This window comes from Niallia sp. NCCP-28, from assembly GCF_023168165.1.
Lineage (GTDB): Bacteria > Bacillota > Bacilli > Bacillales > Cytobacillaceae > Niallia.
Genome location: NZ_BQYJ01000016.1, coordinates 1 through 50,378 on the forward strand (window position 1 = coordinate 1; position 50,378 = coordinate 50,378).

The 50,378-nt window shown below is 37.8% G+C and carries 50 protein-coding genes; 36 read left to right on the forward strand and 14 right to left on the reverse strand.

Features of this window, described 5'->3' with window-relative positions; translation table 11 throughout:
* From NCCP28_RS21995 to NCCP28_RS22015, 5 genes are all read left to right on the forward strand, one after another.
* A partial coding sequence (locus NCCP28_RS21995; protein WP_309296646.1) for an ABC transporter permease occupies positions 1 to 230 on the forward strand: 230 nt, incomplete at its 5' end.
* A gap of 370 nt (positions 231 to 600) precedes the next feature.
* A complete protein-coding gene (locus tag NCCP28_RS22000; protein WP_248563348.1) occupies positions 601 to 1,122 on the forward strand; it encodes a DinB family protein in 522 nt (173 codons plus the stop codon).
* A gap of 458 nt (positions 1,123 to 1,580) precedes the next feature.
* Entirely contained in the window at positions 1,581 to 2,327 is a 747-nt protein-coding gene (locus NCCP28_RS22005; protein WP_248563349.1) for an ABC transporter ATP-binding protein, read from the forward strand.
* Complete coding sequence (locus tag NCCP28_RS22010; protein ID WP_248563350.1) at positions 2,324 to 3,079, forward strand: ABC transporter permease; 756 nt, start codon at positions 2,324 to 2,326, stop codon at positions 3,077 to 3,079. Before NCCP28_RS22005 ends, NCCP28_RS22010 begins: the two co-directional genes overlap by 4 nt.
* On the forward strand, positions 3,076 to 4,077 hold the full coding sequence (locus tag NCCP28_RS22015) for an ABC transporter substrate-binding protein (protein ID WP_248563351.1): 1,002 nt from the start codon (positions 3,076 to 3,078) through the stop codon (positions 4,075 to 4,077). Before NCCP28_RS22010 ends, NCCP28_RS22015 begins: the two co-directional genes overlap by 4 nt.
* Positions 4,078 to 4,235: 158 nt before the next feature.
* Here NCCP28_RS22015 and NCCP28_RS22020 read toward each other — a convergent pair whose 3' ends face one another.
* Entirely contained in the window at positions 4,236 to 6,005 is a 1,770-nt protein-coding gene (locus NCCP28_RS22020; protein WP_248563352.1) for a M14 family metallopeptidase, read from the reverse strand.
* Positions 6,006 to 6,204: 199 nt separating this feature from the next.
* On the opposite strand from NCCP28_RS22020, the gene NCCP28_RS22025 reads away from it, so the two are divergent.
* Genes NCCP28_RS22025 through NCCP28_RS22040 form a run of 4 tightly spaced genes read left to right on the forward strand, consistent with a single transcriptional unit; the run spans position 6,205 to position 8,846 of the window.
* Positions 6,205 to 6,705, forward strand: a complete 501-nt coding sequence (locus tag NCCP28_RS22025) for a hypothetical protein (RefSeq protein ID WP_248563353.1) — start codon at positions 6,205 to 6,207, stop codon at positions 6,703 to 6,705.
* A gap of 33 nt (positions 6,706 to 6,738) precedes the next feature.
* The gene (locus tag NCCP28_RS22030) at positions 6,739 to 7,137 is read left to right on the forward strand and encodes a DUF350 domain-containing protein (RefSeq protein WP_248563354.1); all 399 of its coding nucleotides are present in this window, start codon (positions 6,739 to 6,741) and stop codon (positions 7,135 to 7,137) included.
* Between the two features lie 15 nt (positions 7,138 to 7,152).
* Positions 7,153 to 7,614: an RNA helicase gene (locus NCCP28_RS22035; RefSeq protein WP_248563355.1), complete on the forward strand. Its 462-nt coding sequence runs from the start codon at positions 7,153 to 7,155 to the stop codon at positions 7,612 to 7,614.
* Positions 7,615 to 7,649: 35 nt separating this feature from the next.
* Complete coding sequence (locus NCCP28_RS22040) at positions 7,650 to 8,846, forward strand: glutathionylspermidine synthase family protein (RefSeq protein ID WP_248563391.1); 1,197 nt, start codon at positions 7,650 to 7,652, stop codon at positions 8,844 to 8,846.
* A 37-nt stretch (positions 8,847 to 8,883) separates the two neighbouring features.
* Here the strand turns inward: NCCP28_RS22040 and NCCP28_RS22045 are convergent, their stop codons facing one another.
* A complete protein-coding gene (locus tag NCCP28_RS22045; protein ID WP_375709443.1) occupies positions 8,884 to 10,080 on the reverse strand; it encodes a MalY/PatB family protein in 1,197 nt (398 codons plus the stop codon).
* 313 nt (positions 10,081 to 10,393) lie between these two features.
* Here NCCP28_RS22045 and NCCP28_RS22050 point away from each other — a divergent pair, with 313 nt between their 5' ends.
* The 5 genes from NCCP28_RS22050 (at position 10,394) to NCCP28_RS22070 (ending at position 13,976) form a co-directional block, all read left to right on the forward strand.
* Positions 10,394 to 10,933: a MarR family winged helix-turn-helix transcriptional regulator gene (locus tag NCCP28_RS22050; RefSeq protein ID WP_248563357.1), complete on the forward strand. Its 540-nt coding sequence runs from the start codon at positions 10,394 to 10,396 to the stop codon at positions 10,931 to 10,933.
* Positions 10,934 to 11,036: 103 nt separating this feature from the next.
* Positions 11,037 to 12,221 (forward strand): MFS transporter, encoded by a 1,185-nt coding sequence (locus tag NCCP28_RS22055; protein WP_248563358.1) that lies wholly within the window; start codon positions 11,037 to 11,039, stop codon positions 12,219 to 12,221.
* Between the two features lie 63 nt (positions 12,222 to 12,284).
* A complete protein-coding gene (locus tag NCCP28_RS22060; protein ID WP_248563359.1) occupies positions 12,285 to 12,620 on the forward strand; it encodes a hypothetical protein in 336 nt (111 codons plus the stop codon).
* Positions 12,621 to 12,664: 44 nt separating this feature from the next.
* A complete protein-coding gene (locus NCCP28_RS22065) occupies positions 12,665 to 13,273 on the forward strand; it encodes a LysE/ArgO family amino acid transporter (RefSeq protein WP_248563360.1) in 609 nt (202 codons plus the stop codon).
* Positions 13,274 to 13,439: 166 nt separating this feature from the next.
* Complete coding sequence (locus NCCP28_RS22070) at positions 13,440 to 13,976, forward strand: YdhK family protein (protein WP_248563361.1); 537 nt, start codon at positions 13,440 to 13,442, stop codon at positions 13,974 to 13,976.
* Positions 13,977 to 14,472: 496 nt separating this feature from the next.
* On the opposite strand, the gene NCCP28_RS22075 is transcribed toward NCCP28_RS22070, so the two are convergent.
* Both NCCP28_RS22075 and NCCP28_RS22080 read right to left on the reverse strand, forming a co-directional pair.
* Positions 14,473 to 15,384: an ArsR/SmtB family transcription factor gene (locus tag NCCP28_RS22075; protein ID WP_248563362.1), complete on the reverse strand. Its 912-nt coding sequence runs from the start codon at positions 15,382 to 15,384 to the stop codon at positions 14,473 to 14,475.
* A gap of 6 nt (positions 15,385 to 15,390) precedes the next feature.
* Entirely contained in the window at positions 15,391 to 15,996 is a 606-nt protein-coding gene (locus NCCP28_RS22080; RefSeq protein ID WP_248563363.1) for a YesL family protein, read from the reverse strand.
* 304 nt (positions 15,997 to 16,300) lie between these two features.
* Between NCCP28_RS22080 and NCCP28_RS22085 the strand changes: the two genes are divergently transcribed.
* From NCCP28_RS22085 to mmsB, 12 genes are all read left to right on the forward strand, one after another.
* A complete protein-coding gene (locus tag NCCP28_RS22085) occupies positions 16,301 to 17,602 on the forward strand; it encodes an ABC transporter substrate-binding protein (RefSeq protein ID WP_248563364.1) in 1,302 nt (433 codons plus the stop codon).
* 65 nt (positions 17,603 to 17,667) lie between these two features.
* A complete protein-coding gene (locus tag NCCP28_RS22090; RefSeq protein ID WP_248563365.1) occupies positions 17,668 to 18,588 on the forward strand; it encodes a carbohydrate ABC transporter permease in 921 nt (306 codons plus the stop codon).
* The gene (locus NCCP28_RS22095) at positions 18,589 to 19,440 is read left to right on the forward strand and encodes a carbohydrate ABC transporter permease (protein ID WP_248563366.1); all 852 of its coding nucleotides are present in this window, start codon (positions 18,589 to 18,591) and stop codon (positions 19,438 to 19,440) included. It abuts the gene before it with no gap.
* 28 nt (positions 19,441 to 19,468) lie between these two features.
* A complete protein-coding gene (arfA, locus tag NCCP28_RS22100) occupies positions 19,469 to 20,977 on the forward strand; it encodes an arabinosylfuranosidase ArfA (RefSeq protein WP_282579600.1) in 1,509 nt (502 codons plus the stop codon).
* Between the two features lie 15 nt (positions 20,978 to 20,992).
* Positions 20,993 to 21,127 (forward strand): hypothetical protein, encoded by a 135-nt coding sequence (locus tag NCCP28_RS23685; protein WP_282579598.1) that lies wholly within the window; start codon positions 20,993 to 20,995, stop codon positions 21,125 to 21,127.
* 491 nt (positions 21,128 to 21,618) lie between these two features.
* Positions 21,619 to 23,685, forward strand: a complete 2,067-nt coding sequence (locus NCCP28_RS22105; protein ID WP_248563367.1) for a BglG family transcription antiterminator — start codon at positions 21,619 to 21,621, stop codon at positions 23,683 to 23,685.
* Entirely contained in the window at positions 23,682 to 23,948 is a 267-nt protein-coding gene (locus NCCP28_RS22110) for a PTS sugar transporter subunit IIB (RefSeq protein ID WP_248563368.1), read from the forward strand. Before NCCP28_RS22105 ends, NCCP28_RS22110 begins: the two co-directional genes overlap by 4 nt.
* Positions 23,949 to 23,972: 24 nt before the next feature.
* A complete protein-coding gene (locus NCCP28_RS22115; protein ID WP_248563369.1) occupies positions 23,973 to 24,239 on the forward strand; it encodes a PTS sugar transporter subunit IIB in 267 nt (88 codons plus the stop codon).
* A gap of 27 nt (positions 24,240 to 24,266) precedes the next feature.
* Positions 24,267 to 25,535, forward strand: a complete 1,269-nt coding sequence (locus NCCP28_RS22120) for a PTS ascorbate transporter subunit IIC (protein WP_248563370.1) — start codon at positions 24,267 to 24,269, stop codon at positions 25,533 to 25,535.
* A gap of 384 nt (positions 25,536 to 25,919) precedes the next feature.
* Positions 25,920 to 26,999 (forward strand): multiple monosaccharide ABC transporter substrate-binding protein, encoded by a 1,080-nt coding sequence (chvE, locus tag NCCP28_RS22125; protein ID WP_282579599.1) that lies wholly within the window; start codon positions 25,920 to 25,922, stop codon positions 26,997 to 26,999.
* Positions 27,000 to 27,080: 81 nt separating this feature from the next.
* The gene (mmsA, locus tag NCCP28_RS22130) at positions 27,081 to 28,589 is read left to right on the forward strand and encodes a multiple monosaccharide ABC transporter ATP-binding protein (protein ID WP_248563371.1); all 1,509 of its coding nucleotides are present in this window, start codon (positions 27,081 to 27,083) and stop codon (positions 28,587 to 28,589) included.
* Between the two features lie 102 nt (positions 28,590 to 28,691).
* On the forward strand, positions 28,692 to 29,807 hold the full coding sequence (gene mmsB / locus NCCP28_RS22135) for a multiple monosaccharide ABC transporter permease (RefSeq protein ID WP_248563394.1): 1,116 nt from the start codon (positions 28,692 to 28,694) through the stop codon (positions 29,805 to 29,807).
* A gap of 190 nt (positions 29,808 to 29,997) precedes the next feature.
* On the opposite strand, the gene NCCP28_RS22140 is transcribed toward mmsB, so the two are convergent.
* Genes NCCP28_RS22140 through nikC form a run of 5 tightly spaced genes read right to left on the reverse strand, consistent with a single transcriptional unit; the run spans position 29,998 to position 35,286 of the window.
* Positions 29,998 to 31,452, reverse strand: coding sequence for a chlorohydrolase family protein (locus tag NCCP28_RS22140; protein WP_248563372.1), 1,455 nt, complete (start codon positions 31,450 to 31,452; stop codon positions 29,998 to 30,000).
* Between the two features lie 27 nt (positions 31,453 to 31,479).
* Positions 31,480 to 32,442: an ABC transporter ATP-binding protein gene (locus tag NCCP28_RS22145; RefSeq protein ID WP_248563373.1), complete on the reverse strand. Its 963-nt coding sequence runs from the start codon at positions 32,440 to 32,442 to the stop codon at positions 31,480 to 31,482.
* Position 32,443: 1 nt separating this feature from the next.
* On the reverse strand, positions 32,444 to 33,460 hold the full coding sequence (locus NCCP28_RS22150) for an ABC transporter ATP-binding protein (RefSeq protein ID WP_248563374.1): 1,017 nt from the start codon (positions 33,458 to 33,460) through the stop codon (positions 32,444 to 32,446).
* A gap of 15 nt (positions 33,461 to 33,475) precedes the next feature.
* Positions 33,476 to 34,396, reverse strand: a complete 921-nt coding sequence (gene nikB / locus NCCP28_RS22155) for a nickel ABC transporter permease (RefSeq protein ID WP_248563375.1) — start codon at positions 34,394 to 34,396, stop codon at positions 33,476 to 33,478.
* 11 nt (positions 34,397 to 34,407) lie between these two features.
* Positions 34,408 to 35,286 carry a nickel transporter permease gene (nikC, locus tag NCCP28_RS22160; RefSeq protein WP_375709444.1) on the reverse strand — a complete coding sequence of 293 codons (879 nt, stop codon included), beginning with the start codon at positions 35,284 to 35,286 and terminating at the stop codon, positions 34,408 to 34,410.
* A gap of 238 nt (positions 35,287 to 35,524) precedes the next feature.
* Between nikC and NCCP28_RS22165 the strand changes: the two genes are divergently transcribed.
* The 5 genes from NCCP28_RS22165 (at position 35,525) to NCCP28_RS22185 (ending at position 42,116) form a co-directional block, all read left to right on the forward strand.
* Positions 35,525 to 37,072, forward strand: a complete 1,548-nt coding sequence (locus NCCP28_RS22165; protein ID WP_248563376.1) for a glutathione ABC transporter substrate-binding protein — start codon at positions 35,525 to 35,527, stop codon at positions 37,070 to 37,072.
* Between the two features lie 90 nt (positions 37,073 to 37,162).
* Positions 37,163 to 38,407: an amidohydrolase gene (locus tag NCCP28_RS22170; protein WP_248563377.1), complete on the forward strand. Its 1,245-nt coding sequence runs from the start codon at positions 37,163 to 37,165 to the stop codon at positions 38,405 to 38,407.
* Positions 38,407 to 39,663, forward strand: coding sequence for an amidohydrolase (locus NCCP28_RS22175; RefSeq protein WP_248563378.1), 1,257 nt, complete (start codon positions 38,407 to 38,409; stop codon positions 39,661 to 39,663). The genes NCCP28_RS22170 and NCCP28_RS22175 overlap by 1 nt, the downstream gene beginning before the upstream one ends.
* A gap of 35 nt (positions 39,664 to 39,698) precedes the next feature.
* The gene (locus NCCP28_RS22180; protein ID WP_248563379.1) at positions 39,699 to 40,943 is read left to right on the forward strand and encodes an amidohydrolase family protein; all 1,245 of its coding nucleotides are present in this window, start codon (positions 39,699 to 39,701) and stop codon (positions 40,941 to 40,943) included.
* A 15-nt stretch (positions 40,944 to 40,958) separates the two neighbouring features.
* Positions 40,959 to 42,116, forward strand: coding sequence for an amidohydrolase family protein (locus NCCP28_RS22185; protein ID WP_248563380.1), 1,158 nt, complete (start codon positions 40,959 to 40,961; stop codon positions 42,114 to 42,116).
* A gap of 21 nt (positions 42,117 to 42,137) precedes the next feature.
* Here NCCP28_RS22185 and NCCP28_RS22190 read toward each other — a convergent pair whose 3' ends face one another.
* From NCCP28_RS22190 to gdhA, 4 genes are all read right to left on the reverse strand, one after another.
* Positions 42,138 to 43,454 (reverse strand): SLC5/6 family protein, encoded by a 1,317-nt coding sequence (locus NCCP28_RS22190; protein ID WP_248563381.1) that lies wholly within the window; start codon positions 43,452 to 43,454, stop codon positions 42,138 to 42,140.
* Positions 43,451 to 44,146: a response regulator transcription factor gene (locus NCCP28_RS22195; protein WP_248563382.1), complete on the reverse strand. Its 696-nt coding sequence runs from the start codon at positions 44,144 to 44,146 to the stop codon at positions 43,451 to 43,453. The genes NCCP28_RS22190 and NCCP28_RS22195 overlap by 4 nt, the downstream gene beginning before the upstream one ends.
* Positions 44,143 to 44,913, reverse strand: coding sequence for a sensor histidine kinase (locus NCCP28_RS22200; protein WP_248563383.1), 771 nt, complete (start codon positions 44,911 to 44,913; stop codon positions 44,143 to 44,145). Before NCCP28_RS22200 ends, NCCP28_RS22195 begins: the two co-directional genes overlap by 4 nt.
* 323 nt (positions 44,914 to 45,236) lie before the next feature.
* The gene (gene gdhA / locus NCCP28_RS22205) at positions 45,237 to 46,613 is read right to left on the reverse strand and encodes an NADP-specific glutamate dehydrogenase (protein WP_248563384.1); all 1,377 of its coding nucleotides are present in this window, start codon (positions 46,611 to 46,613) and stop codon (positions 45,237 to 45,239) included.
* 165 nt (positions 46,614 to 46,778) lie between these two features.
* On the opposite strand from gdhA, the gene gltC reads away from it, so the two are divergent.
* Complete coding sequence (gene gltC / locus NCCP28_RS22210) at positions 46,779 to 47,684, forward strand: glutamate biosynthesis transcriptional regulator GltC (protein WP_248563385.1); 906 nt, start codon at positions 46,779 to 46,781, stop codon at positions 47,682 to 47,684.
* 176 nt (positions 47,685 to 47,860) lie between these two features.
* On the opposite strand, the gene NCCP28_RS22215 is transcribed toward gltC, so the two are convergent.
* Positions 47,861 to 47,986 carry an anti-repressor SinI family protein gene (locus tag NCCP28_RS22215; protein ID WP_248563386.1) on the reverse strand — a complete coding sequence of 42 codons (126 nt, stop codon included), beginning with the start codon at positions 47,984 to 47,986 and terminating at the stop codon, positions 47,861 to 47,863.
* 211 nt (positions 47,987 to 48,197) lie between these two features.
* Between NCCP28_RS22215 and NCCP28_RS22220 the strand changes: the two genes are divergently transcribed.
* From NCCP28_RS22220 to NCCP28_RS22235, 4 genes are all read left to right on the forward strand, one after another.
* Positions 48,198 to 48,674, forward strand: a complete 477-nt coding sequence (locus NCCP28_RS22220) for a CBO0543 family protein (RefSeq protein ID WP_248563387.1) — start codon at positions 48,198 to 48,200, stop codon at positions 48,672 to 48,674.
* Between the two features lie 110 nt (positions 48,675 to 48,784).
* Entirely contained in the window at positions 48,785 to 48,928 is a 144-nt protein-coding gene (locus NCCP28_RS22225; protein ID WP_248563388.1) for a hypothetical protein, read from the forward strand.
* A 121-nt stretch (positions 48,929 to 49,049) separates the two neighbouring features.
* Positions 49,050 to 49,532, forward strand: a complete 483-nt coding sequence (locus NCCP28_RS22230; RefSeq protein ID WP_248563389.1) for a hypothetical protein — start codon at positions 49,050 to 49,052, stop codon at positions 49,530 to 49,532.
* 280 nt (positions 49,533 to 49,812) lie between these two features.
* Positions 49,813 to 50,378: UTP--glucose-1-phosphate uridylyltransferase (locus tag NCCP28_RS22235; protein WP_248563390.1), on the forward strand; the 566-nt coding region annotated here is incomplete at its 3' end.

Genomic DNA, 50,378 nt, shown 5'->3' on the forward strand with positions numbered 1-50,378 from the left:
TCCTGATTGAAGCAACCGTACTAAGTGCTTTAGGCGGCATATTAGGTGCCTTAATCGGCCTTGGCAGTGCCGAATTATTATCGAACCTTTTGGACATGACAATGCAGATTACTTGGTGGGTGGTAGCAGGATCGGTTGGATTCTCTGTATTCATCGGCGTTATTTTTGGGATTTTCCCAGCAAATAAAGCTTCTAATTTAAGTCCATTAGAAGCATTAAGATATCAATAAGTCAGGGCGGAGCATACAATGGCAAAAAAGGTATTCTAAAGGAGGAGATGACCATCTAGCACAGATGGTCATCTCCTTTTCTTGAATTTTTGAAGGAATAATTTTTATCAGGCATGAATGGGCAGTAAAACTCCCACCTAAGGGAGTGCAAGAGAAAACGAGAAATCTAGGTGGGTAGAAACTTGCCCATAAAAGCCTGATTGGTTCAACTAATAATCCCTGGGGAACGTGGAAAATCCTCACTGATTGAAGCTTCACTTTATAGAAGGCTAATCTGACCCCTTTGGAACAAAGGAGGAAATAATGAAAAAAAGCCGAATAAAATAAGGTAGGCAGTTAATTAGCAGCGCCAAAAAGGAGGAATCGGCCCATGTTTTCAAAACCGGTGAAAGAAGAATATCCAGCCTATTATCATAATTATATTCAGCTAGTGCCAGAGGAAGATGTGCTCATACAATTAGAAGAGCAAATCGCTGAAACCTCTGTTTTTTTTCTTGGGTTAAGTGATGCAAAAGCTGATTTTCGTTATGCAGCGGGGAAATGGTCCATTAAAGAAGTGATCGGGCATTTAACTGAAACAGAGAGAATTATGGGCTACCGGGCACTTCGGATTGCAAGAGGCGATTTAACTTCTCTTGCAGGCTATGATGATGAAGCATATGTGAAAGAAGGGAAATTTGCGACGCGTGCGATGATAGATTTAGTAGAAGAATTTAAAGCGGTGCGCATGTCTACACTTGCTTTATTAAAAGGATTGCCGGAAGGGACACCGGCAAGAAAAGGCTATGCCAATAATGGGGAAGTTTCTGCAAATGCTATTGCCTATATTATTGCGGGACATGAATTGCATCATTTGCAGATTATCCAAGATAGATATATAGATGCAGGGTAATGCATTCTTCATTGGCAGTCTGAATATAAAGTAAAAGGAGATTTTTTTAAATTTGCATCATTTATAGAGAAATGTTAATAGAATAAATACATTTCTCTTGTTTGTATGTTAATATTAATAAGTAAACTAACTGTGAAAATGAATAGATTTCGGGTGCTGGTGGAAACCGGCTGAGATTGCAGCTAAACCGTTGTGGACCGTTTAACCTGTTGGATAATGCCAGCGTAGGGAATGTGATTAGGTAAACTATCAGCACTTTGCGTAAAGCAGGGTGTTTTTTTTGCGTTTATCACTATTTACCAGGCTTTTGCCTCCCCAAGATGATAAGAGAAAATGAAAAAACTAGATAGATGGAAATTGGGACTTTTCCATTTAAGATAGCTTGCAAATAGGATAGATGGTTGCACAGAAGGCAGGAGAAGATGCAGATTTTTTATATAGATTAGGAGTTGAACACATTGAGCTTTCTAGAGTTAGACAGCATAAGCTACAGCTATGAAAAAAAACAGCAGATCATTAAAGAAACGACATGGCATCTCAAAGAAGGAGAATTTCACAGCTTTCTTGGACGAAGCGGCTGCGGCAAAACAACGCTATTAAAACTTGCTTCTGGTTTGCTGCTCCCAGATTACGGAGAAGTAGTGCTGCAAGGAGAAAAAGTAGTAAAGCCAATAGAAGGGATGGGATATGTCTTCCAGTCTCCTACATTACTGGAGTGGAAGACTGTCATGGAAAATGTGCTGCTGCCAATCAACTTAAAAAGAAAAGCAGAATCAAAAGAAGTAGAGTATGCAAAATCTTTGCTGAAAATGATGAATATGGAGAAATACGCCAATCATTATGCAACAGAACTTTCTGGTGGACAGCAGAGTCGTGTCGCCATTGCAAGAAGTCTGATGGCCAAACCGCGAATATTATTTTTAGATGAGCCTTTTGCAGCACTTGATGCAATTACAAGAGAAGAGCTGCAAGATGATCTATTGACATTATGCAAGCATCAGAAAATAAGCGTGTTATTTATTACCCACGATATTGCTGAAGCGGTTTATTTATCCGATCATATTGGAGTGATGAAAGAAGGAGAGATTATATATGAACAAAGGATTTCTCTATCCCCAGAAAAAAGTGCGGAGATAAGGTATAGCAGAGAATTTAATGAAATTTGTTTAAAGCTTAGGCATGTACTGAATGGAGGAGAAAGATGAAACACTCTTCATGGTATTCAGCGCTTTTGTTCATTTTTTTAATAATAGGATGGCATATGGCCTCTCTATCGTTTTCTGAATTAGTTTTGCCCTCACCCAAAAGCGTGTTTGCTGCTTTATGGGATGGCCTAGTGTCAGGCTATTTATTGCCGCATCTGTATCGGACATTTTTTGAAGTGATGCTTGGGCTTCTAATCGGTTCTGTTTTAGGGCTTTTTATGGGGATTTTGATGGGGGAAGTGAATGAGATTCGCCGTCTGCTGCTTCCATATATTATTGCCAGCCAAGCAGTGCCAAAGCTGGCACTTGCTCCGTTATTTATATTATGGTTTGGATTTGGCATGACTTCAAAGGTTGTCATTACAGCGCTCATTTGTTTTTTTCCATTATTGGAAAATACCATTACGGCCATGCAGAGGACAGACCCCAACAAAAAGGAGCTGTTTCGTGTTTTGCAAGCAACCCGCTGGCAGACATTAATTCATCTAAAGCTCCCCGATGGATTGCCTGAAATAATGGCTGGCCTTCGCGTTGCAGTGATTCTTGCCGTAGTAGGTGCGGTTGTTGGAGAGTTTATTGGTGGAAGTGAAGGTTTAGGGGCAATGATTATTGCTTCACAAGGAATGATGGATACGCCTCTTATGTTTGCAGTGCTTATTCTGCTGACTGCATTAGGGATGGCATTATACGGAATTATTTGCATGGCTGAAAATTTATATTTATCACGTTATGAAAAGGGGAAAAAAAGATGAAAATACAAAGAATGGTTTATGCAGTTATTTTATTGATGGTGCTCGCATTGACTGCCTGCAGCAAAAAAGATGAAACAAAAATAGAAGAGAAGAAGGAAAGCATTAAAATGGCCAGCTGGAGTCAGCCGATTTCAGAACAAACTAATTTGCTGGTAGATGAAAAAAAGCAATTCTTTCAAAAACAAGGGATTGACCTGAATATTCTGCCAGGTGCTGGCGGAGGAGATGCCATCAAAAATATACTGACGAAAAAAGCGGATATTGCTTTTACAGATCCTGGGTCGTTGTTTTTTGCTTTAGATAAAGGAGAAAAGCTGAAAGTCATTTACAATATTTATCCTCAAAATGTTTTTAATGTTGTTTCTTTAAAAGAGAAGAACATAACCAAACCAGAAGATTTAAAAGGAAAAACAATAGGAGTTTATAGCCTTTCAAGTGGCACAAGACAAAATCTATTAATATTGTTGCATCAGGCAGGCTTAACTGAAAAGGATGTAAAGATTGTAGAAACAGGATTGTTAAATTTTGCTCCATTAATGCAAGGACAAGTGGATGCAACGGCTGCTACAGATACAGGCCTTTATACAGGCAGGCAAAAAGGTCTTGGAGAAGTAAACGTAATGGAAGTAAAAGACTATTTGAATTTTCCAAGCGATGTGTTTGTAGTGACAGAGGAAACATATAAGACGAAAAAAGAAGCAATAAAGAAATTTTTGGCAGGCTATCAAACTAGCGCAGAATGGATGATAAATAACCCAGAAGAAGCGGCAGCTCTTGCGGCAGAATATGCAATAGACGGGAAAAATGAAAATAATAATCTGGAAATCATTAAGATAAGAAATCAATCCAGCATCTCAGAGGAAACCGAAAAAAGAGGTTTGGGAGTGTTTGATAAAAGCTCCTTGCAGCAAGCTGCCGACACATATAAAAGGCTTGGCCTAATAAAAAATGATTTGAATATGGATGCCGTGGTAACAGAGGAAGCTATTCCGAATTAATGGAAGGGAAAGATCCTGAGATAAAATCAAGAGAAGGCTTTTTAACTTAATGTTTTGCACTCTTTTTGCTGCAATCAGCAGGTCAGTTTCACAGAGTAAAAAGAAGGGGCTGTGCTCAAAATGCTTTTAAGGGCTTTTGAGTACAGCCTCATTTTAGGTTAGGAAACAGTTTCTGTTGGGGATTTTTCGTTTTGTTTTTCCTCTTCTTCTAAACTCTTTAATCGTTGTTCTAGTGTTTGTTTTCTTTTTGTTAAATAGTCTTCTATTTTTTTATAGGAAGGGTATTTTTGTTTTGTTTTTGCTGTTTTGCTGTCTTTTTCTAGTTTGTTTATTTTCGCTAAACTAGTTTTTGCTGCAGCTTTTTGTTTATTGTTTAATTGTTTTTCCATTTCATTTAAGGTTTTATAGCGATTTATTTCATAGTCAGTATTGTTTTTTGTTGCTTTTGCTTTATTGATATATTTGGATTGGGCTAGTTTTTTTACACGATTATCTGCAGTTTTGTTGATGCTAGTCTCTGTTTTTGCAATAGATTTGGCCAATGTTTCAGAAACTGAAATAGTTTTTGTAGCCATTGTTCCATTATTAAATAAAGAGACAAGGTTCTTTTCCTCTTTAAGTAGGGAATCCCCTTGTTTTACCATCGCAAAATAACCATCAGAATGCTCGAGATGCTTATTGATTTCTTTATAGTAGCCGGCAAGCTGATTTTTATATGTTAAAGGCAGTCTACTGCTTTTTGATGCCAGTTTATAGCGTTTATTTTTCACGTTATTGTATTCAGTTGTAAAGGTTTTTGAAATGGTGATATCTTTTTCTGATATTATATTTGTACTATAGTATTTTTTTAGTTTTTGCGCAGATGTTTGCAGTGCCTTTAATTCTTTGGCAATAGTGTCTTTTTCTTTTTTCATGCGGTTATCGTATAAAGTATAGCTTTCTTGTGCCACATATAATCCAACCCCTTTATTTTCCTTCCAGGCACCTGCAAATTCCGAGATTGGCGGATTGGTATCTTTATAATAGTTTGAAATTTCCGGTGTAAAACCAGGGCGTTTTTTTGTTTGGATAAACCAATCAGTAAAACCGCCGCCAGAAGGATTTTTTCCTGAATAGACAAGAGAATAGCCTGTCATTTTGCCGATTTTTTTTGCATAGGCTAAATCTCGTTTATAATTGGACGTTTGTTTATAATTCCAATATAAAATTTTTCCGCTAGTATGATAGGCTACGCTCATTTCTGGATTAATAGAGTTTACGAAGGAAAGGATTGCTTTGATCTCTTTAGCTGAAGCTGGCGTTTTGCCTTTATAATGACTATAGCTTGGCCCTTTTGCATTGTTGCTAATATTTTTCCATCCAGCATCATATTGGCGATTCAAGTCAATTCCTTTGGCGTTGGCTTTCCAGCGTTTGAAGTTTTTGCTGCCATCATTTATTTTAATCAATTCAGCATGTGCACTCTTTGGAAATGCTTTTAAGCCTTGTTGCTGCAAGGTAACCCCATCAGGATTAACCATTGGCACAAACCAGATTTTTGTATTGGCCAAAATCTTTCGAACATCATAATCGTTCATTTTTGTCTTTTTTTGATAAGAAATAGCATACTGTTCCAACATATGCATATTTAAATTAGTGGTAAGCCATTCTCTTGCATGATGGGAACCATTGATAAAAGCAGTGGCAGTCCCTGTTCCGAGTGAAACGGCATAAATATCTCGGCCATATTCCGATTTGCCGATCACTTTATACGAAATAAGGCTGGGATAGGCTTTTTGGAGTTTTTTTATATCTTCGACCATTTGATTGTAGCTATAAGTTTGTTTTGGATTCACGATTTCCTTCCCAGCAGCTTTTGCTGGAATCGCAAATAATCCAAAAACAAGCAGCAAAATAAGCGCTGCTAGTATATGAATATGTTTCTTCAATATGTTTCCCCCTCAAATCTCTCTCTATTTATCATTATATAAAATAATAGAGAGTTTAATAGAATATAAATTTTTAAATAGTGTTGAAAAAATTTCCAAATTATAATTAAATGAGATAGAGCAGGGGTTTTATTAAACGGAGGGAATCTTTTTTAATTTCTATACGTATGATACACAGTCAGGAAATGAGGTGATAAAAATGGGCAAAACAAATAAAGTAATGACAGGAATTATTTCCACGGCTTTTTTGCTGAATCTCGCGGCATGCAATAACGAGGCAAATGAGGGGCAGACAACAACATCCAATTCGAATTCAAGCTCTACTATCCCAGATCCGCCGATGGATTCTAACTGTACCGATTGGGAATGGGATGAATATGATCAAGTATGGGAATGTGATGATAGCTCTTCCAGTCATTATGGTCATTATTATTATGGCGGTCATTTCTACAATACGAGAACGGCTTTGCGGAACAGCAGCGCTTTTAAAGCGGCTAAAGCTTCATCTGCGAAAACAAGCACGTCAGGATCAAGCTCTACATACAGCAATAATTCGACCAATTCAAGCACTAATTCTAATTCATCAGACAATGATAGTTCCGTTAATAAAAGTTCTTCTGTTGATACAGATAAAGGAAATAAAACTTCTGTAAAAAGAAGCTCAGGATTTGGCAGCGGATCAAAAAGCTATGGAGGATAATGCCTCTATTTTAAAAGGAAAAGGAGAACAGACATGAACTTATATATAAATTTTGCCTCCTACTTAGGTGTTGCACTGCTTTTATTGCTTATTGGCATTGTTTTATTTATGGTCAGCACCCCAAAGCTAAAGGAAATGAAACTAATTGCGGCAAATAACTTAAGCGCAAGTCTTGTATTAGGAGGAAAAGTGATTGGGCTTGCAATTGTCCTTGGGGCAGCAGCAGAATATTCGGTGTCGCTGATTGATATGGCAATCTGGGGATTGATTGGCATTGTTGTGCAAATTTTAGTATTTATTATAGCTGAACTAGTGACGATTCGCTTTAGCATCCACCAAGCAATTGAAGAAGATAATAAAGCCGTTGGAGCACTATTGTTTTCTTTATCGATTGCCATTGGCTGGATTGTGGCGAAATGTTTATCCTATTAAAAAGGCGGGAGAACAGTGAAGAAGCTCACTTATTTTATCGATAAAGGGAATGAAGATTATCGGCCGTTTTATGAATATGATGCTGCAAAAGTTGGCATTGATGAATTGTATGCCCGCCAGCTCTGCACCTATTTTATTATGCGCGGGCAGCAGTATGAGCTGATTTCCAATGAGATGGATGGGGACGAAGAAATTCTTGTTCTAAAGGATATTGGCAGAAATCCCCATGTCATGGATGAAAAAAACTATATGGGCAGAGGTCTCCATATTGAATTTCGCCGCCATAGCGAAGCGGAGAATTATCGTTTGCTTGCATCTATTCCTTGTCAGGCACACTTTGATGTGATTCGTTATTTGCTAAAGGACATTATCGATATTCCAAACATTGGGCAAAAAGAAGTAACATCTACAGAAATAGATGAGGATCGCCGTGTCTATGTTCTTTATGTAAAAGATATTGGGGAGGAACTGGAGTGAATTCCTACCAGAAGCAGCGAATACAGTTTTACAGTATGATAGAAGATTTCTGGGCAGATCTTTATAACGAAGAATACGCCCTTTATGATCTTTTTTTAATAGAAAAGGAAGAGCTGGAACAGGTGCGCACAGCTACAAACAGAATTGGAGCCATCTTTTTTAAAACCAATAAACTTCTCAGAGAAGTGTCGGAGGAAACATTGGCAGAGATGGGATTTCCTCGTGAAACCTATGCCTTTTTGCGCTTAAAAACGATTGCGGCAGAAAGTGTCATTTCGCGACTTGATCTTATACCAAATGGCTCTGGCTATAAATGTATTGAAATCAATGCAGATACACCTACTTTCATTAAGGAGCTTTTTTGTATAAACGGTCTTGTTTGCGAACAATTTGGAGCACTAAACCCAAATAAAAACCAAGATAGACTTCTTGGCAGGGAAATGGTCAAAATCATTAGTGAGCTTAGCAGAGGCAGGTCTAAGGGAGAACTTTCCATTGTATTTACAGCACATGAAGACAATCTTGAAGACAGAGAAACAGTCCGTTATTTGCAAAAATTATCAGAAGTTCCATCCCGGTTTATTCCATTACATAAACTGCAGATTGAAAAAGGAGTCGGCCTTTTTGATGAAGCAGGAAAAAGAATTGATGTCTTATATAGACAAACATTTCCGATTGAAAATTTAATGGCGGATGAGGATGAAGCAGGCAATAAGATTGGTTTATGGCTCCTTGAATTAGTAGAAGCTGGAAAACTCCAACTCATTAATCCGCCGTCGGCTTTTTTAATGCAAAATAAAGCAGTGCAGGCAGTTATCTGGGGGCTTCATCAGCAAAACCACCCCTTTTTTACAATAGAAGAACATCAATGGATAAAGGAATACTTTCTTCCAACCTTTTTAGAGCCAGATTACTTCCTGGAAAAGGGCATTCGATATGTGAAAAAGCCCATCTTTGGCCGGGAAGGAGATACAGTTGAGATTTATCATTCCGATGGCACCCTCGCACATCGGGAAAAAGAGCAATCTTATGCAGATTATCTTCCTGTTTATCAGCAATATATTGAACATCCGTCGATTACCTTCCAAAGCGAAAAAGGAAAGCAAACAGGAAAATTGCTTGTCGGAAGTTTCCTGATAAACGGCAAAGCATCTGCCATTGGCTATCGTGTTGGAGAAACAATTACCAATAATCTTTCTTATTATTTGCCTGTTGGAGTGAAAAAAGGCTGAACTGTTTCATTTAGTTCAGCCTTTAGCCTTTTGCTTATTATAAATCCGCGAATTCCCGAGAGATGCGCTCAAGTGCCTCTTTTATAATAGAACGGGGGGAAGGTACGCAAATACGCTGGAAACTGACTCCCTCTTCACCAAAATTATTGCCCATTTGCAATAATACATTTGCCTTATTATAGATGCGGTCATGAATTTCTTCATCGGAAAGGCCATATGCGCTAAAGTCCATCCACATAACATAAGTGCCTTCAGGAATAGCTATTTTTACTTTTGGCATATGTTCATCAATAAACTCTTTGACCATTGCCATTGTTCCATCAAGATATTCTTTCAGCTCTTCCAGCCATTGTTCGCCGTCATTATAGACCGCAATCAGTGCAGCGATGGTGAAAGGAGATGCCATTTGATGGCCCATTGTATCGGTAAATTTATTGCGTAAAGCAAGGTTTGGAATCACCATATTGGTGCAATGCAGCCCAGCCACGTTAAAAGTTTTATTAATAGCGGTACATGTTACAATATGATCTGTACTTTTTGCGACTTTGGCAATCGGTGTAAACACTTGATTGCAGCGGATTAAATCACCGTGGATTTCATCAGCAATAATAATCACTTTGTTGGCTGCGCAAATATCAGATAGTTTTTCCAGCTCTTCTTTTGAAAAAATTCTTCCTGTTGGATTATGTGGATTGCACATAATAAATAATTTGGTGGATTCTTCTTTTGCTTTTTCCTCAAAGTCTTCAAAATCAATTCGATAATAGCCGTCATCATCAGGAAGAAGGGCATTATTCATAACAACACGGTTGTTTTTTTCAATGGCTGCAGTAAAAGGAGGGTAAACGGGTCTCTGAATAATGACGCCATCCCCAGGTTCCGTGTATGCACGCACTGCCATATTGATTGCATGAACAGTTCCAGGACTATAGACTATTTCTTCTTTTTTGATGTCCCAATCATGTCTTTTCTTAAACCAGGATTGAATCGATTCAAAATACTCGTCAGGAAAAATAGAATATCCGTATATGCGATGATCAACCGCTTTATGTAAGGCAGCTACTAAGGATTGGGGTACAGGGAGATCCATATCTGCTGTAAATAAAGGAATGGTATTTTCATCATATTTTTTTGTAAGTCCCATTTTTTCTAGCATTTTTCCTCCATCCCATTTTACGGAATATGTGTTGCGGCGAACGACTATTTCATCAAAATTATTAATCACTGTATCCATCATCCTTCCATTTTATTACGCATTAATGGGTAGTAATGCCCTGCCTCGACAAGATTATGAGAGAAAATGAAAAATCTAGGTGGAGAGAAACTTGCCCATAGAAACTCGATTGGTTCAGCTAACAAGCAGTGGAGTTGAAGAAAATCTCCACTGCTTAAAATTTTACTTTATCTAATCTAACGATAAACAAATTTATAGAAAAGTTCAAACGATTAGCAAGGAGCGGAAAATGTTTTTTCTCCTTGCCAATCGTTTGAAAAGTAGTTAGAATACATTATAGTTAGTTAGTCTAATTATAAGAGGTGCAAAAAAGATGGGAAAAAAAATAGGTTCAGAAGATTTCTTGCCCCCATTAGGTATAGATCCATATATAGAATTAATCCAAGAGTCAGCATCAAAGGAAGTAATAAAGCAAGATGCGCAAACTGGATTAATGATGCTGTGGCTAAGCGATTTTATATTAGACGCTGTGGATGTCGAGCTAGAGCCTTTTGGCATAACGGAAAGTAAGCTAGATCTACTATTATTGTTAACGTTGTACGGGGAGAAAAAGAAAACTCCCTCAAGTCTAGCAGAACGCTTAGGAATAAGCCGAGCTTCTCTTACTTCTATGATCGATTGGCTGGAAAAAAGAAAGCTGGTTGAGCGCACCCATTGTGCAAACGATCGAAGAAAAGTCCATGTGCATATTACAGAAGAAGGGCGGAATGTGGTAAATAAGGTTCTCCCAACGTATTGGTCATTTTGTGCTTCAATAGTACAAGACTTAGAGCCAGCAGAAAAGCAAGTGTTTGAAAAAGTAATTAAAAAGTTAATTGGAAAAATGCAGGAAAGACTTGAGGTTGAAAGGTAAATACTGTTTTTAAATAAATGGCTGTTCTAAAGCTATGTTTATTGGAGTGAAAACTAACAGACAGGCTTATTAATAGAGCTAAATAAATAGAAAAGGTGATTAAATGGAAAGTGTATCATTGCAAAAGGAGCATAACTATACGCTTATGACCTTGATTTTATCGTGGACAGGAATGGTGGTGATGTCCAGTTTGTATGTAAGTATTCCTCTGATTAGTTTATTCAGCAGTACATTACATATATCGTTGTCAAAAGCAGCTGTTACATCGAGCATTTTTTCAGTTGGTTTTGCAGTGGGCTGTTTTTTCTATGGAGCCATTTCTGAAAAATATGGGCGGAAAAATGTGATTGTCGTTGGAATGATTATTTTAAGCCTTATCTCATTATTGTTGGGAACGGTAAATTCTTTTCCTTTGCTTGTGGGATTAAGAGGATTGCAAGGACTTGCAGCTGCTACATTTTCACCGGTGGCACTTGCTTATACATTAGAAGTGTTTCCAAATGAAAGAAAAGTAGGAGCGGTTGGTTTTATTAGCACAGGATTTTTAGTTGCAGGCATCGTTGGGCAGCTATTCAGTTCTTATATCAGCCAAGCATTTAATTGGCATCTCGTTTTTTATCTTCTTGCGGCTGTGTATATTGCTACAGCATTTATTTTATTTTACTTGCTGCCAAAAGGTGTTGCCCATAATCGCGGGAAGAATATTTTTGAGCCGCTAAAGCAGCTCGGCTCCATTTTTAAAAATAAAAACATTTTGCTTAGTTATGTGATTGCATTTGTGCTGCTAATGTCATTTGTGAGTATGTATACAACATTAGGACAATATTTATCAGAAATTTCTGCTGGAAACAGCAACCAGCAGCTATTTTATATTCGTGCTATTGGCATTTTAGGGATGGTTTTATCACCTTTATCTGGAAAATTAGCTAAACAATTTAAGGTGTTGCCTGTAATCCGTTTTGCTTTATCTCTTGCCGTTGTATCACTTGTGCTTATGGGGCTTACGACTAATATTGTGCTGTTAACGATAATCAGTGTTTTGTTTGTCAGCGGCATTGCTCTTGCTGTTCCATCAATCATTTCCCTTGTCGGCCAATTAGGCGGAAAAATGAGCGGCATTGCGGTTTCGATGTACACTGTTATCTTATTTGCCGGAACAAGCCTTGGCCCAGTCATTTCGGTGGCCTTTATTCATACAGGAAGCTACATGATTGCATTTATTTTGCTTGCTGCAACACTGAGTGTCGGACTGATTGCAGCATGTTTGATTAGAAAAAGAAATGCATAGAGGGATTTTAGCAGCAGTGAAGAAATAATTATAGATAAAACTATTTAATTATTGGAGGCAATCATGACCTTTGAAGAATTAATGAAACCTACAGATGCTTGGCAAGAGCGAATGGAAGAAGGAGAGGATCTCTTTACTCCAGAAAATATTCAAGCAGCAAATGAAGTGCTAGATCGTTTTATCCAGCAGTTGAAAAGTTTGGGAGAAGATTCTTCGGAACAAAGGATAATAGAATGTGTAAAGAATGTTGTATTGCAGCTGAATGAGATAAATGAAACATATGAGTTTTTTATAGAAACAATGGAAAGAGAAGAACTTTGTGAGTTTATCGAAGCGGCAGTTGGCGTTGCCGGCGGAAACTGGGAAGAAGATATGACAGAAGAATGGCGTGAATGGTAGGAGGGCTGCTTGTTGCAGCCCTCCTGAATTTTGGGAGGAGAACAATGGTACAAGCAGCAATCCACGGATTTATATTAGCATTAGGGCTTATCCTGCCATTAGGTGTGCAGAACTTATTTATTTTTAACCAGGGAGCAGTACAGCGAAATCTTAAGAACGTTATGCCTGCTGTGATAACGGCGGCACTTTGCGACACAATTTTAATTTGTTTTGCTGTGCTTGGTGTATCTGTAGTTTTATTGAAAATAACGGTTTTTAAAACAGTCCTTCTTGTCGGGGGCATTTGCTTTTTAATTTATATGGGTTATGTGATGTGGAAAAGCAAAACGAGCCAAGAAGAGGAGCCGGCGAAAATATTTACAGCAAAAAAGCAGATAGTCTTTGCCATGTCTGTTTCTTTGCTTAATCCCCATGCAATTATGGACACAATCGGCGTGATTGGTACAAATTCTTTGCTTTATAATGGGGAGGAGAAAATTGTTTTTACGATTATTTGTATAATAGTATCATGGATTTGGTTTATTGCTCTTGCCATTATTGGAAAAATAATTGGGAAAATAGATAAACAGGGCAATATGCTCGTTCTATTAAATAAAATTTCCGCTGTGATTATGTGGGGAATGGCTCTGATGATGCTGTTATCAGTATTTTAAGAGAGCCGCTTTTGGGATTGGAGCGGATTTTTTGGATTTCGCTGCAAATTCACATAGTTTTGGTGCAGTTTTTCGTATATAGCTATTTTTTGAACAAAAAACGACAGGGATGTTTAAATATCCTCTTCTTGTGATAAAACTAATTAACAGCAAAGGAGGAACAAGGATGAAAAAAATAACCATCGCTTTTATTGGCATTCTGTTTGTTTTTTCCATAATAGCCTGTACAGATAACAAAAAAGAGACAGAAACAAGCAGTGAAAATGAGCATACACATACAGACTCTGCTGAACTGCCGGAAAACCTTGAACCAGCAAAAAATCCAACATATATGGATGGAAGCAGCATCATCATTGAAGCTGATCATATGAAAGGCATGAAGGGAGCAGAAGCAACAGTCTTAAGTTCTTTTGATACAACGGCATATGTTGTGAGTTATACTCCAACAACTGGCGGAAAAAGAGTCGATAATCATAAATGGGTAATTCAAGAGGAAATCAACGAGGCTGGCACAAAAGAAATGACTCCTGGAACAGAAGTAACTTTGCTTGCAGATCATATGGAAGGCATGAAAGGCGCAGCTGCTGAAATAGAAGCAGCAGAAAAAACAACTGTCTATATGGTAGACTATACCCCAACAACAGGTGGAGAAAAAGTTACCAATCATAAGTGGGTGATAGAAGAAGAAATAAAAGCAAAATAAAGAGAAAAGGCAGCTCTGCAAGTAGACGAGCTGCCTTTATTTATGAGAGTCGGGCCCCAAACTGATAAAAAAAGAGAGCTTCTCATAGTAAGTCGATAAAAAAGTGGGAAAATCGATAAAAAGGGAGTGCAAGTTGATAAAAAGGAGAGCTTCTCATAGTGAGTCGATAAAAAAATGGGAAAATCGATAAAAAGGGAGTGCAAGTTGATAAAAAGGAGAGCTTCTCATAGTGAGTCGATAAAAAAATGGGAAAATCGATAAAAAGGGAGCGAAAGTTGATAAAAAGGAGAGCTCCTCATAGTGAGTCGATAAAAAAATGGGAAAATCGATAAAAAGGGAGCGAAAGTTGATAAAAAAGAGAGTTTCTCATAGTAAGTCGATAAAAAAGTGGGAAAATCGATAAAAAGGGAGCGAAAGTTGATAAAACAGCAGCTAACAAAGGCGTAGTCGAGCGCCATTCTAGCTGCTGTTTTAAAGGGCATATTTCATCGGGAAATTAATTCAGCTCTTCATACAATATCCGCGCAATAATATCTTGTTTATAGTTTCCGAAGTTTTTGCCATATAAGGTTAACCCGCCAACGGTACCTTTATCAGTTACAGCCAATTTAAATTTAATATCCGATTTTTGTGTTAATTGGATATCAGCAATTTTTACATCTGATATGCGGCAGCCATCTATATAGGTGCCGGAATCATTGATGCGCAGCAATTTTAAAAGGCCGTACTGATTAAGATGCGGGGGCCACCATTCTGGAGCGCATTGTCCTTTTTTGCCGCCAAAGTCTCCAGGAGAGGTCCAGTAGCCAAGTTCGATATTATTTAAGTAAAAATAAATATCAGAAGGCCAGTCATTGTTATAGCAGGGAGCTTCTGAGCTTAATTCAAAAATAAACTGAAGTTCTTTAAACTTTTGATTCTTCTTCAAATAATTGGGGATGCGGTACTCCAGAAAACCTTTATTCAGCCAAACAATGCCTGCTTGAACATGTTTTGGATCGGCAAAATAGCGTGGATCGTCAAATTCTCCCACAATTGAATCCTTGGTTGCCAATCCGCAAGTTGGCTCTGCATAATAATCGCAGTAATGGCCGACTTTGATCTCATACTCATAAAAATTCTCCACTTCCTTGTTGACTAAACTGACAGTTAAACAATCCTCATTTAAATAGCAGATTTTCTGAATTCCATGTTTTCCGACAGCGGTTGAAATATCAATCAAACCACTTTCCTCCAGCTTTTTGATGTGCATGGTAACAGCGCCATTTGATAAGTTCAGCTTGTTGGCAAGTTCATTTAGATTTAAAGAAGGGTGTTTTGTCAAAAGGTTGATGATTTCAATGCGAATCTCCGAACTTAATGCTTTAAAAATAGGCAAACCTGAATGCAAATCTTTAATATAAATCATGCACCATCAACCCCTATCCATAAGTTTCTGCTTGGAAAAGATCCACATCATATAGATGCTGGCAATACTTCCGCCGAATAAAAAAGGAAGGCTAGGAAAAGTAATGCAGAGATAACTAATAATAAGTATGCCAAACATCATTTTCACCGTGAAAAAAGGGTAGATGATTGGAAAAAGAAAACTATATTTTAATAGTTTTATGCCTTCCAAATGATAGTGGACATAAATAATAAAAAAGGAAAAGATCCCACAAATATAGATAAAGCTAATGACTAATGCAGGAATATATAAAAATTGCAAGAAGACAATAGAAGTTTGCTGAAGCATAAGCAAGTCACAGTATAGGATTGCGCCGATAAAAGCAAACAACAGGCCGAATAGATTGCTTTTCACAAACTCCTTTTTATAAATAGAATAAAACGACGGAATATTTATTTCCCCTTGCAGCCATTTGTGCACAATAGTAAATAGCGCTACGGTTGCTGGAAAAATCCCCAAAACAATTAGTCCAAGCAATGTAAAGAACAGCCATTTTATATTTAAAAACAAGCACTTTAATACAGAAAATGAAAAACAATAAAGCCAATCTATCAGTCGATTTTCTGTCATCATTATTCCTCCATCTTTTTCTTTATAAAAATTTAAAATGAAAAGAGCTTTAGTTTTTCTTATGCAAATAAAAGGCTATACATGCTTAAAAGTAGCGAAAATTGCTAATTTTTAGTGATGTTATAGTAAAAAAGAACTATTTATGAAAACGTATACATTTTTATAATAAAATCTTAATACTATGTAAATGTGTAAAACAGTTTAGGTTTTTCTAAAATAAATGGCGGCGATTATCCTGGCATAAGGAGATAAGTACAGCAAAACTTATAACAGGATTTAGCGCACAGACAAAACTAGGAGGATAAATATGAGAAAAGGGCTCTTAACAGTACTGTCACTTCTGCTTGTGCTTTCCGTTTTTTTAGCTGGCTGCAACAAAAAAGAGTCAAATACTGGCTACTCGAATGGGGGAAAAGGAACAAAGGTTGAATTATGGACATTTAATGAGCTCCACGGCAAGTACTATGAATCAATGGCAACGATGTGGAACGAAGAAAATCCAGATGATCCAATCAGCATTAAAGTAAATACTTATCCATACGAAGATTTGCATAATAAATTGTTAGTTGCCTTGCAATCAGGCAAAGGCGCACCAGATATTTCAGATATAGAAATCAGCAAATTTGGCAACTTCTTAAAAGGGGAACCGCAAATATTGCCATTAGATGATGTGGTCGATCCGGAAAGAGCCAATATTGTGCCATCCAGATTAGCCATTTATGCAAAAGATGGTGTTTCCTATGGCTTGCCATTCCACGTAGGAGCCGGCGTTATTTATTATAATAAAGAAATTCTTGATAAAGCTGGCGTCAATCCAGACGACATTAAAACATGGGATGATTATAAAAAAGCAGGAAAAGTAGTGTTAGAGAAAACGGGAGTGCCAATGACGACATTGGATGTTAGTGATCAGTGGTCTTTCTGGTCACAAGTAGCACAGTTGGAAGGCAAAGATGACTTTTTAAGAGAAGATAAAGCGCTCAATTTAACAGATCCTGATATTGTTAATGTCCTGAAATATGAACAAGACTTAGTAAAAGAAGGGATTGCAATACCTGCTCCAGGGAACTACCATCATTCAGAAGAGTATTATGGATTTATGAACAAAGGGGGAGCCGCCTCTATTTGGATGCCAATGTGGTATATGGGCAGATTTACCGATTACATGCCAGACCTAAAAGGAAAAATTGTCATTAAACCAGCTCCAGCTTGGAAAGAGGGTGACCCCCGTTCATCTGGAATGGGTGGTACGGGAACAGTTGTCACAAATCAATCGGAACATCCTGACTTTGCGAAGAAGTTTTTAGCATATGCAAAGCTGTCAAAAGAAGGGAATATCCAAATTTGGAAGCAGCTTGGTTTCGACCCTGTGCGCACAGATGTATGGGATCTTCCAGAGTTAAATGAAGAAAATAAATTTACAGAATACTTCGGTCCAAATATTTTTGAAACATTATTAGAAGTGAAAGACGAAATAGAAGGCGTTAACATCGGGGAGAAAACGCCAGATGTTTCGAATGCAATAAAAACTACCGTACTCTTTAGAACATTAGTAGATATGGAGGATCCAGCAAAAGTTTTAAAAGAAACAGAAGAACAATTGAAGTAAGGGAGCTAAAAAAACTTCGGGGGCTGTCTATCTATCTGGCAGTCTCCAAAAAAGGAGGGAATAGTATGGAAGATAAGATTCAGGCTAAAAAGAAACGAAAAAACCATTTGCTGTATTCTCAGAAGGCAGCTCCCTACTTTTTTGTTCTGCCATTTATCATTTCTTTTTTGCTCTTTTTCGCTTATCCTGTTGTCACCACCTTTATTATGAGCTTTCAGGAAGTGCTCCCAGGGCAAATAAGTTTTATCGGTTTAGCAAACTATCAAGAGTTATGGAATCCAACTTTTCTCAAAGCAATTAGAAACAGTTCTGTATACACTTTTTTTACCTTGCTGATCTTAATTCCTCTTCCGCTTGTCTTAGCTGTCTTTTTAAATTCCAAGCTTATGTTTGCTAAAAATATTTTCCGCTCCGCCACCTTTATTCCAGCCCTAACATCCGTTGTTGTCGCAGGGATTATTTTTCGCTTGATTTTTGGCGGACAAGAAGAGGCTCTTCTTAACAGCATGCTTGCACCTTTTGGAATTGAACCCCGCGCTTGGCTGAATAATGCGAATACCAGCATGTTTGTTCTTGTTGTGCTTGCAACATGGAAGTGGATGGGGATTAATATTCTGTATTTTTTGGCCGGATTGCAGAATATTCCAAAAGATCTGTATGAATCAGCGGAAGTGGACGGGGCTTCTACTTGGCGGAAATTTTTCCATATTACTTTGCCTCTTTTAAAACCAATCAGCATTTACGTATTTACCATCAGCATCTACGGCGGGTTCTCGATGTTTGCCGAAAGCTATATGCTCTATGGAAGCAACCGCTCTCCAAATAATATTGGACTAACAATTGTCGGTTATCTGTATCAGAAAGGAATTGAACAGAATAATTTAGGTTTTGGGTCTGCAGTTGGCATTACACTTCTTGTTATTACGTTGATTATTACCTTTATCCAATTAAAATTTTTCGGCATGTTTAAAAAGGAGGAACAGTAGATGAAACAAAAAGCTGAACGTAAAAAATTCAAGTTGTCTTCTATCCTGTTGCTTCTTTTATTTATTATTATTTCGATTTTCGCTTTATTTCCGCTTGTAGCAATCACATTAGGCTCCTTAAAGCCCTCTACGGAAATATTGCGCTATGGGCTTAATTTAAAATTGCAGCCAGACTTGCTTTCTTTTAAAAACTATTCCTTTATTTTTACAGGCGACACAGATTATTTTATCTGGTACAAAAACAGCATCATTATTACGGTGTGCTCGACCCTTCTTTGTTTACTTTTGACAAGTATGGTCGGCTACGGTTTAGCAGTTTATCAATTTAAGCTGAAAAACCTGATTTTTGGATTAGTGCTGATTGTGATGATGATTCCAGTAGAAATCATTATGCTTCCATTATATAAACTGACCATGAGTTTAGGGTTGATGGACACATTAATTGGAGCATTTTTGCCATTTGTGGTGGCTCCTATTCCAATATTTTTCTTCCGGCAATATGCAAGTGGACTGCCAAGAGATTTATTGGATGCAGCACGGGTGGATGGCTGCACGGAAGTCGGCATCTACTTTCGTGTGATGATGCCATTGATGGCTCCAGCTTTTTCATCTATGGCTATTTTGCAGGCATTAGGAAGCTGGAATAATTTCTTATGGCCATTGATTGTGCTTAGATCAAGTGAAAATTTAACCTTGCCAATCGGCCTGTCAACTTTGCTTACTCCATATGGAAACAACTATGATGTGCTGATCGCCGGTTCAGTGCTGGCAATCTTTCCTGTGCTAATGCTGTATATATTCTTCCAGCGCTATTTTATTGAAGGAATGACAGCTGGTGGCGTAAAAGGATAATTGTTTTTTTATAAAGAGAGGATGATCGATAATGATGAAAAAAGCGAATATGGTTTTAGAGAAAGACTTTAAAATTGCCGAAGTTGATAAAAGAATTTATGGATCTTTTATTGAGCATCTTGGTCGGGCTGTATATGGCGGCATCTATGAGCCGGGACACCCGAAAGCGGATGAAAGGGGCTTCCGCAAAGATGTGGCCGAATTGATTAAAGAACTGCAAGTCCCGATTATCCGATATCCTGGCGGCAATTTTGTATCCGGATATAATTGGGAAGATGGCGTTGGACCAGTGGCTGATCGCCCTCGCCGATTAGAGCTTGCCTGGCGGACAACGGAAACCAATGAAATTGGCACAAATGAGTTTATGAAATGGGCAGAAAGCGTTGGAGCAGAAGTAAATATGGCGGTTAATCTTGGAACACGGGGAATCGATGCCGCACGAAATTTGGTCGAATACTGCAATCATCCAGAAGGCTCCTACTACAGCGACCTGCGCATCAAGCACGGTTATAAAGAGCCCCACAAAATTAAAACATGGTGCCTTGGCAATGAAATGGATGGCCCTTGGCAGATTGGCCACAAAACAGCATCCGAATATGGGCGCATAGCTGTTGAAGCAGCAAAAGTCATGAAGTGGGTTGATCCAACAATTGAGCTAGTAGCATGCGGAAGCTCCAATAGAAGCATGCCGACATTTGCCGAATGGGAAGCAACGGTACTCGATCATACATATGATCATGTTGAATATATATCCCTTCATCAATATTATGGAAACCGTGATAATGATATTAAAAACTATTTGGCGCAATCTTTGGAAATGGATGATTTTATTCAATCTGTCATTTCCATTGCTGATTATATTAAAGCAAAAAAAAGAAGCAAAAAGAAAATCAATCTTTCCTTTGATGAATGGAATGTGTGGTATCACTCCAATGAAGCGGATAAGCTGATCGAACCTTGGAGCATTGCGCCGCCTCAATTGGAAGATATCTATAATTTTGAAGACGCTCTACTTGTCGGCTGCATGCTCATTACGATGCTGAAACATGCAGATCGTTTAAAAATTGCCTGTTTAGCACAGCTTGTAAATGTTATTGCGCCAATTATGACTGAAGAAAATGGCCTGGCATGGAAGCAAACGATTTTTTACCCGTATATGCATGCATCTGTATATGGAAGAGGAATTGCCTTAAATCCGATTATCTCTTCCCCGAAATATGACAGCAAAGATTTCACCGATGTGCCGATGCTAGAAGCAACTGCTGTATATAATGAAGAAAAAGAACAGCTTACCATTTTTGCGGTCAATAGAGATACAGAAGATGCCTTAGAACTTTCCTGCGATATCCGCAATTTTGAGAACTATCAAGTAGTTGAGCATATTGTGCTGGAAAATCCTAATATCAAGGAGACCAATTCTGCTGTCAACCAGTCAGTAGCACCGCATACAAATGGAAATGCACAAGCAAATGATGGATCTGTCTCTGCAATGCTGCCAAAATTATCATGGAATGTGATTCGATTGGAGAAAAGGTAAAGCAGTGATCTCTCGATGAAAGTTGATAAAAAAGAGAAGGAAGTTGATAAAAAGTCAGCAGAAGTTGATAAAAAGTCAGCAAGCCTTGAGCGAGTTGATAAAAAAACAGAAAAGTCGATAAAAAAGGGAAGGAAGTCGATAAAAAGCTAGCAGAAATTGATAAAAAACAAGCAAGCCTTGAGCGAGTTGATAAAAAAACAGAAAAGTCGATAAAAAAGGGAAGGAAGTCGATAAAAAGCTAGCAGAAATTGATAAAAAGTCAGCAAGCCTTGAGCGAGTTGATAAAAAAACAGAAAAGTCGATAAAAAAGGGAAGGAAGTCGATAAAAAGCTAGCAGAAGTTGATAAAAAGTCAGCAAGCCTTGAGCGAGTTGATAAAAAAACAGAAAAGTCGATAAAAAAGGGAAGGAAGTCGATAAAAAGCTAGCAGAAATTGATAAAAAACAAGCCATCATTGAAAACAGAACAGTTAAATGGATTAAGAGGAAAAACCAGTGAAGAAAATCTTTGCTGGTTTTTTGCTGTTTATCTTTTGTGCACATTAGAGTATATTGTTGTGCAGATGATTCCACAAGAAACGGACTTAAAAACAATACAGATTTATTAATTGTGGATGTATAGTAAAAATAGGAGGTCAAAAGGATGTTTTTAGATGAAAGAAGTGCTCATTTACTTAAGCTATTGCAGCACTCATCTAATTTAATGATGAGTGAATTGGAATCGCAAACGGGCCTGACTCGAAGGCAGCTCCAATATGATATCGGAAAAGTCAATGATTGGCTTCACTCTCATGGATATCAGCCTATTGACTTCAGCCGAAGTATTGGCTATTTTTTGCCAGATAAAATTCTAGAAGAAGATTTGCAGATTAAAGCAATTAAAAAGACGTATGTGTTTACAGAAGCAGATCGGGAAAAAGTTTTTTATCTTTTGCTTTTGCTTAGCCAGGAGCCGCTGTCACTGTATCATTTTCAGCATATAGCGGGAGTATCCCGCAATACGGTGCTAAAGGATATACAAAGATTAAAGGAAAAGGCAAGTTCTCAACAGCTTGAAATACAATATTCCAAGTTAAATGGCTATCTCGTCAAAGGTGATAGTGCCACCAAAAGATTAATAATAGAACAGCTTATACATGAAGTATGGAGCAGTACAAATAGTCAACTCATTATTGATTGTATTTGGGGAGAATATACAAAACAAATTCAAAATATTCAAATGCAGCTAGAAAAGATAGAACAGCAAGAGGGAATCCGATTTACAGATGAACGGCTGCAAGAATTGACTTACTTATTTTTAAGTACAGACTTGCTTATTGGAAAAAAGGAAACATTGCATGTCATCAATAGCTGGGAAGAGCTGATTTATACACCAGAGTATCAATTAGTGGGACAAATGCTTGAAACAGATGCTTTTTTGTCAAATTGGAGTCAAACAGAGCGCCTATATGCAACATTGCATCTTTTAAGCATGAATCGAGTAAAAGATGTGTCTCCACTTAAAGAAGACAGCATTATTCGAGACCTCCTTCGGCAAATTGTAAAAGAATTTGAAAAATTATCATGCATCCATTTTCAGGACAAAGAACTTCTCTATCAACAGCTTTATGTTCACTTTCGGCCTGCGTATTATCGAATGCAATATCGCATTTCAGCTATTAATACAATGAAGGAACGCGTTCAACGAGTATATCCTGAATTGTACCATATCACGAGAAAATCGTTATGGCCGGCAGAAAAAGCGATCGGGTGCATGATACCAGACGATGAAATAGCCTATTTTACCATTCACTTTGGAGGGTGGCTTCGCAGGCAAGGCGCTACATTGGATGATAGAAAGCGTGCTATTGTTGTTTGTCCAAATGGAATCGGCATAAGCAATATCTTAGTTTATACATTAAGAGAATTATTTCCTGACCTTTTATTTTTAGATGTTTTATCTGTACGGGATGCTGCTGCTTATCCGCTAGCATATGACCTGGTGTTTTCAACCGTGCATCTTAGGACAAAAGCGGCTTTATTTGTAGTCCCCCCTATTTTAGAAATGCAAGACAAGCAAAAGCTGCGCCAACAAGTCATGATGGAATTGTATGGGTATACAACACAAAACTTAGATATAGCTTCCTTAGTGAAAATTGTTTCCCAATATGCGACCATCCATGAACCAAATCAGCTTGAAAAGGCACTGCAATCACATATTTATACACAGACACAAAAGGTAAATAAACATTCATTGGAAGGAGCCGAGAAACCAGTGTTAGAAGAATTGCTTACACCAAAAACTATTCAATTTCAATCAAGAGTTTCCAATTGGAAAGAAGGAATTCAAGTTGCAGCAAAACCTCTTCTTGAATTAGGAACAATTGAGGAAAGATATGTAGACTCCATGATACAGTCTATTGAAGAAAATGGACCATACGTCATTATTACTCCAGGGGTGGCAATCCCCCATTCCCGTCCGGAACATGGCGTACGTTCTTTATCTATGAGTCTTTTAAAGCTAGAAGAAGCAGTAGACTTTGCACCAGGCAAATCAGTACAGCTTATTATTGTCTTAGCTGCTGCAGACAGTGAATCCCATTTGCGTGCATTAGTGCAGCTGACACAATTGTTAGGTGAAGAATCAAATCTTAAGAATATCTTAGAAAGTTCAGACAAAATGCTGCTATTAGATTATATTCAACGATACTCAAAGGAGGAAACATCATGAAAATTATGGTTGTCTGCGGAAATGGATTAGGAAGCAGTTTTATTATGGAAATGAATGTGAAAAAGGCGTTGACTGAAATGGGAAAAACAGCGGAAGTGGATCATACAGACCTAACATCAGCAAGAACGGTGCAGGCGGATATTTATATAGGGGCAGCAGATATTGTCGGGCAGCTTGATGATGGAAGCCGAACAATTGTAACACTAGAAAATATGATGAGCATTCCAGAAATTAAATCCAAACTAGAAAACCACTTAGCATAAATAAAAAAGACTAGAGGAGGAAATATGATGAAAATTATGGTTGTTTGCGGAAATGGACTAGGAAGCAGTTTTATTATGGAAATGAATGTGAAAAAGGCATTGACTGAAATGGGAAAAACAGCGGAAGTGGATCATACAGACCTAACATCAGCAAGAACAGTTCAGGCGGATATTTATATAGGGGCAGCAGATATTGTCGGGCAGCTTGATGATGGAAGCCGAACAATCGTAACATTAGAAAATATGATGAGCATACCGGAAATTACGTCAAAACTAGAAGCACACCTATAAAATATATCGGTGAAGGGGTTAGAGGTTATGTTAGACATCATTATGAATGATATATTGGGAACACCGGCCATATTAGTGGGACTCTTTGCTTTAGTTGGATTGCTATTGCAGCGCAAAGCTATTGCAGAAGTTGTATCCGGCACGTTAAAAACGGTAATGGGTTTTCTTATTATCGGAGCTGGGGCCACTGTTTTAATCGGATCATTAGATATATTCGGAAAAATGTTTGACCATGCTTTTAATGTGGAAGGTGTAATACCGAACAACGAGGCAATTACTGCTGCCGCTCAAAGTGAGTTTGGAACAGCAACTGCACTTATTATGGTATGCGGGATGATTGTTAATATCCTCCTTGCAAGATTTACACCATTTAAATACATCTTTTTAACAGGACATCATACATTATTTATGGCATGCTTAATTGCTGCTACATTATCTGTCGGTGGATTGCATGGTGCACCCCTTGTAGTAATCGGTGCCATTATTTTAGGGTTATGTATGGTTTTATTCCCGGCAATGCTTCAGCCATATGTTAGACAGATAACAGGAAGCGATGATTTTGCCATTGGACATTTCGGCACAATCGGATATTTTGTATCGGCAACCGTTGGGAAATGGTTTGGAAACAAGAAAAAAACAACGGAAGATATTAAAGTTCCCAAATCTCTTGGATTTTTGCGAGATACATCAGTAGCGGTGTCTCTTACTATGGTATTGTTTTTTGTGATTGTTGCATTATTTGCTGGACGCACCTTTATAGAATCAGAACTTTCCGGCGGATCAAACTTTATTGTTTTCTCCTTTATGCAAGCTATTACGTTTGCTGCAGGAGTATATATTATTCTAGCAGGCGTACGTATGCTGATTGCTGAAATCGTTCCTGCGTTTAAAGGGATTGCTGAAAAGGTAGCTCCAAACACAAAACCAGCTCTAGACTGCCCAACTATTTTTCCCTTTGCACCAAATGCAGTAATCATTGGATTTTTAGCTAGTTTTGTAGCAGGACTTCTATCCATGTTTTTGCTTCCTGTCGTAGGATTAAAGGTAATTGTTCCAGGTTTAGTGCCCCATTTCTTTACAGGAGCAGCAGCTGGGGTATTTGGAAATGCAACTGGCGGCAGACGAGGAGCAATGCTTGGTGCATTTGCAAATGGAATCATTATTAGTTTTATACCGGCATTATTATTAATCTTCATGGGAGAGTTAGGTTTTGAAGGAACAACCTTTGGAGACTCAGATTTTGGAATTATAGGGATTTTGATTGTAAGTATTTTAAAAATGTTTGGAGCGGCTTAAAGGCAGAAGATTATTTCTGCCTTTTTTCTATACAAAAATCCAGAAAAATGGAAAATGAACTAAAAACCATACGAGGAAAAAGAAATGAATAAACAATAGGATCACAGCACTTATCTTCCTATTATAAAAAAACCTCCAGCAATATCTATGTGCTGTCCCTCTACTATTTTCATAATCAAAATGTATACAAAGCTACTAGAAAACGAGACCATATTCTAAATCCATCACTCATCCCAAAAAACAATTTTGTACGTACAAATTTCCGGCATAATCAAAAATAGGTGTACATACAGTTAATAGTGGGGTTTGCCACCGTGACAAACTTATTTTTAAAAATGAAAGCGCATACTTTAATCTATTAAACAAGAAGGGTTGGGAGAAAGGATGAAAAGGCTTTTCGCATCATTATTTGTACTTGTATTAGTTTTTTCCATGGCTGCTTGTTCAAGCGGTGGTGGCAACGGAGGCAAAGAGGAAGGATATGTAGGCATCAGCATGCCGACAAAATCTTCGGAGCGGTGGATCAGCGACGGCAAATATATGAAACAAGAATTTGAAAAGCAAGATTATAAAGTAGATCTTCAATATGCAGAAGATGTGGTGGAAAATCAAGTGTCACAAATTGAAAATATGATTACAAAAGGTGTGGATGTACTCGTAATTGCCGCCATTGATGGGGAGGCACTGACAAATGTGTTAGATAAAGCCCATAAACAAGATATTAAAGTTATTGCCTATGACCGCTTAATCAAAAAAAGCGAATATGTCGACTATTATGCCACATTTGATAACTTCCAAGTGGGTGTGCTGCAAGGAAGCTATATTGTCGATAAATTAGGATTAAAGGATGGAAAAGGGCCATTTAATATTGAACTGTTTGGCGGTTCACCTGATGACAATAATGCCTATTTCTTTTTTGACGGGGCAATCAGTGTGCTAGAACCTTATATGGATTCTGGCAAATTAGTAGTAAAAAGCGGGCAGACAGAGTTTAAGCAAGGTGCTACATTGCGCTGGGACGGGGCCACTGCACAAGCGCGCATGGATAACTTATTAAGCGCACATTATACAAAAAATCGCGTCGATGCGGTTCTTTCTCCATATGATGGCATCAGCATTGGCATTTTGTCTTCTTTAAAAGGTGTAGGCTATGGGACAGCTGAAAAGCCGCTGCCAGTGGTAACTGGGCAAGATGCAGAACTTGCTAGTGTGAAATCAATAATGAATGATGAACAGACCCAAACAGTGTTTAAAGATACGAGAGAGCTAGCAAAAAAAGCAGTAGAAATGACACAAGCTGTTCTTCAAGGGGAAGAAGCGGAAGTAAATGATACAAAAACATATGACAATGGTGTAAAAGTAGTGCCTGCTTATCTTTTAGAGCCGGTTTCTGTCGATAAAACTAACTACAAAGAAATCGTCATTGATAGCGGCTATTATAGTGAGTCAGAGTTAAGCAAATAAAGAAATAGCTTCTGTTTGGCAAGCGATTCTATAATAAACTGCCAAACAGAGGCCCTTCTCTATTTTTAAGGGGCGGTGACAATGGCAGCAATATTAGAAATGAAGCATATTACAAAAGAGTTTCCTGGTGTAAAAGCATTGGATGATGTGAATTTATCCGTACAAGAGGGCGAAATCCATGCATTATGCGGGGAAAATGGTGCAGGCAAATCTACACTAATGAAAGTGTTAAGCGGTGTGTATGCACATGGTACTTATGATGGAGCTATTTATTTTAATGAAGAGGAATGCAAGTTTAAAGATATACGAGACAGCGAATCGAAAGGAATAGTGATTATCCATCAAGAATTAGCATTAATTCCTGACTTGTCGATTGCCGAAAATATTTTTTTAGGCAATGAAATCAAAAAGCATGGGGTCATCAATTGGAATGAAACCGTGCTGAAAACACGGAATCTTCTAAAGATGGTGGGGTTAGAAGAAAATCCGAATACAAGGATTTCCTCTATTGGTGTAGGCAAGCAGCAGCTGGTGGAAATTGCGAAAGCACTAGCAAAGAAGGTAAGGCTTTTGATACTGGATGAACCAACAGCAGCACTTAATGAAGAGGATTCTAGCAATCTCTTAAATCTGCTGCTTGAGTTTAAAAAGCAGGGGATGACAAGCATTATGATTTCCCACAAGCTCAATGAGATTGCCAAAGTCGCTGATCATATTACGATTATCCGTGACGGCAAAACAATCGAAACATTAGAAGTGCAAGATGGCATCTCAGAAGATCGAATCATTAAAGGAATGGTAGGGAGAGATTTGACGAATCGTTATCCTGTCCGTGTGCCAACAATTGGCGACACGATATTTGAAGTGAGGGACTGGCATGTTTTCCAAGGGGAGCGGGAGGTCTTAAAATCAATTAATCTTCAAGTGAAAAAAGGGGAAATTGTCGGCATTGCTGGATTAATGGGTTCTGGAAGAACGGAACTTGCGCGCAGCATTTTCGGCAGGTCCTTTGGAACAAAAATTACAGGGGCACTGTACAAAAATGGCGAAGAACTAGCCATAAAAAATGTGGCTGATGCTATTTTCAAAGGACTAGCTTATGTAACAGAGGACCGCAAAAATGATGGATTGATCCTAATAGAAGATGTTAAAACAAACATTTCCTTATCCAGCTTAAAAAAAATATCAAAAAGGCTTGTCATTAATGAGCAGCAGGAAGTGGAAGAAGCAGAAAACTTCCGGAGCAAAATGAATATAAAAAGTCCAAGCATCTTGCAGAAAACAGGCAATTTAAGCGGCGGCAACCAGCAAAAGGTTGTGCTCAGCAAATGGATATTAACAGATCCGGATATTCTTATGCTTGATGAACCGACAAGAGGCATTGATGTCGGCGCCAAATATGAAATCTATACGATTATTCATGCTTTAGCTGCGGAAGGAAAAGGAATTTTGCTTATCTCATCAGAATTGCCTGAGCTGTTAGGCATGTGCGATAGAGTATATGTGATGAGCGAAGGCAAAATCACCGGCGAGCTTTCCAAGAATGAGGCAACGCAAGAAAATCTAATGAAATATATGACTAGAGATTAGGGGGAGAAGAAGGTGAAACCAGGTTTGCCACTGCAAGAACAGCCAAAAGGTAAAGTTGCACAAATTTTATATTTGCTTACAAATAATCTTCGTCAGTATGGCATGTTTACATCGCTAGTCTTGATTATGCTGCTGTTCCAGTTTTTAACAGAAGGGATTCTGCTGCGGCCTTTAAATATCACAAACTTGATTTTGCAAAATAGTTATATTCTAATTCTTGCGATTGGCATGGTGCTTGTCATTATTACGGGTCATATTGATTTGTCAGTCGGCTCTGTCGCTGCGTTTGTTGGAGCAATATCAGGAATTCTGATCATTAATCATGGGATGAGTGTACCTCTTGCGATTTTATTATCCTTGCTGCTTGGGGGATTAATTGGGGCATGGCAAGGTTTCTGGATTGCTTATGTAAAAATTCCCGCCTTTATCGTGACACTCGCTGGCATGCTTTTGTTTCGGGGATTAACGATGCTTGTCTTAAAGGGGCAATCTGTTGCGCCCTATCCAAAAAGCTTTCAAGATATCAGCTCTGGATTTATCCCTGACTTGTTTGGAGGGGACACTCTTCATTTATTGACGATTGCAATTGGCATTCTATTTTCGATTATTTATATCATCAGCGAACTGCGCCTGCGCAAAACGCAGCTTCGTTACCAGTTCGCCGTATCTTCTAAAGGCTTATTTGCCGTTAAGCTTGGGGCAATGGTTGTTTTGCTGAATGTATTTATGTATATCCTCGCGACTTATGAAGGAATTCCAACGATTTTAATTATATTGTTTGCGCTGATTCTGCTGTACAGTTTTGTGATGAAAAAAACCGTACTAGGCCGCCATGTATATGCAATTGGCGGCAATGAAAAAGCGGCAAGTTTATCAGGAATCAAAACGAAAAAAGTAACTTTTTGGGTATTTGTCAATATGGGAGTCCTTTCTGCTCTTTCTGGACTGATCTTTGCGGCAAGATTAAATGCTGCCACTCCAAAAGCCGGCAATCTTTTTGAACTGGATGCCATCGCTGCTTGTTTTATCGGGGGAGCTAGTGCATACGGCGGCATCGGCACAGTCGGAGGCGCCATTGTTGGCGGACTTGTTATGGGTGTAATGAACAATGGCATGAGCATCATCGGCCTTGGCATCGACTGGCAGCAAGCAATCAAAGGACTTGTGCTCCTTTTTGCCGTCGCATTTGATATTTATAATAAAAATAAAGTGTTGTGAATGGAAAAAAGAACGATTCCCTCAGGAAGGCATGGGGGAATCGTTCTTTTTTGTATGATTGCTGCGATTTTAGAGCAGTTTGCTGCAGTTTTCCGGCAAGTTGCTTCGTTTTTTCTTCAGATAGCTATTTTTCGACAAAAATCGATAAAAATCTTCCAGTTCTGTATCTAAGTAGCTTCTGGATTGTACTTTATAGCCCTTTAGCAAAAAGCTTTGTTTGTCCAAGGTGTTGATAATCTCTTTCTAAGTAGCTTTCTTTTAATTTTTGAAAATAAGATTGCGCTCTTTTCTTTAAATCATCTAAATTAATCCCTGGAAGTTGGCGGTCTTTCATTACTATTTTTCCATTGATGATGGATAGAACAACATCCCTTCCTGTTGCAGCCATACACATGGTAATAAAGGGATCATCAATTGGCCCAATGTGAAATCCAGAAAGATCAATGGCAATAAAATCTGCCTTGGCCCCTGGAGAAAGTCTTCCTAAATCGGGTCTTCCTAGGAAATCAGCTCCGCCAATTGTCGCAGCGTAAAAAATATCTCTAAATCTAGAATTCTCCATTTTCCCCTCATTTACAATACGAGATAGCATAGAAGCTGTCCGGATATTCATAAACATATCAGGCGGAAAAGTATCTGTACCAATAGCGAGAGGGATTTCTTTTTCTTTATATGCTGCAAATGATTTTAATGCTGTGCCATGCCGTCCAATAATAAGAGGACAATGAATAATGGTAGGTTGTGTTTCTTTAAGCAGCTCTAAGTCAGAACCATAAATATTTGTATCTCCTACACTTTCAGATGTAAAGGTGCAATGAGGAATTGCTGTATTCTGATCTAAAAAATCTAAATCATATAAATAACCAATTGGCGTTTTTCCATATGTTTTTGTTATATAATCATATTCAAATTTACCTTGCGCTGCATGAAGCCTTATCGGAACTCCTAATTCTTTGCTGTACGCTTTTGTTTGTTGGAGCAGTGTTGGCGTTTGGGTCTCAATTCTTTCTGGAGCCAGCATTCCACGAATAAGGCCGCCGCTAGCTCCATCATATTTTTGAATAAACTGAACAGCGCGTTCTAGACCAGCCTGTCCTTCTTTTTCATTGAATGCCACCGTTATTTCGCCATCCTCTGATACGATTCGCATTCCCCCTTGATAACTTGGACCTAAATAGATGCGCAAACCAAGTTTTTCCGCATGTTGAGCAGCGGCTTCAAGCTCCTCCAAAGTTTCTGCCCATCGTTTGTAAAATACAGATGTAATCGGCATGGCGGTAGTAGTGCCATTCAAAACAAGCTGAGCATAGGCATATAATGATTTAAATGCTTCTTCTTCTGCGGAAAAAAACTCCTTTGGCCCGTTATCATAATACTCTTTTGACCATAATAGATTTGCCTGCATATGTTTTGGCTGTTCTGTATGAATAGAATCATGATCAATATCACCAAGAGCATTTAAATCAATAAAGCCAGGGCTAAGTATGGCATTTCCCATATCAATTGTTGCATCTACTGTCTTAGGGAAAGAGGGCCCCACATAAAGGATAGTGTCTCCCTCATACACTATTTCTGAATTTTTTAGTAAGATATGCTTTTCATTTTCATATCCAATTACATAATCAGCTTTCACTTTTGTTCTCATCTGTTCATTCCTCCTCCATCAAAATGTTTATATTAGATGACATGCAGCACTTTGATTTACGCCCACTTTTTTTAACTCAGGTTCCAAAGTTTTGCACTCGCTTGTTGCAAAAGGACATCTTGTATGAAAACGGCAGCCTACAGGTGGATCGATTGGTGATGGGATGTCTCCTTTTAGTACGATTCTTTTTTGTTTCTCAGCAGAAGAAGTAGAGGGAATCGCAGATAAAAGGGCTTTTGTATAAGGGTGCTTTGGGTTTTTAAAAATGTCTGTTTTGTCCCCGATTTCAACAATCTTTCCTAAATACATGACTATTACACGATCAGAAACATGCTTGACGACGCCTAAATCATGGGAAATAAAAAGATAGGCTAATTTATGTTTTTTTTGCAAAGTTTTTAATAGATTAAGGACTTGTGCCTGTACAGAAACATCCAGTGCAGAAACTGCTTCATCACAAATAATTAAACGAGGTTCCACACTTAGGGCCCGGGCAATGCCAATACGCTGCCTTTGTCCTCCACTGAACTCATGGGGATAACGGTTTATCGCATGCTCGCTTAAGCCCACACTTTCTAAAAGTTCTATTATTCGCTGCTTTCGCTCGGATTTGGAACCCTTTTTGTGAATAATAAGGGCTTCTTCTAGAATACTGCCTACCTTTTGTCGAGGATTTAGGGAAGCGAATGGGTCTTGAAAGATAACTTGCAGATTTTTGCGCATTTCACGGAGTTCCTTAGCATTTGCTTTAAGTAAATCTTTGTTAAGAAATTCAATTTTTCCAGTGGTTGATTTCACCAGCCGAAGAATTGCTCTGCCGATTGTAGACTTGCCGCAGCCTGATTCTCCAACGATACTTAATGTTTCTCCTTCTGCTAAAGTGAAGCTAATATCATCAACAGCCTTTACATGGTTGACGGTTCTTTCGAGTACTCCGCCTTTAATAGGATAATATTGTTTTAGTTTGTCTACTTTTAATAATGTTTCCATCTTACCTTTCCCCCTTAGTGACTGCCTCTGTTTGTTTACAGCTGTCCTCATATATCCAACACCTTATAGAATGATTCTTGGAAATTTGTGTGAATTCTGGATTTCTTTTTATACAAATATCCTTTGCATAGGCACATCTGGGAGAAAAGGGGCAGCCTGATGGCATTTCATTTGGGCTTGGAACAGATCCTTCCATCGCTTCTAGCATGTCTACTTCCTTATCCATGCGTGGGATTGATCGAAGCAATCCGATTGTGTAAGGGTGTTTGGCATTTTCGAATAAGTCATCTACATAAAGAGATTCGACAATTTGTCCAGCATACATAACCGCCACACGATCACATGTATCAACGATTACTCCAATATCGTGGGTGATAAGCAGAATAGCCATGCCAAATTTATTTTGTAAATCTTTCATTAGTTCTAGTATTTGTGCCTGTATCGTAACATCCAATGCAGTAGTAGGCTCATCTGCAATTAATAAACTGGGCTGACAGGCAAGGGACATGGCAATCATCACACGTTGCCGCATTCCACCGCTTAATTCAAAAGGTTCTTGCTTTGCCCTTTTTTCTGGAGAAGGAATTCCAACTAATTTCAACATCTCAACTGCTTTTTCCCAAGCTTGTTTTCTATTAAGACTATGATGTCTTCTAAATACTTCCGCAATTTGTTCTCCAATCGAGTAGACAGGATTTAATGAGGTCATGGGCTCTTGAAAGATCATTGATAGGGTATTTCCCCTTAACGCCTGCATTTCTTTTTCGCTTTTTTTTAGTAAATTATCTTTTTTAAACTTAATTTCTCCTTCCACCATATGTCCATGCATAGTATCCAATAACCTCATAATGGATAGGGAAGTAACGCTTTTCCCACTCCCAGATTCTCCAACTAATCCAATAGTTTCTCCTTTATATACATTAAATGTGACGCCATTAACTGATTTATTAATTCCTTGATTTGTTTGGAAATAAGTTCGTAAATTTTTCACTTCAAGAATTATCTCTTTATTTTGCATTGTAATTCCCCCTTTCTAAGCTGCATCTGTTCGTTTATTAAATTTCCGATATAAGATATCCACTAGTAAATTCACAAAAACGAAAAGCAACGAAGCAACGAGAACGCCACCTTGCACGACAGGCAAGTCCCGCATTTTGATTGCATCGACGATCATTCTCCCTAATCCATTGATAGAAAAAACAGACTCAATAATAACAGCGCCGCTCAGCAAGGAGCCAAATTGTAAGCCAATAACCGTAATGATAGGGATAAGGGCATTTTTAAGGGCATGTTTATAAACAATAATGTTTTCGCGCAAGCCCTTTGCTTTTGCTGTTCGAATATAATCTAGGCGAATGACCTCTAGCATGCTTGAACGTGTCATACGAGCGACCACAGCAGCACCCATTAAGCCAAGCGTGATAGCAGGAAGAATCATTTGCTGAACGGTTCCCCATCCTGATGTTGGCAAAAGTCCTAATTTAACAGAGAAAATATAGATTAGCATCAATCCGATCCAGAAACTCGGAAAGGAGACGCCGATAAGCGAAACAATCATTAATATTCGATCAGACCATGAGTTTTGTTTTGTTGCAGAAACAATCCCTGCAATAAGACCGATAAAAATCGTAATCAAGATAGATACAAGGGATAATGCAAGTGTGGTCGGCAAACGGAACATGACTTCATCAATAACAGGACGATTGGAGCGATAGGATAATCCAAAATCTCCGTGTAAAACATTTCCGATGTAATGAAAATACTGTATAAGAAATGGTTCATTAAGCCCTAACTCTTCTCTTACTTTTTCCACTACCTCTGGAGGAGCACTTTCTCCAACAATTAGGGTGGCAGGGTCTCCTGGTACAAGATGCATAATGAGAAAAATAATAAAAATAACACCTAACATAATAGGAATGGTTTGGATAATGCGTTTTAAGATAAAAGTAAGCACGTAAATCCTCCTTATTTTTTCATTCTGGGATCAAGGGCATCCCGAAGACCATCACCAAATAAATTAAATCCCAAAACTAAAAGCGATATTGCAAGTCCTGGGAAGATAAGCAAATATGGTGCAGTGAAGAAGTAAGATCGAGCATTGCTTAACATTGCTCCCCATTCCGCGGAAGGCGGCTGTGCTCCTAATCCTAAGAAAGACAGGCCAGCTGTGGATAGGATGACTGTTGCTAAATTTAATGTTACTTGTACAATAATCGGCGACAAAATATTTGGAAAAATATGCTTGGTGATGATGCGCAAGTGGCTTGCACCTAATGCTTGGATAGCATCGATATATTCCAGATTCTTAATAGAAAGAACAGTTCCCCGCACAACTCGAATAAAAATAGGAATTTTAAATATTCCAACAGCAATAGCTACGTTCATTAAACTAGGGCCTAGAGCACTTACAATGGCAAGAGCGAGAAGAATGCCAGGAAAAGCAAGGAGTATATCTGTTATACGCATAATAATGGTATCTGCGATTCCCCCTATATAACCGGCAATCATGCCAAGCGCTGTACCAATAGCGCCTCCAAAAGCCAAAGAAGCGATGCCAACTAGCAAAGTCAGCCTGGAACCATAAATAAGTCGGCTTAGCACATCTCTTCCCTTATCATCTGTGCCAAGCCAATGATCCATAGAAGGTGGCTGCATTGTTTTAGTCAGATCGATTTTATAAGGGTCATATGGTGATAGAATAGGGGCAAATGCTGCCATAAGAAAAAATAGCAGAATGATAATCGCGCCAATATAAGCCATTTGATTGTTTCGATAAAACATGAGCTGTATAGACATCCACTTTTTTCTTTTTGGGATTTTTCCCCTGTGTATAGCAGGTTGAATTTCTGCCAGTTCTTGTTTCAAAGTTCATTCCTCCTTATATAAAATAATGCTTGTACAAAAATTAATAAAAAAAAAGGTGGAAGTAAATATATTATCTGATTATTGTAAAAATATCGAAAATAAATGTAAAAATTTTAGAAAAATTCTAAAAATAGTCCGTTTATAATGATTGTAGAAGTTGCGAAAACAACGATGAAACAAAATTTTCTAGGCAAATCAAAAAGGGAGGAAGAAGAATATGAAGAAAAGTTTAATGCTTATAGTCTTATTGATTTTTGTTTTTTTAACAGCTTGCAGTTCAGATGAAACAGCAAAACAAGTAGAAGGAACAAAGGAGGGAACGGCTGGAGGAACGCTTGTAGTAGCAAGACAGTCAGATGCTGAAAGTCTTGATCCTCAATTTACATCCTCCATTTCCACTGTTAGTATTGTTTACCATCATGTGTATGAGAACTTAGTTCAATATAATGAAGATAGAGAAATAGAACCGATGCTTGCCAAAAGCTGGGAGCAGCTAGATGACTTAATATGGGAGTTTAAACTAAGAGATGATGTGAAATTTCATGATGGGACGCCATTTAACGCAGAAGCAGTAAAGAAGACAATTGACCGTTCGCAAGATCCGCAAGTGGCATCTCCAAGAGCTATTATGTTCAGTTCTATTAAAGAAGTAGAGGTAGTAGATGAGTATACAGTGAGATTTCATTTGAAAGAACCATTTGCACCGCTTCTTTCCAACTTGGCAAGTCATGAAGGAGCCATTCAAAGTCCAAAGGCATTAGATGAAATGGGCAAGGATATTGGTCAGCATCCTGTTGGAACAGGCCCGTATAAATTTGTGTCATGGACACCGGGATCAGAGATTGTTGTAGAGAAGAATAAAAATTATTGGGGAGAACCAGGAAAACCAGATAAGATTGTTTGGAAGATTACGCCAGAAGATTCTACTCGAATTGCGATGCTAGAAACAGGAGAAGCTCAAGTGGCAGAACCAATCCCTTTCTCTGAAGTCAAAAGAATTGAATCTTCTTCTAATATGAATTTATATCGCAGCGATTCAATGGGAACAGAGTGGATTGGCTTTAATACAAAAGCGAAGCCCCTTAATGATGTTCGCGTGAGACAAGCAATCAGTTATGCAGTGGAACGGAGTACATTAATAGATGGCGTCTTTAATGGAATAGGCAAACCAGCTAAATCTACATTAGGTGAAAAAGTAATAGGATATTCTGATGACTTGCCAAGCTATGACTATGATATTGATAAAGCGAAGAAATTGCTGAAAGAAGCAGGTTATCCTGATGGATTTAAACTTACTATCTCAACTACAGATTTGCGCGAGCGACAAAATTTGGCAGAAGTGCTTCAGTCCCAGCTAAAAGGAATAGGCATTGATTTAAAAATAAATGTAATGGAAGCAGGAACTTTTTATGAAGCGGCCGCAAAAGGGGATATTGAGATGTTTATCTCTGCATGGAGAAATGCAACGGGAGATGGTGATTACAATCAATATAACCTGTTTTACAGCGCCTCTAAAGGAGCTACTGGAAACTATTTCTTTTATGACAATAAAAAAGTTGATGCTCTTATAGAAGAGGGACGTGCTGTAACGGACAGCAAAAAGCGTGATGAGATATATAAAGAATTGCAGCAAATTGAATTAAAGGATGCCCTATATATTCCAGTTCGAACGCTTGAGAATGTTGCAGCTACAGGAGAAAATGTCGGTGGAGTTGAAATTACTCCAGCAGGTTATCTTCAATTAATGAATGTAACGATTAAATAAAGAAGATAGGGTCATTTCCAATAAATAGATGATTTTCCTTAGAATGACCCTATTTAATAAAAGTGCATAAATCAAAGCGGAGGAAAATATATGGCTTTTTATATTAAAAATGTTCTTCTAGAAACAGGATATATAGAAGAAAAAAATCAAATAGCAGCAACTTCTGCTAGTCTTTTTCACATTTATGTAAAAGATGGGATTTTCCAAAAAATAATTCCTGCGGGTCATCCAGTAGACGTCAATATTTCTAGCATAGATGCCAATAGACAATTATTGCTTCCGTCTTTTGGACAAATGCATGTTCATCTAGATAAAACTTATTTTAGCGGAAAATGGAAAGCGGTAACTGCTGTCAAAAACCGTTTTGTGCGCATTGAAGAAGAAAAGGAGCTTTTGCCAAAGATGCAGTCTACTGCCCATCTCCGCGCAGAGAAAATGCTGCAGCATTTTTTAGCTAATGGAACAACAAGGGTAAGAACACATTGCAATATAGAACCGGTAAGTCAATTAGAAAATCTGGCTATTACACGTCAAGTATTAACGGAATTTTCTGGGGGAATAGCTGGAGAAATTGTGGCATTTCCCCAGCATGGTTTACTTAGAAGCAATTCTGAGAAACTGATGCGAGAGGCAATGAGAAGTGGTGCCACTATCGTTGGAGGGGTCGACCCTGGCACATTTGATGGGAATATTGAGAATTCACTTTATACAACAATGGATATAGCAGTAGAAGCAGATGCGGATATAGATATACATTTACATGAACTTGGTGCCCTTGGAATATTTACCATTAAATATTTGGCAAAGTTAATAGAAGAGGCAGGCTGGCAAAATCGGGTAACGATAAGCCATGCGTATTGTTTAGGAACTGCTTCTTTAAAGGAAGTATTGGAGATTGCTGAGCTTTTGAATGGATCAGGAATTAGCCTTGCTTCTTCTGTACCGATGCGTTCTACTATTCCTATTCCGCTTTTGGCAGAGAAGGGAGTAAAGATTGATTTAGGGACAGATAATTTAGTGGATCATTGGTCGCCTTTTGGTACAGGTGCTGTTATTGAAATTGCCCGCAAACTTGCTGAAAGGTTTAACTTAACGGATGAAAAATCGCTCGGACAAACACTTCGGTATATAACTGGTGGAATAACGCCGCTGGATCACAATGGCCATAGAGTATGGCCAAAAGTTGGAGATAAGGCAGATGCAATTTTAGTAAATGCTACTTGTTCCGCAGAAGCAGTGGCTTTGAGAGCGAAAAGCAGCATGGTTTTTTATAAAGGAAATATTGTATTTCAGGATCAGTGGAAGGAAAATTTGATGCAAGGAGGAGTCAAGTAATGGAGCAAGCTTATTGGCTGACAAATGTTCGCTTAGAAACAGGCTATAAAACAGATAATGGGAGAGTGATAGGAACTATAACCGAGCTGCATCATCTCCTCATACAAGATGGCAAGATAGAGGATATCAAAAAAGCCTCAGAGGAAATTCAGGATGAACGGAAAAAAATTGATACGCGTGAGCTTCTTGCTCTTCCATCGTTTCAGGAAAGTCATTTTCATTTAGACAAATCTTATATTGGTGGAGAGTGGAAAGCGGTAAATCCCGTTAATAATCTAATCGAGCGGTTAGAAGATGAAGCGAAAATATTGCCGATCCAACTTGCTAAAGTGAAGGAACGAGCAAAGCTCCTAATAGAAAAAATAGCAGATGCAGGTTCTACCCATATTCGAACACATGTGAACATTGATCCATATGTTGGACTAAAACATTTAGAATATGTCCGTGAAGCTTTAAGTGAATACGATAATCGCCTTACATATGAAATTGTGGCATTTCCTCAACATGGTCTACTTAGGTCAGATGCAGAAAAGCTGATGAGAAAAGCTATGAAAGAAGGGGCAACAATAGTTGGGGGGCTTGATCCAGGAGGAGTAGATGGCTATATTGAGCGTTCTTTAGCAATGATGATGGATATAGCAGTAGAAGCAAATGCAGATATTGATATGCATTTGCATGATGGGGATTATTTAGGAATCTATACAATGAATAAGCTATTTGAAATGATTGAAGAAAGTGGATGGATTAATCGCGCTTCTATCAGTCATGGCTTTGCATTAGGGGGAATTCCTGAGGAGGAAGCAGAAGAAGTGGCAGATCGATTTATTGAACTTGGTGTGGGACTAAAATCTACTGCACCAATGCGAGCAAACACAACTATTCCCCCATTTCTTCTTTTAAAAAGGAAGGGGGTTTCGGTCGCGCTTGGCTGTGACAGCATGTTTGATTCTTGGGGATCCTTTGGAACAGCAGACATTTTGGAGCGCGTAGGCCGACTTGGAGAGTATTACCGATGGACTGATGAGCGCTCACTTGCCGAGTCATTAGGCTATATTACCAATAATAGGACACCACTTAATGCAAGCGGCACAAAAGTATGGCCAAAAATTGGAGACAAAGCAAATATCGTATTGGTTAATGCTACTTGTTCGGCAGAAACAGTCGCAAGAAAATCAAAAATTGCCTATGTATTGCATAAAGGCAAAATGTTCGAAGTTAATGAAAAGATTAGCACAGAGACATCTGTTTTTAGATAAGAATATATATTTGATAGAGAAGGGGAGGGAGCAAGGTGGATTTAGTCATTTCAAATGCTAGAATTCCTAATTATGATAGCTTAATGAATGTAGCGATAGATAAGGGAAAGATTGTATCGGTAATGCCTGCTTGCTGCATAGATAACCTAGCAGCGAAAGAAATAATTGATGCAAAGAAGAGCTTGCTTCTTCCTGGATTGATAGAGCCACATATTCATTTAGAGAAAGCATACATGCTTTCTTTAATGAAGGAAGATGCTTGTTCACTTTGGGATGCTATTCGGATAACCGCAGAACTTAAATCCCAGTTTACGAAAGAAGATATAAAAGAGCGCTCTATCAAAGTATTAAAGAACGCGGTTCTAAATGGTGTATCACATTTGCGCTGTCATGTTGAGGTAGATCCGATTCTTCAATTAAAAGCAATGGAAGTAATGCTCGAGTTAAAAGAGAGCTTTTGCCATCTAATTGATCTGCAAATTGTTGTTTTTCCACAAGAAGGAATCTTTACTCAGCCAGGCACTGCTGAATTAATGGAAGAAGCTCTTAGAATGGGTGGAGATATAGTCGGAGGAATTCCTTATAACGATCGAGATATGGAAGAGCATATTAATTATGTTTTCCATCTTGCAGAAAAATACAGAAAACCAGTTGATTTTCATGCGGATTTTTCGGATAATCCACAAGATTTAAGTATTTTAAAGATAGCGGAACAGACAATTAGAAGAGGTTTGCAAGGCCAAGTCGCTGCAGGGCATGTTACATCCTTAGGATCAGTTTTGTATGAACATGCTGTTGAAGTTGCCAAACAGATTGCCAAAGCAGATCTTTCTATTATTACCCTTCCTGCAACAGATCTTTATTTAAATGGAAGAGGAGATCAGGAAAAAATACGTCGGGGCATAGCACCTGTGCAACTTTTGCTTGAGCATGGAAGTAATGTTATCTTTGGGACAAACAATATCCAAAATGCCTTTACTCCTTTTGGCAAAGGGGACCCCCTCGATATTGCTTGGCTGCTTGCGCAAACCGCTTATTTCGGGAGCAAGCAAGATGCGGATATGCTAGTGGAAATGACAACTACTAGAGCTGCCAAAGCACTTAATATACAAAACTATGGAATACAAGAGGGCGCACAGGCCGATTTAGTATTAATGGAGGCAGCTTCCGTACGAGATTGTTTGATCAATCGACCAGAAAGGAAATATGTGTGGAAGCGAGGCGTCAAAGTAGCAACAACAAACATGCAACAAGAGCTTTTTAATATGGTGAAATGCTAAAAGGGAGGAGAAAGTTTGGAAAAGCTTATAAAAAATGTAAAGTTTGACAAAAAAATTTGGGATATAGAAATAAAGAATGGGGCTATTCGATGCATCGTATCAGCTGGAAGCTACAGGAATAATTCAATTGAGACATTTGATGCAAAAGGATTATTATATCTGCCTACTTTATCAGATATGCATTGTCACTTAGATAAACATTTTCTGGGGGAAGAATGGAAATCATTACAGCCTTTTACAACATTGCCAAACCAGCTGAAGTTTGAAAAAAATATGATGTCCTCTTTAAAAAACTCAGTGAAAACAAGGGCTGCTGTTCTATTAGAGAAAATGATGATGCAAGGGACAACGAAACTTCGTACACATGTAGATATCGATCCAGATATTGGTTTAAAGCATTTAGAAGCAATTCTTTTATTAAAAGAAGAGCTGCAGGACAAAATAGACATCGAAATCGTCGCATTTCCTCAGCAAGGACTCCTGCGCTCGAGTTCGATTGGAATCATGAAAGAAGCCATGCGAAATGGTGCTGATTTAGTAGGAGGAGTGGACCCAGCAGGCCTAGATAGGAGAGTGGAAGCAAGTTTAAATGCTATGTTTGAGCTGAGTACAGAGTTTAAAGCTGGCATGGATCTTCATTTACATGAGCCAGGACATCTTGGTCAATACACGATTGAATTATTGGCAGATTATACCCAGCAAGCCAATAAACAAGGGGATGTTGCTGTTAGTCATGCCTATTGTCTAGGGATGCTTGATAAGCAAGAGTTGCAAGGTACATTGGCTGCATTAAAGGAAAATCAAATCTCCATTATTTCTAGTGTCCCGATTGATCGTCCGATGCCGCCTATAGATTACCTGCTGGAAGAAGGAGTAGCCATTCAGCTAGGAACAGACAATATTCGTGACTCCTGGTCTCCATTTGGCAATGGAGATATGCTGCAAAGAGCTTCTAGATTAGCAGAAAAATGTGGATGGATAACAGATGAAAATTTAAGGAAAGCATTCTCCTTGATTACAAGTAAATCAATTACGCCGATGATTGGAGAAGATGCCGACTTTATGCTTGTCGAGGCAAAATCAATCGAGCATGCAATGGCTTCTATTCCAAATAGGGAAGCTGTATTTTCAAAAGGAGCACTGATTTCACAAGAGAAATTTGTTAGCGGATAAAAACAAAAACTCCCTTTTTTATTAGGAAAAGGGGGTTTTCTGGGTCTTTAATAATAACCTCATTTTGTTCTTCCTCCTTAAGAAAAAATAGACAATAGAGAGAAAAGAGCAACAAAATGCTATGATAATGCTAGAAAGTGGACCGAATGGTGTATATATAGCATATCCAGCTATAATTCCAAATAGTGTACCGCTGGCTAAAGATTCTTTTATTCTTCCTTTATGACAAATGATAAGAATTAATTGTGGAAGCATAGCTACTTGAATAATTCCGGTAAAGAAAAATACATCAAGAAATGTTGGAGAATATCCTTTGTATATAAAATAGGTTGTCATTATAAAGAAAATCAATAAAAAAATCGTGGAATATATTTGTTTTTTCTTTGAAAAAGTGTAATCTTGAAAAATATTCTTTTTTATTAAAGAAAGAATAGAAAAAAGATCAGAACTGAGTGTTGCTGTTAAAGCAGCTGTTGCTCCTAAAAACAATAGAGACAGCAAAAAGGGTGCACTGGATTGGATTAATACTTTTGAGATAGATGATAAAACGATAAATCCTCCTTGATAAAATACAAGCAAATATATGCAAATAAAAGAAATAGGAATGACACTGCCGATAAAGGAAGAATAGACAAAAGCCCTTCTTACTTTATCTGCCCTCAGCTGATAGCATCGTTGCCATAACGCTGGATTTAAAAATATATAGCCGCAGACAATCAAGAAACTAACGATTAAAAAGAAAAAGGAGTCATCCCGGAACATAATCAATAAGTAGGGGTGATATAAACGAACCCCCTTATAAATTGGCTCAATTCCTTTTTGAATTAACAAATAAACTGGATAAATGATAATAACAGCAAATAATAAGCATATTTGCCATTGCGCAAGTATATTAACTACTTTATTTCCATATAGAATGACAGTAAGTATTAAAAAGGAGAAAAGGAAAAAAAATAATAGCTTTATTGGGATATTTACAATTAAATCAAGCAAACTTGTAATCAGCATCATTTGAATAAGCAGCCCTTGAATAGAGAGAATTACAATAATTCCAAGAAAAAATTTATAATCGAATGTTGTTACCTTTTCCTTTAAGAAATCACCGATGGTAGCTGCACTGCTAAAAGCTTGGGTTCGTATTTTTTTGCTGAAATAGCCAAAAGTGGATAAAGCAGCAAACATTGCAATAGAAAAAATTAGACCAGTTATAACACCATAGTTTGTGATTGCTTGTGGTGTAGCGACAATAGAAGGAGAAGCAACCAGTCTTGCGATAATAACTACAATTCCTAAGCCAATGCCAATGGAGCCTATTCGGTCTTTTGCTAGTCTGCTCAACTTGCTAATTCCCTTTCACGATACTCTTTAGGAGACACGTGGACGACCTTGCGGAATATCGTACTGAAATAATGCTGGCTGCTAAATCCTACTTTTTCGGCAATCTGCGAAATGGCCCAATCCATATGGGAGATAAGGTATTGCTTTGACATTTCAATTCGATAATTTGTTAAATATTCATTGAAATTGATGCCTACTTCTTCTGTAAATCTTCTGCTGATATAGGTAGCGTTACAATGCACATGCTTTGCAACATCAGATAATGTTATACGGTTTGAGAAATGGTCTTGGATATAAATTAATGCATCATTGATAGGAGGAGAATAAGAAGAAATGGATTCATATTTGTTCAATACATGATTTAACTCGTTTTCAATGATTGGTTTTGTCAGAAAATCAATAGCTCCTATTCGCACTGATTGTTTTGCATAATCAAAGTATTGGTATGCTGTTATAATCACCAAATCTATCTGTGCATGAATATCTTTTAATTCTTTTCCTAAATCGAGCCCTGACTTTCCTGGGAGCTTTATATCTAAAAATGCCAAATGAATTTTATGCTCTTTCGCCTTTGTTAGTGCTTGGCTAGCATCTATTGCTGTATAAATGTTCCATTTCGGAAATTTGTTTTGCAGCATCATTTCAAGCTGCTCTAACATGACAAATTCATCATCTACTAATAAGATATTCATCTTAATACCTCCTCTAGTTCGTCTTTTGTTTTCATGGGCCAAATAACTTGAACTTCTGTGACATCTCCTATCTCTGAAGTAATGGTCAATTTACTATTATTGCCGAAAAAGAATTTCATTCGCTGTTGAATATTGGAAAGGCCATGTCCAGTTGTGGATGAAGGTTCATTTATATGATCTTCCATTGAGCCATTGTCCATTACTTTTAATAGGATGTTCCCATTATCGCTGTATAAATCGATTCTTAATAGAGCCTGTCCCATTTGATTTTCGAGGCCGTGTTTAAAAGCATTTTCTACTAATGTTTGAATAACAAATGGAGGAATATAACATTTTAGCAACTCCTCTTCAATCTGCAGTTCGAGCGTTAAGCGATCACGAAAACGGAGCGTTTGAATTTCAATAAAGTACATCGTATACTCCCATTCCTTTTGTATCGGGATTAAGGAATCATTTGTTTGATATTTGGATTTCATAAAGAGGGAAAAGACTTCTAGAGAGCGAACAAGTTCGTCGGTTCGCTTTAATCTGGCTAATCCTAAGATTACGTTAAGTGTATTAAATAAAAAGTGGGGCTGAATTTGCTGATTGAGCTGATTGTATACTGCTAGGCGAAGTTCACTTTCTATTTTTATTTTTTTATTTGTCTGTTCTAGAACTTCAATGCGCTCTTCGAATAAGAAAATAAACAGCAAAGCGACTGCCCCAAAAATGGGTAAAATAACAAAGAAGCTGATTAATAAAATAAAATTATTGTATGTTAGCATCTAAAGATAGTAATCCCTTCTCATCAAAGTCTTTAGTATCTTTATTTTCGCAAAATTCATACAAAATGTATAGTTAGTTGTCAGGAAATCTCACATCATGCAAGATAAAAGAGCTGATTTATTTATAATGAATCTTTTGCCGTAAAAAAAAACTACCTATCTGGGAAGTATAGGTAGTTTTTAGCTAGATACAAGTTGTTGTAGTTTTGAGCCTTGTTGCTGCGATTTTAGAGCAGTTTGCTGCAGTTTTCCGGCAAGTTGCTCCATTTTTTCTTCAGATAGCTATTTTTCGACAAAAAGCCAAACTATTTAACAATTGAAAATCAAATCCCTTGCTCAATCATGGCATCTGCAACTTTCACAAAGCCTGCGATGTTTGCGCCGATAACTAAATTGCCTGCATAGCCGTATTCTTCTGCTGCTTTTTTGCTTTTTGTGTAAATATTTTTCATAATATCGTGAAGTTTGCTGTCGACTTCTTCTAATGTCCAGTATTGCCTTGCGCTGTTTTGCGCCATTTCTAATGCAGATACAGAAACTCCCCCTGCATTTGCTGCTTTCGCTGGTGCAAACAATACGTTATTTTCTAAAAAGACATCGATTGCTTCTAGTGTAGATGGCATATTGGCACCTTCGCCAACTGCTTTCACCCCATTTGAAACTAAAAGTGCAGCAGCATTTTCATCAATTTCATTTTGAGTCGCACATGGCAGGGCAATATCACAAGGAACGGACCAAATTCCAGTGCATCCGTCCATATAAATAGCATCAGGATGTTCATCTACATATTCGCTGATTCGTTTGTTTTCCACTTCTTTTAATCTTTTAACGGTTGCAAGGTCGATGCCGCCTTTGTCATAAATATAGCCGTTAGAGTCGCTGCATGCTACGACAGTGGCGCCAAGCTGCATTGCCTTTTCTATTGCATAAATCGAAACATTTCCAGAACCAGATACCACAACTGTGCTGCCGTTAAAGCTTTCTCCAGCGTCTTTTAGCATTTCTTCCACAAAGTAGACCGCGCCATATCCTGTTGCTTCTTTGCGGCCAAGACTTCCGCCATAGCCAATTCCTTTTCCTGTCAGGACACCAGCTTCATATGCGCCGCGCAGTTTTTTATATTGTCCAAACATATAACCGATTTCTCTTGCGCCAACACCGATATCACCTGCTGGAACATCCACATCTGGACCGATATATTTGCTGAGCTCTGTCATAAACGCTTGGCAAAAACGCATGATTTCAGCATCAGATTTGCCTTTAGGGTCAAAGTCAGAACCGCCTTTTCCGCCTCCAATTGGCTGTCCAGTTAAAGAGTTTTTGAAAATTTGTTCAAAGCCCAAAAATTTAATAATGCTTGCATTAACAGATGGATGGAAACGCAGGCCGCCTTTATATGGGCCAATATGATTGCTGAATTGAACACGGAATCCGCGGTTTACTTTCACATTGCCATGATCATCCACCCATGACACTTTAAAGGAAACGATTCGATCTGGCTCTACGATTCTTTCTAAAATGGCTTGTTGGATATAATGAGAGTTTTTCTCGAGAACAGGCACTAATGAGTAAAAAACTTCTTTAACCGCCTGCTGGAATTCCATTTCATTTGGGTTTCGCTTCTTTACAGTTTCAAACACTTGATCCACATATTCATGGACATACTGTGTTTTTGGCAGATGCTTATTTAATGTTTTCATGTATCATCAATCTCCATCCATATTTATTTTAATTTGTTTTTTTAAAATTTAAAAAATTTTATTTAGTTTTGATTTAATTCTATACTTTAGGTAGTAATCGCTTCAATATTAAGAAACGATATAGTTGATGCGTTTTATGCATGAAGAGAAGGGAGAACAAGTACGGTGGAAATTAGACAAATTCGTTATTTTATGGAAGTGGCAAAAAGAGAGCATGTAACAAAAGCAGCTGATGCTCTGCATGTTGCCCAGTCATCTGTAAGCAGGCAGATTTTTAATTTAGAAAGCGAACTTGGAGTAGATTTATTTGTGCGTGATGGCAGAAGAGTGAAATTGACGCCGATTGGAAAAATCTTTCTTGAACGCATTAAACATGGCATGAATCTAATGGACGAAGCTGCACGAGAAGTGAAGGAATATTTGGCTCCAGAAAAGGGGACAATCCGCATCGCTTTCCAAATAAGCTTAGCTGCGCATACATTGCCATCTGTAATTTTTGCCTTTCGCAAACGCTATCCAGAGGTGAAATTTCAGATGGTGCAGGCGCTTAATCGGGATTTAATCGAAGGCGTCATTAAAGGGGAATATAATCTGGCGATGATTGCCCCAATGCCAAATGAACAGAAAAAAATAAACCGCAAAATATTATTTACGGAAAATATTGTTGCACTGCTGCCAATTCATCATCCTCTTGCGAAAAAGGAATCAATCCGCCTAAGAGAACTGATGAATGATTCCTTTGTTGTCTTGCCAAAAGGATTTGTTTTTCGTGAAATTGTTGACCATGCATGTCAGGAAGAAGGGTTTTTGCCAGACATTTCTTTTGAAGGGCAAGATATTGATGCATTAAAAGGATTGGTATCAGCAGGACTTGGCGTTGCTTTAATGCCAGAAGTGACGTTAGTAGATACCATTCCTCGGTCCACAGTGAAAGTTCCATTAATGGAACCACAGATTACTCGGACAGTTGGCGTCATTTCTCCAACGCAGCGAGAATTGCTTCCGACAGAAAAGCTATTTTACGATTTTTTGACACAGTTTTATGCGAGACTAACGGATTTTAATCAATGAAAGGAGACGAATAGAGGGGGAGTAAGAGACCTTTTGCATTCTCTTTTTGTGATTATTTTCAGTTTTTACTATTTATCGATTATTCGACAAAAAGCGACGTATTTTCTAGATTATAAGAAAAAAACTCAATAGTAAGCTGCATAGAAAAAAGGACAAAATACCAAAAAGGCTTCTTTCTATGCACTTTTTTTTTGGAGGAAATCCCGTATTTCCTCTATAGATAATCCTATTTCACGAGCGACTAACAGGAGTTCTATCCATTCTTGATCTAAGTGTTCTTTGCTAGCGATGATCCTATTCATAAATCCTCCTGAATTAAAGGTTTTAATCATATTTTACAAGAAAATATTATTTTTTTCAGAAAATTAGTTTGACAAGATTCTACAAATTTCTCTATGATGTATACATTTTTTCCTGCGAGATATACTACTTTAAAAAGAAATAATTAAAAATACAGCTTTTTTCTGTTGTTAGAAAGAAGATTATGTCGAAAATAAAACAAAGGTAATCAATATGACAAGAAATATATTTGATAAGAACTTTTTAAGAGGGGTCTCCGTAGCTGCAATAATTCTTCTTCCGTTTCTTTTAAGAAAAAACTCTTTAAAATATGGACTTATTGCTTATTTATTAAATGCAATAACAAATGGCTGGCTGGATCAATACCTTGTTAATCATAAAAAATTGGAATATCCGATTCGGTTTATGCCCAAGCTGTTTCAAAAAAATGTGGCATTTGATTATTTATTGTATCCAACAGCATCGGTATTTTTGAATAATGTAACGGAAAAAGATGGGGGTGCCATGACCTTTATTAAGGTGATAGGGCTGATTCTTGGCATTTTTACAGTAGAGGTTTGGGCTGCCCAAAAAACAAAATTAATAAAGTGGAAAAACGGCTGGAATTGGTATCATACGATTATTAGTCTGGCAATAAAGTCTTTGTTAAACATTTGGGCGGTCCGAATAATAAAAAAGTTTTCTTTCTAAATAAAATTTAATATCTTAACAAATTATTCATAAAAAGTCCCTACAATATTAACAATACTTTTCTAAAATGAGGGTATAGATTAGTATTATGATGAAATGGGGTGCTTTAGATGTTAGAAAAGCTGTTTAATTATTTTGCAGAACTTACAGAAAAGCCACTATTTGTTGAAGAAGATATTGAGGAAGAATTATGGAATAAACAATTGGACCATTGTGTTGATATAGAGCTGGAAGATAAAAGAAGGTATCATTAAAAAACATCCTTAATAGGGTGTTTTTTTTATGCTCACAATATAAAGCTTTCGTCGGAACTTGTCGAATAATAAAAAAGTTTTTGTCTATACTACAAACATAATCATTTTGTAGGTGATAAAAATGGACAAGTTCATTAAAAATCTCGATTTAGGAGCAGAAGGTATGTGGCTCCCAATCATTATTGCATGTATTCTGTTATTGTATATAGTGTTTATGCAGAAAAAAGCAATGAAATGGAGAGAAATATATATCACTATTGGGGTTGTAGGGCTTATGACTTGGGTGGCAGATAACATCTTTGCAGGCTTTTTGAACTTAGTCGATTTCGGTGACGGGACAATATCTGGCCTGGGAGAGATGATTACCTATACATTTATCCCATCTTCTCTTGCTGTCATCTATTTAAATTATTTAAAAAGAGATAGAAAATGGAATCTAGTCCTTTTGTTTATGCTGCTGTCTTTAATAGTAGAAGGAACGGTCACTGCTATTGGCTATATGAAGCAAAATCATTGGAATCTCCTCTTTAGCATTCCGATTTACTTTATTGTCTATTATTACTATTTGCCTTGGCATCAGAAATGGATTGCATGTGAAAAATAAGCTAATTTCTAAAAGTATTTAGTATAGGGAAAAAATATTTTTTCCCTATTTATTCCTATATTTCACTACTATTATCCTATGAAAATCCCTGCATATCTTTGCATAGATTAAAATATATAGTAAAATAATGATAGAATAAGAACTTCTTCCCTTTAAATCCCAAAATAATAAGTATTTTCAAGGACAGGGAAAAATGTTATGATAATTTTACTTTTAATGTACTTATTTACATGTATTTGAAAAAATAGAAGAAGATAATCAAGAGGGGGAATATAGGAACGTGAAGAAAGTCAGAAAAGCGATTATACCAGCGGCTGGACTTGGAACGAGATTCTTGCCTGCAACGAAAGCAATGCCGAAAGAAATGCTGCCAATTGTGGACAAACCAACCATTCAATATATTGTGGAAGAAGCAATTGCATCAGGAATTGAAGATATTATTATCGTAACAGGCAAAGGAAAAAGAGCAATTGAAGACCACTTCGATTATGCCCACGAATTAGAAAATAACTTGTTGGAAAAAGGCAAGATGGACCTTCTTGAGAAAGTTCAATATTCTTCTAACCTAGCAGATATCCATTATATTCGCCAAAAGGAACCAAAAGGATTAGGACATGCTGTATGGTGTGCAAAAAGCTTTATTGGCGATGAGCCATTTGCTGTTCTTTTGGGAGATGATATTGTCCAAGGCGATACTCCGTGCTTAAAACAATTAATTGATCAATATGAAGAAACACATGCATCTGTAATTGGTGTGCAGACAGTAGCGGATAATGAAACAGACCGCTATGGAATTGTAGATCCAGGAGAGGCAGAAGGAAGACGCTATCAAGTAAATAATTTTGT

Coding starts and splice junctions, on each gene's coding strand:
- gdhA (WP_248563384.1), bottom strand. CDS start 46,613: ATGAAAACATTAAATAAGCATCTGCCAAAAACACAGTATGTCCATGAA.
- NCCP28_RS22095 (WP_248563366.1), top strand. CDS start 18,589: ATGAAACAAAAAGCTGAACGTAAAAAATTCAAGTTGTCTTCTATCCTG.
- NCCP28_RS22140 (WP_248563372.1), bottom strand. CDS start 31,452: ATGAGAACAAAAGTGAAAGCTGATTATGTAATTGGATATGAAAATGAA.
- NCCP28_RS22015 (WP_248563351.1), top strand. CDS start 3,076: ATGAAAATACAAAGAATGGTTTATGCAGTTATTTTATTGATGGTGCTC.
- NCCP28_RS22220 (WP_248563387.1), top strand. CDS start 48,198: ATGACAAGAAATATATTTGATAAGAACTTTTTAAGAGGGGTCTCCGTA.
- NCCP28_RS22075 (WP_248563362.1), bottom strand. CDS start 15,384: ATGATTTATATTAAAGATTTGCATTCAGGTTTGCCTATTTTTAAAGCA.
- NCCP28_RS22090 (WP_248563365.1), top strand. CDS start 17,668: ATGGAAGATAAGATTCAGGCTAAAAAGAAACGAAAAAACCATTTGCTG.
- NCCP28_RS22105 (WP_248563367.1), top strand. CDS start 21,619: ATGTTTTTAGATGAAAGAAGTGCTCATTTACTTAAGCTATTGCAGCAC.
- NCCP28_RS22085 (WP_248563364.1), top strand. CDS start 16,301: ATGAGAAAAGGGCTCTTAACAGTACTGTCACTTCTGCTTGTGCTTTCC.
- NCCP28_RS22150 (WP_248563374.1), bottom strand. CDS start 33,460: ATGCAAAATAAAGAGATAATTCTTGAAGTGAAAAATTTACGAACTTAT.
- NCCP28_RS22080 (WP_248563363.1), bottom strand. CDS start 15,996: ATGATGACAGAAAATCGACTGATAGATTGGCTTTATTGTTTTTCATTT.
- NCCP28_RS22030 (WP_248563354.1), top strand. CDS start 6,739: ATGAACTTATATATAAATTTTGCCTCCTACTTAGGTGTTGCACTGCTT.
- NCCP28_RS22200 (WP_248563383.1), bottom strand. CDS start 44,913: ATGCTAACATACAATAATTTTATTTTATTAATCAGCTTCTTTGTTATT.
- NCCP28_RS22000 (WP_248563348.1), top strand. CDS start 601: ATGTTTTCAAAACCGGTGAAAGAAGAATATCCAGCCTATTATCATAAT.
- NCCP28_RS22120 (WP_248563370.1), top strand. CDS start 24,267: ATGTTAGACATCATTATGAATGATATATTGGGAACACCGGCCATATTA.
- NCCP28_RS22045 (WP_375709443.1), bottom strand. CDS start 10,080: ATGGATACAGTGATTAATAATTTTGATGAAATAGTCGTTCGCCGCAAC.
- NCCP28_RS22115 (WP_248563369.1), top strand. CDS start 23,973: ATGATGAAAATTATGGTTGTTTGCGGAAATGGACTAGGAAGCAGTTTT.
- NCCP28_RS22065 (WP_248563360.1), top strand. CDS start 12,665: ATGGTACAAGCAGCAATCCACGGATTTATATTAGCATTAGGGCTTATC.
- NCCP28_RS22060 (WP_248563359.1), top strand. CDS start 12,285: ATGACCTTTGAAGAATTAATGAAACCTACAGATGCTTGGCAAGAGCGA.
- mmsB (WP_248563394.1), top strand. CDS start 28,692: ATGTTTACATCGCTAGTCTTGATTATGCTGCTGTTCCAGTTTTTAACA.
- NCCP28_RS22040 (WP_248563391.1), top strand. CDS start 7,650: ATGATAGAAGATTTCTGGGCAGATCTTTATAACGAAGAATACGCCCTT.
- NCCP28_RS22055 (WP_248563358.1), top strand. CDS start 11,037: ATGGAAAGTGTATCATTGCAAAAGGAGCATAACTATACGCTTATGACC.
- NCCP28_RS22215 (WP_248563386.1), bottom strand. CDS start 47,986: ATGAATAGGATCATCGCTAGCAAAGAACACTTAGATCAAGAATGGATA.
- NCCP28_RS22110 (WP_248563368.1), top strand. CDS start 23,682: ATGAAAATTATGGTTGTCTGCGGAAATGGATTAGGAAGCAGTTTTATT.
- NCCP28_RS22025 (WP_248563353.1), top strand. CDS start 6,205: ATGGGCAAAACAAATAAAGTAATGACAGGAATTATTTCCACGGCTTTT.
- NCCP28_RS22175 (WP_248563378.1), top strand. CDS start 38,407: ATGGAGCAAGCTTATTGGCTGACAAATGTTCGCTTAGAAACAGGCTAT.
- NCCP28_RS22170 (WP_248563377.1), top strand. CDS start 37,163: ATGGCTTTTTATATTAAAAATGTTCTTCTAGAAACAGGATATATAGAA.
- NCCP28_RS22230 (WP_248563389.1), top strand. CDS start 49,050: ATGGACAAGTTCATTAAAAATCTCGATTTAGGAGCAGAAGGTATGTGG.
- NCCP28_RS23685 (WP_282579598.1), top strand. CDS start 20,993: ATGAAAGTTGATAAAAAAGAGAAGGAAGTTGATAAAAAGTCAGCAGAA.
- mmsA (WP_248563371.1), top strand. CDS start 27,081: ATGGCAGCAATATTAGAAATGAAGCATATTACAAAAGAGTTTCCTGGT.
- chvE (WP_282579599.1), top strand. CDS start 25,920: ATGAAAAGGCTTTTCGCATCATTATTTGTACTTGTATTAGTTTTTTCC.
- NCCP28_RS22145 (WP_248563373.1), bottom strand. CDS start 32,442: ATGGAAACATTATTAAAAGTAGACAAACTAAAACAATATTATCCTATT.
- NCCP28_RS22070 (WP_248563361.1), top strand. CDS start 13,440: ATGAAAAAAATAACCATCGCTTTTATTGGCATTCTGTTTGTTTTTTCC.
- NCCP28_RS22225 (WP_248563388.1), top strand. CDS start 48,785: ATGTTAGAAAAGCTGTTTAATTATTTTGCAGAACTTACAGAAAAGCCA.
- NCCP28_RS22050 (WP_248563357.1), top strand. CDS start 10,394: ATGGGAAAAAAAATAGGTTCAGAAGATTTCTTGCCCCCATTAGGTATA.
- NCCP28_RS22165 (WP_248563376.1), top strand. CDS start 35,525: ATGAAGAAAAGTTTAATGCTTATAGTCTTATTGATTTTTGTTTTTTTA.
- NCCP28_RS22010 (WP_248563350.1), top strand. CDS start 2,324: ATGAAACACTCTTCATGGTATTCAGCGCTTTTGTTCATTTTTTTAATA.
- NCCP28_RS22195 (WP_248563382.1), bottom strand. CDS start 44,146: ATGAATATCTTATTAGTAGATGATGAATTTGTCATGTTAGAGCAGCTT.